The sequence below is a fragment of the Caulobacter sp. SRI_014 genome (genome assembly GCF_057586315.1).
The window spans coordinates 1-52,962 of sequence record NZ_JBYCZQ010000001.1 but is presented as its reverse complement, the minus strand read 5'-3'; the positions used below and the strand labels follow the sequence as shown (position 1 = coordinate 52,962).

The window sequence follows — 52,962 nt, the reverse complement described above, 5'->3', positions numbered from 1 at the left end:
CGAGTACGTCACCGGCCCGCGCATCATCACCGCCGACACCAAGGCCGAGATGAAGAAGGTGCTGGAGGACATCCAGTCCGGCCGGTTCGTGCGCGACTTCATGGCCGAGAACGCCGTCGGCCAGCCCAGCTTCAAGGCCACCCGCCGCCGCAACGCCGAGCATCCCATCGAGGAAGTCGGCGCGCGGCTGCGCGGCATGATGCCTTGGATTACAAAGAATAAACTGGTCGATAAGGACCGGAACTGATCAAAAGCGACCCTGTCCGGCCCCGAGCTTTTCGGCGGCCGGATGGGGGAGTTTGACGACCGTGATGCGCCTGTTCGCCGCCGCCGCTTTCCTGGCGGCCCTGATCGCCTCGCCGGCGCTCGCTCAAACCGAAGTCTCCGAAGTCCTGATCCGGGCTGACAACACCGTCATCCTGCGGGTCAACGTATCCGGCGACCTGGGCCCCAAGTCCGTGGTCGTCAGCGACGACGTGGTCGGCATCAACTGCGGGCCCGACGCCTACAAATGGACGCCGCACGAGAACCGCCAATGCTGGGTCTGGGTGCGCAAGAGCAAGACCGTGCTGCTCAGCGCCAAGGGCATGAAGGGCCAGCAGGGTCGGGACTGGACCGTGTCCTGGAGCGGCTGCGAAGTCCTCGACGGCGGCAGGGCCTGCCGCGTCGTGCCCGAGAACGAGACCACGGTCGGGGCGGTGTTCACCGGCCAGCCGCTTTAGCGCCGTGGCGCCGGTCGTCGCCCAGGACCTGCCCGCCGACGCTCTGGTCGCGCCATATCTGACGACCGGAGCATACGTCGACTGCTTCGTCACGGCCCTGCCCGGCGACTTCAGCCAGGCGGCCTATGTCGAGGCCTTCTATACCTCCTGGCTTTTCAGGCTGGAGCGGCTGGTGCTGGCCGTCCTGGTCGCCAAGCCGTCGTCCGATCGTGGGGCCCGGGCCCTGGCGCTCGGCCAGACCGACTCTTTCGCCGCCTGGACCGTCGAGGCGCGGACCGACGATCAGATCGTCAACTGCGACTACCAGAAGGTGACCCGCTCCTGGCTGATGAGTCAGCGCAACGACGGCGTCACCTCGCTCTATTTCGGCAGTGTCGTAACCTCGCGTTCGGGCGGGCGGCCGCGCGGCGGTCTGTTCAAGGCCCTGCTGGGATTTCACCAGATCTACGCCCGCGCCCTGTTGAAGGCGGCCGCGGGGCGCCTTTTGCGCGGGGCCGTGGCCCCTTAGCTATAGGGCATGCGCCGAGTCTCTTCCCTCTACCTCGCCGGTCCCGACCTCTGGTACCCGGACGCCGACGCCCATCTGGAGCGCCAGCGGCTGGTCGCCGAGCAGGCGGGCTTCACGGTCCTTGAGGGGACGACTTTGCCGGCCGAGGTGCGTGACGCCGGCGAACTGGCGGCGCGGGCCATGTACGCCGAGCGGATCTCGCGAATGCGGCGGGCGGATGCGGGGATCGTCAACCTGACGCCGTTCCGGGGGCCGGCGGCCGATGCGGCGACGACCTTCGAGATGGGATTCCTGGCCGGGCTGGGAAAGCCGCTGTTCGGGTGGATCAACCTCGGCGACGAGCTGGAGGCCGAGTACCGCGAGCGGGTCGAGACCTGGATGGGCGCGCGGCCGGACGGGGCCGGCGTCTGGCGCGACGGCGAGGACTGCGAGATCGAGGACCTGGGGCTGCCCGAGGCGACCATGCTGTGGGCCGAACTGCGGCGGCTGTTCGTGATCGTCACCGATGATCCGATGCATGACCTGACCGGCTTCGGGATGTGTCTCGAGGCGTTGCGGATGTACGCCGAGTAGCTACCAGCCGAGCGCCGCCTCGCCGCGAAGGATCGCTTCCACCTGATCTGTGTGCTTGGCGCCGTCCCTCGGATGCAGCACCAGCGCCGGCAGCAGCACCAGCGGCGCCTTGCCGGTCTTGACGCTGCGCACCATCACCCGCTTGGCCGGCTCGTCGGCGAAGGGCTGGATCGGGCGGATACGGAAGGAGCCGGCCTTGGGGCCCAGCAGGGCCAGGATATCGGCCAGGCGGTCGGCGCGGTGGATCAGGGTGATCGTGCCGCCCTCGCGCACCGCCTTCAGCAGAAAGCCCGTCCAGGCCTCCAGTCCGCCGTCGGCCATCCAGGCCCCGACCTTGCCCGGGGCCGGGGCCCGCAGCGCCGCCGGGTCGTCGAAGAAGGGCGGGTTGCTGAACACGTGGTCGAACGGCGAGAGGCCCAGGGCCTTGAACCCGGCTTCGACCTCGCCGGTGATGATCTCCACCCGATCGCCCATGCCGTTGACCGCCGCATTGGCCCTGGCCAGCCCGGCCATAGCCTCGTCCCGCTCGACCCCGACGAACCGCGCGCCGGGCCGCCGCGCCGCCGCGCTGAGCAGGGCGGCGCCGACGCCGCAGCCGGCCTCCAGCACCCGCTCGCCGACCGCCGCCTCGCAAGCGCCGGCCAGCAGGGCGGCGTCCATCCCGGCCCGGTATCCGCGGGCCGGCTGGTCGATCTCGATCCGTCCGCCCAGCAACCGATCCCGGGTAAGGTCCATTCCGCTCGCTATGCCTTGTGCCAGCCGTTGTCCTGACCTATCCCGAGCCTGTGGCCCCCGCAACGGCGGCCTGATCTGACGCGAGGAGCCGCTCTCTTGGTCGCAGTGAACGCCGACGTCGAACGCCAGCCTGCGTCCGTCGACCTGCTCGTCGACCTGGGCGCGGCCGACATGGACGGCGTCAACGCCCTGATCTCAGCCCGGATGCAAAGCCCGGTGGCGGTCATTCCCGCCCTGGCCGACCATCTGATCAACGCCGGCGGCAAGCGGCTGCGGCCGCTGCTGACCGTGGCCGCCGCGCGGCTGGCCGGGTCGACCACCGATGGCTGCCTGAAGCTGGCCGCCGCGGTCGAGTTCATCCACACCGCCACCCTGCTGCACGACGATGTCATCGACAGCTCGCAGCTGCGCCGGGGCAAGGTCGCGGCCCATCTGATCTGGGGCGCGCCGTCGAGCGTGCTGGTCGGCGACTACCTGTTCGCCCGCGCCTTCGAACTGATGGTCGAGGCGGGCTCGTTGCGCGCGTTGGACATCCTGGCCAAGGCCGCGGGGGTGATCAGCGAAGGGGAGGTGTTACAACTTACCCGTGCACACGATCTTAACCTGTCGAAGGAAATCTACCTCGAGATCATCCGCGCCAAGACGGCCGAGCTGTTCGCCGCCGCGGCGGAAGCAGGGGCGGTAAGCGCGGGAGCATCCGAGGAGCAGACCCGCGCCATGCGCACCTACGGCCTCAATCTCGGCCTGGCCTTCCAGCTGTCGGACGACGCGCTGGACTACGGCGGCGCGACCGAGACGCTGGGCAAGAACGCCGGCGACGACTTCCGCGAAGGCAAGGCGACCCTGCCGCTGCTGCTGGCGATCGCCGCCACCGGCGCCCAGGAAGCGGCTTTCTGGGAGCGGACCATCGGCCGTCGCGAACAGGACGACAGCGACTTCCTGCGGGCCCGCGAGCTGATCAAGCTTACCGGGGCCGGGCAGGCGACCCTGGACCTGGCCCACGAGTTCGCCGACGAGGCCAAGCAGGCATTGTCCTGCATGCCGGCCGGCGACTGGCGCCGGGCGCTGGAAGACCTGGCCGACTTCGCGGTCACCCGGAGCGCGTAAGGACCATGGGCGCCGCGCAGCTCCTGGCCGGCGAATCCCCGATTGCGGTGCTGGTCGACGCCATCGAGCATCTGAGCGGCGCGCGGACTATCGAGCAGGTGGCCGAGGTGGTGCGCTCCAGCGCCCGCCGCATGTCCGGGGCCCACGGGGTCACATTCGTGCTGCGCGACGGCGACTTCTGTCATTACCTCGACGAGGACGCCATCAGCCCGCTGTGGAAGGGCAGGCGCTTCCCGATGGAGACCTGCATCAGCGGCTGGGCCATGATGAACCGCGAGACGGTGGTCATTCCGGAAATCCGCGACGATTCCCGCATTCCGCAGGACGCCTATCGCCCGACCTTCGTGCGCAGCCTGGTGATGACCCCGGTGCGGCCGGCCGATCCGCTGGCGGCCATCGGCGCCTACTGGGACCATCCCCGGCGGCCGACCGACGATGAGGTCGACAGCCTGTCGATGATGGCCCGGGCCACGGCCACGGCTCTGGCGAATGTGCAGCTGCTGTCGAGCCTGGAACTGTCGCTGGCCCGGCGCGAGGCGCTGATCCGCGAGCTGGACCACCGGGTCAAGAACACCCTGGCCTCGACCCTGTCGATCGCCAACCAGACACTGCCCAACGCCGCTTCGCCCCAGGCCTTCGTGGAGGGGTTCAATGGCCGGTTGATGGCGCTGTCGCGGGCGCATGAGGTTCTCGCCCACCGGGACTGGGCCGGGGCGACCCTGAGCGGATGCCTCGACCGGGCCCTGCTCTCGGCCCCGGAGCTGCTCGAAGGCCGTCTGCGCCTGACCGCCGACAGCGGCGTGGTCGTCAACGAGACCGCGGTCAGCCTGATCCTGGCCCTGCACGAGCTGCTCGACAACGCCCGCCGTTACGGGGCGCTGAGCGCGCCGGCCGGCACGGTCGACCTGACTCTGGCCTTCTCGGGCGAACAGTTCCGAATGACCTGGATCGAGCGCGGCGGCCCGCCGGCCTCGGCCCCCAAACGCACGGGCTTCGGCCTGCGCCTCGCGGAAGCGGGCCTGGCCCGGGACCTCGGCGGCAAGGCAGAGGTGCGCTTTGGAAGCGAGGGGCTGGTCTATGAGCTGACCGCTCCGATTTCAGCCCGTATTGCGCCATCCTCGAAGGGAACGGCGTGAGCGAGGCGATCCTCGTGATCAAGCTCTCGGCGCTCGGCGACTTCATCCAGGCGACCGGGCCGATGAAGGCCATTCGCGCCGCCCATCCCGCCGCCCGCATCACCCTGCTGACCACCCCGCCGTTCGCGGGGGTGGCAAAGGCCACCGGCTGGTTCGATGACATCTGGACCGATGGGCGGCCCAGCTGGGGCGACCTTGCCGCCGTCGCCCGGCTGATCGGCCGTATCCGCAAGGCCGGGTTCACCCGCGTCTACGACCTGCAGACCCAGGGCCGCACGGTCCGCTACTTCCAACTGCTCTGGCCGAAACGCCCGCCCTGGTCGGGCAATGCGCCGGGCGCGGCCTTCGAATACGGCGGGGAGGCGCGCGACCGCCTGCACGTCCAGGACAGCCAGCGCGAACAGCTGCGCATCGCCGGCATCGGCGAGGTCGGGCCGCCGGACATTGGCTGGCTGACCGGCAAGGCGAACCTCGAACCCCCCGCGCCCTTCGCCCTGCTGGTCCCCGGCGGCGCTCCGCACCGGCCGGCCAAGCGCTGGCCGGCGGCGCAGTATGGCGCGCTCGCCAGGGCGCTTTCGGGCCAGGGGATCACGCCCGTTGTCCTCGGCCATGGCGAGGAAGAGGCGGCGCTGGCCGCCGTCATCCAGGGCGTAGAGCCGACGGCGCAAATTCTGGTCGGCCAGACCAGCTTTGGCGATATCGCCGATCTGGCCCGCCGCGCCGCCCTGGTCGTGGGCAACGACACCGGGCCGGCCCATATCGCCATCGCCGCCGGCGCGCCGGGCGTGGTGCTGTTCTCGGCCGAGAGCAATCCCGACCTCAGCGCGCCTCGGCCGATCCGGTCCGATCAGCCGGTGGAGATCCTGCGCACCGACGACTTGGTGGATTTGAGCCTGGACAGCGTGCTGGAAGCGGTCCGGGGGCTCGCCGCCCCCCCCTAACGCGGTATCCAATCCGGGCGAGGCTGCTAGGGTTCGCGCTATGCGCACGCTTCCGACACTTCTGACGTCCCTTGCCATTCTGGCCGCGGGGACGGCGATGGCCCAGGCGCCGACCAACTACGAGGCCTACGTCGAGGCCCATCGGCCCAAGGTCTCTCCCGCCCCGTTGTCGCCTGACGAGGCCAAGGCCCTGCGCAAGGCTATCGGCGCCTGGACCAGCCGGAAGTCCGAGGCCAACCTGGCCGCCATCCGCCCCTTCGCCGAGAAGGGCGATCCAGTCGCCATGCGGGCGATGATGGAGGGCTATCAGTACCTCCGAAAACAGGCGGCGGCGCGCGGGGCCTCGGCAGGCCTGGCTCGGCCCGAGCAGGGCCTCGTGCCGCTGGCCGGCCTCTGGGCGATGCATCTTTGGAAATCCGGAGCGACGGATCGGCCGGTGGCCATCGCCCTGATGGAATGCCTGCGCGGAGAGTCGAGTCAGGATCCCAACAAGCCCTTTGACTATCACCGCACGATCAAGACGATCTCGTCGAGAACGAAGGAATACGATTGCGGCTTCGACACTGTGGTTGTGGCTTCGGGCTTCTACCGGTTTGCCGACTATGCGGGCGAGCAGAAGTTCCAGCGGCAGTACAAGGGTCAGCCCCTGGCGCCGATGACCTTCGTCGAGCGGCCGTTGACCCGGTCGGCGGATATCGACGAAGCCCGGCTGACCAGCATCCTGGGATCCGTTCGTCGAGGGTTTGGCTACCCGGTGCCGCCAAGGGACATGGAGTGGCTGCTGGCGCGGGCCAAGGCAGACCCGGCCATTCAGAAGCGTTACCAGGACACCTTGTTCGGCAAGGAAATGGACGAGATGGAGAAGACCGGATTCCAGCCGCATCCGAGCAGCTGGGTCTGGACCTACATGCAGGCCGATCCGGCGCGGAAGGCCGAGTACGACCGGGCCTTCGAGATGGCGCGCGTCAACGGGGCCTCACGCGCCGCGAAGTTCGACGCCAACATCGGCTCCGCCAAACCGGAGGACCGCGACTGGATGGCCACTGTCGCCCTCAGCCAGGGCGGCGAGGCTGCGCAGGCCTGGTGGGCGCGTTTCGGCTTCACCCTTGACGGCGCGCCGTCCTACCAGTTCGACCGCTGGTGCAACGCCGGCGTCGCCGCGGCCTGCGACCGGATGCGCGAGGCCAAGTCAGCCGAGACCATGCGCGGCAGCGCTCCTGCCCCCGGCGCGCCGGGGGTGGCGGGCGCGCCCTATGATCCGGCGGCCGCCACCCAGGCCATCATCGACAAGAACAAGGCGACCAATGCCGCCAACTGTGCGCGCGCCGAGAAGGGCGCGAGCATCATCTGCAACAACTAGGCGTCAGACCCGAATCTCGCCTTCGTCCTCGCCGTCCCAATAGTGGATGCGCTCGGCGTGGACCTTGATCATCGCCAGTCCGGGGGTGTCGATGCCATCCTTGGCGTAGCGCTCTATGTCCTTGGTCCAATGCTCCGCGAACGTACTCTTGTCGCGGATGATCTGAGCCTGGCCCTCGACGGCAATGAAGGTCGGCGGCTTGCCGAGCAGGCCCTTATTGGTCTGTAGGGAGATGCCGACTTTCGGGTCGCGCTCGATGTCCTGGAAGGTGCGGGACTCTTCGAAGAGGAAGTACCAGCTGTCGCCGTCGTACTCGACATCGCGGTTGTTGCTCATCGGCCGTGCGGCGATCTGGCCGCCATCGGTCTTGGTCTGCAGCATCACGAAGTCGATGTCCTTCATCTCCTTGGCGATGTCGGTGAGTGATTTGTCGCCCATGGGGAGGCCTCCGTTGGTGTTCCCCAACAGAGCGCCGCAGTCGCAAGCTCGTTCCCGACTATGGGTTATGCCTTGGCCGGAAAGCCGCGGATGACATCGGTATGGAAGCGGTTCGCCGCAGAGGCGCCGGTCAACGCCAGGGTCCGGAAGCGGGCCGGGTCGGCCTGGAACTGGTAGCGGGCGTTGCGGCCGTCATTGCCCAGTTCCTTCAACTCGCCGGGCAGCCCGAGCGGGATGTCGCCCTTGAACTTCAGGTCCGAGAAGGCGCCGGCGATCTTGATCAGGCCGTGGAAGGCCCAGAGGTTGGTGGGGTAGTCGAGCAGCTTCATCTGGGCGGCGGCCTCGACGCTGGCCTCCTGGATCAGGTAGTCGCCGTCCGTGGACTGCTTGCCGGTGGTCAGCACCACGCCGCCGAAGCTGTAGACGTAGGTGGGGAGCAGGATGACCGCCTTCATGTCGACGGCCAGGGCGTTCATCTTCTGCCAGTTCTTCGTCGCCAAGGCGCCGAAGGGGCTCCAGTTGTCGAGGTGGTAGAACCAGAGGCGACCGCCGCTGTCGGAGGCCCACATCAGGTCGAGCTGGGCGGAGAAGTTGTTGTACTTCCAGGCCCGGCGAACGGGCTGTGGCTGCAGGTCCAGTTCCTTGAGAACCTTCTGGGACTCGATTTCCGCACGCGGGACCATCGTACGACCGATGCCGGACAGCTGGCTGGAGAAGTCGGCGATCGCCCCGTCGGCGACGGCGGTCAGGTCGGCAGCCCCGATGCCCGAGACGTCGAAGGCGGCCGTCCAGCTGCTGCCGCCGAAGGATTTGGTCTGGAAGTTGCCGGCCTGCACGGCCACCCGAGCGCCGACGATGGCGACCCTGTTGGCTCCGGTCAGCGCCTTCTTGAACATGCCCTTGTCCATCATCGTCGCACCGGCCGCCGACGGCGCCGTCTGGGCCGACGAGCCGTCAGGGAAGAAGGCCGTCAGGCCGGCGAGACTCGCGCCGCCACCGAGGAACAAACGCCGGTCCATGGATCACCTCATCCTGTGCAGGGCCACTGTGGACGGCGCCCAGTCTGGTGGATACCGCGAAAGGGGGGGGCGTTCAGCCGCGCAACAGATGCGTGAAGTCGGGGCCGTCCACCGGTTGGAAGCCCATGGCTTCCCAGAACGGCGCCGCCGCCTCGCTGGCCCGGGCGTTGGCGGTCAGCAGGCGGGCGGATTGCAGACCCTGCTGGATCATCGCCCCGGCCAAGGCCTGGCCGACACCGCCGCGGCGGAAGGCCGGAGCCACATACAGCCGCCGCATGCGCATGGCCGTTTCGGCTAGCCCGGTCTGCGGCGTGACGCCCCCGACGCCGGCAAGATCGCCGTCGATGAAGGCGGCAAACAGGGCGCCCGGCTCCGCAAAGCCCCGCCCGTCGTCCCACTGCTGTGCCAAGGCGTCCATGTTGCGGACGCCCTCGGCGCGGGCGGCGGCCAGCAGTCCTGCGAAGCCTTGCGGCAGGTCGTCGACGACCCGGGCGATGATCAGGCTCACGGCGCGATCCCGGCCCACTGCAGGCCGCCAGGCAGCGCCTCAGCGGCATAGTCCAGTTGCAGCACGCGTCGCGCCGACGGCCGGCTGGCCCGATCAGATGCATGCAGGATGGGCGTGGCGTAGAGCCAGACATCGCCCCGGTCGGCCAGGCAGTCGATCACTGGCAGGCGGTCGGCGACACCGGCGGCATCGGCGGCGGCGACCCGGCCGAGGCGATGGGATCCCAAGGCGATCTTCAAGGGGGCGTTGTCCGGTCCGCAGGGATCAAGGTGAAGGCGCAGCGTCACCATGCCCTCCAGGACGGCCATCGGCGGAGCAACGTGCAATTGGCCGTCCTTGACCGTCCAGGGGCCGTAGCCCTCGACCGCGAGCCGCTCCCTCACCGCGATGACCCGGTCCTGATGCCAGCCCAGCGCCCAATTGGTCTGCGCCGTCTTGTTGAACAGCACGGCCCGCACCGGCATGGCGCCAGGCCCGAGGCTTTTCGCCGCCAATTCTGTCAGCCGGCTCAACGGCGCCGCGAGCCCGGCCAGCGTCAGGCGGCGGCCCGCCCCGGCCGGCACGACCTGGTCGAGCTGGGCCAGCTCGACCGGCGACAGCGCCGCCGGAAACAGCATTGCGCCGTCCCGGACGAGGTCCAGGTCATGGCGCATCTCGACATCGGCCACGATTTGCATCACCTCAAGGATATCGAGCCGAGGGACGACACGCCATGATCCGCCTGATCCTCAACATCCTGTGGTTCATCTTCGGAGGCTGGCTGTCGGGCCTGCTGTGGCTGCTGGGCGGGGCCATCCTGGCCATCACCATCGTCGGCCTGCCCTACACCGGGGCTGCCTGGCGCATTGCCGGCTTCTCTTTCTGGCCGTTCGGCAAGGAGGTGGTCAGCCGCGAGAGCCTGGGGATGAGCGACGTCGGCACCGGCGGGCTCGGCGTCTTCCTCAACATCATCTGGTTCATCTTCGCCGGCTGGTACATCGCCCTCAGCCACCTGCTGATCGCGGTGGCCGAGTTCATCAGCATCATCGGCATTCCGTTCGCCCTGAAGGACCTGCAGCTGGCGATGCTGGCCCTGGCGCCGATCGGCAAGACGGTGGTCGAGGTCGGGACGCCGGTGAGAGCGCCCCGACAGGTTTGATCGGGCCCTAGTTCGGCCCGATCATCAGTTCCGGGCGCATGTACTCGTCAAACTCCGCGTCGGTCAGGTAGCCGCCGCCGACCGCTTCCTCGCGCAGGGTGGTGCCGTTCTTGTGGGCCGTCTTGGCGATCTTGGCGCAGATGTCGTAGCCGAGCTTGCCGTTGAGGGCGGTGACCAGCATCAGGCTCCGGTCGAGGCCGGCCTTGATGTTGTCCTCGCGGGGCTCGATGCCGACCACGCAGTTGTCGGTGAAACTGATCGCCGCGTCGGCCAGCAGCCGCACCGACTGCAGGAAGTTGTAGGCCATCACCGGGTTGAAGACGTTGAGCTCGAAATGGCCGCTGGCCCCGGCGAAGGTCATCGTCGCCTGGTTGCCGAACACCTGGGCGCAGACCATGGTCATGGCCTCGCACTGGGTCGGGTTGACCTTGCCGGGCATGATCGAGCTGCCGGGCTCGTTCTCGGGCAGGTTCAGTTCGCCCAGGCCCGCGCGAGGGCCGGACCCCAGGAAACGGATGTCGTTGGCGATCTTGAACAGGCTGCCGGCGACGGTGTTGATGGCGCCGTGGGTGAAGACCATGGCGTCGTGCGCGGCCAGGGCCTCGAACTTGTTGGGGGCGGTGGTGAAGGCCAGGCCGGTGATGTCGGCGATGCGCTCGGCGACCTTTTCGGCGAAACCGATAGGAGCGTTCAGGCCGGTGCCGACGGCGGTGCCGCCCTGAGCCAGCTGCATCAGCATCGGCAGGGTCTGCTCAATCCGGTAGATGCCGTTGGCGACCTGTTGCGAGTAGCCGCCGAACTCCTGGCCGAGGGTCAGGGGGGTGGCGTCCTGGGTGTGGGTGCGGCCGATCTTGATGATGTGGGCCCAGGCCTTCGACTTGGCCTCGAGGGCGGCGTGCAGGTGTTTCAGGGCCGGGATCAGGTCGTGGACCACCTGTTCGGCGGCGGCGATGTGCATGGCCGTCGGGTAGGTGTCGTTCGACGACTGGCTCATGTTGACGTGGTCGTTGGGGTGGACCGGCTTCTTGGAGCCCATCTCGCCGCCCAGCATCTCGATGGCGCGGTTGGAGATCACCTCGTTGGCGTTCATGTTCGACTGGGTGCCCGACCCGGTCTGCCAGACGACCAGCGGGAAGTGATCGTTGAGCTTGCCCTCGATGACCTCGTTGGCGGCGGCGACGATGACCTTCTCCAGGTCCGGCGAGAGGCGGCCGAGCGCGGCGTTGGCCTCGGCGGCGGCGCGCTTGACGATGCCCAGGGCGCGGACGACGGGCAGGGGCTGCTTCTCCCAGCCGATCTTGAAGTTGCCGATCGACCGCTGCGACTGCGCCCCCCAGTACTTCGAGTTATCGACTTCGATGGGGCCGAAGGTGTCGGTCTCGGTGCGGGTCGTGGTCATCGGGCGGTCCCTGAAACAAGCGTTGGCAGGGGTTTAGCGCCGAGGGTGCAGACTGCAAGGCCCGGGGCGGTCTAGAAGGGCGAATGAGCGATGACTGGACCCACCACGGCAAGGTGCGCGCCCGCGAACAGGGCGGGGTGCTGGAGATCGTCGTCGACGGGCTGACCACCCAGGCGCGTTACTACAAGCCGTTGATCTATGAGTTTTTCCGCAAGAGCTGGCGCGGCTCGCGGCCGGCCTGGGGCGAGTTTTCGGTCGAGATCGTCATGGACTACACCGGCGATCCGCCGTGGATGGACCTCGACAACCTGGCCAAGGCCCTGCTCGACGCCATCAAGGGCTATGCCTTCCACGACGATGCGCAGGTCTGGAAGCTGCTGGTCGAGCGGCGGCAGGGCGAGCGCGAGCGGATCAGTATCCGGGTCGAGAAGCGCGCCTAGGCCTTACGACGGGGTTGTTCCATCGAGAGGATGGCCACCGCCGCATAGGCGACGAGCAGGAACGCGCCGTAGCGGCCCTGGCTGGCCTGCGGGAACAGGCTTTGCAGATTGAGGAGGGCGATCAGGCCGCCGACCAGGCCGGGCGCGAAGAAGACCAGGGCCGGGAAGGCGCGCTTGCCGCGCGGCGTGCGGCGCAGGCGCGAGGTGATGCAGAAGGCCACCCCCATGGCCGCTGTCGCCAGGGCCGCGTTCGCGGCATAGACGATGAAGCTGCTCTCCAGGATGCCGCCCCCGAAGGCGCCATAGAAAGCCGTCACAGCCACCCAGGTGATCGCCCCCGCGATTCCGTAGGCAAAAGCGTCTTCTTTTGACACGACACAACCCCACAGCCACTGATGACAAGGGTTGTCCTGCCAGAGGCGTGCCGACAAGGGGGGCGCCCCGGAATGGTTGTTGAAAACTTAACCCTGCGCCAATCCGCCTCAGGTTGGGCGGCTAGTTCGCCCAGGGGAAGATGGCGCCCCAGAAGGCCAGGACCACCGAGAACAGCAGGAAGACGCCCGCGGTCCAGGTGAAGCGCAGCTTGCGGCCTTGCGTGAAGCTGTCGACCCGTCGGCCGCCCTGCCAGACGAAGGGGGTCAGGATGACCACCACGACGCTGAGGATGGCCGCCACCAGCCCGCAGCTGGAGGCGATGATCAGCAGGGGGCCGGGCCAGTCGTAGAAGATGGCCGCCGTGTCGCTGACCTTGCCGAACCAGAGGCCGAAGGCGCCCAGCATGATCAGCCACAGCACCGCCTGGATGGTCTGGATCAGGCTGGCGCGGGCCTGCACCGTCGTCTGGCGCAGGTTAAGCCGCAGACGCAGCAGGGCCCCGACCACCGTAACGATGCTGGCCAAGCCTGCCAGGATCGCCGCCCAGATCAACCAGCCGTCGCCGCCGAAGAAACCCAGCCGCTTGGAATAGCGGCTGGCCATGCTGTCGTAGAAGCCGGTGGCGCGGCCGTTCTCCATGGTGAAGACGATGACCCGCGAGTCGGTCGTCGACTGGAACCGGCCCTCGGTGTCCAGCGGCGTCCAGATCGAGGTCCCGTTGCGGCCCGACATCACCAGCTGACCCTGGCCGTCGACCTGGACGGTTTCGCGGCCATTGAACAGGCCGATGAACTTCTCCATGCCGTGGAAGGCGCGGCGCGAACTGAGGTACTGGCCGGCGAAGGCTCCGGCCTTGCCCTTCAGCCAGGTCGACAGGCGCGGCGCGCTCGGCGCGGGTCCGTAGAAGCGCTGAACGATCTTGCCGGGCAGGGTGGCCTGGAGGTCGTAGCCGGTCTCGGTGTTGGTCGAGATGAAGATCCCGAGGCCCAGCTCCGGGATCACCACCATGTTGGACATGAAGCTGAGGGTCGCTCCGCCGTGGCCGTAGCCGATGCGGTTGCCGGGCAGCCGGTACTCCATGAAGCCGTGGGCAAAGCCGCCGGCCCCGGGCGCGGCGCGGTCGGAAACGGTTCGGAAACCAGCCGAGGTCTGGGGATTGAAGATGGTCTGGCCATCCAGCGTGCCGCCGTTCAGCAGCATGGTCATGTAGCGGGCCATGTCGCCGGCCGTCGACGAGACGCCGCCGGCCGGGGCGGCCTGGCTGACGTACTCGTAGGGCCGGACGGTGAAGCGGGTGCCGTTCCAGAAGAAGCCGTCGGCCACGTCGCCGGCCAGGTTGGCGGGCATGGGCGCGGGCAGGCCAGCGGTCGGCGGATAGCGGTCGCGGAAGGTCGTGCGGGTCATGCCCAGGGGCCCGGTGATCTCCTGCTCGATCATCTGCTCGAAGGGCTTGTTGACCTGGCGGGCGGCGGCCACCCCGGCCAGGGCCGAGCCGTAGTTGCTGTAGGCCGGCATGGTCCCGGCCTCCCACTCGCGGCGGGGGCGTTCCTGTTTCAGCCAGGTCAGGATCGGGCGGACGCGCGCCGGGTCTTTCTCGAACAGCTGGCCCATGGCGCGGTCCTCGAAGCCCGGGCGATGGTTCATCAGGTCGATGACCCGGATCTCCTTGCCAAAGCCCTGGTCGGGCGCCCGGGCGGCCTCGGGCAGGTAGAGGTTGATCGGCGCGTCCAGCCGCATGCGGCCGGCCTCGACCTGACGCATGACCGCGATCCAGGTGAAGGTCTTGGAGATGGAGGCCAGGCGGAACAGGCTGCGGTCGGGATCGACCCGGCGCGGATGCTCGCCCAGGCGGTCGAAGCCATAGCCCTTCTTCAGGATGACCTGGCCGTTCTGGACGACGGAGATGGTGACGCCGGCGATGTGGTCGCGGGTCATGCTGGTGGTCACCACCCCGTCGACGAAGGCCTCCAGCTGGGCCGGATCGATGGGCGCGACGGGGGCGACGACGTTGCCGACCGGCGCGGCCGGCAGCGCGGCGGCGGTCGGCGCCGGGCGCGGACGGGCGGGGGAGGTCACGGCTTTCGGAGCCGCCTTGGCCGCTGAGGCGGGCGCAGGCGCGTAGGGGATCGGCGCCGTGGGCGTGGCGGGGGCCTGGGCGGAGCCCGCGACCGGCGCGAAGCCGACGACCAGAGACAGGACAGCCGCCAGGCCGCCCTTCAGAACCGATTTTCCAGACACACTGCTCTCCCTCTCCGGCCCGATGGGGGGATGGCCGGGGATTTGCGCCCTTCGCTAACTCCCCTTTGGGAAGGCGTAAAGCACAAGCATCGGCGCCAGGGTCGAACCGACCGAAACCTGGGGCATCGAGGGCGGCGACATGCCGGTCTCCCGCTCCATGCGCTGGACGCAGGCGGTGATGGCCGGCGGCAGGGCGCCCAGGGTCTTCACCGTTTTCACCGACTGCAGGAAGCAGTCGTCGAAATAGGGGTAGGTGTTCTGCTGGCCGCAGCCGAACGAGCTGCGGTCCTTGTGGGCGGCGGTCATCACCAGGCGGTTGGGCTGGCTGAGAGCCGGCACGTTCACCCCCGAGAAGCAGGTCGAGATGATCACCACGCTGGGCCGATTGGGACAGGCGCTATCGACCAGTTCGGCCATCACCTGCGGCAGGATGATGGTCTGTTTCCTGGGGTCTTCGGAATTGAGGAAGGCCCCGTACTGCACCCCGTGTGAGGTGAAGTAGAACAGACAGCCGCTCTTGGCCTTGCTGGCCACATCGGCCAGACCGTCATGGATTTCGAACAGCCGGCTCCGGCCCAGACCCGGCTCGTTGTAGCGCTGCGGCCGAACCGAGAACTGCTTCACGTTGTCGGGTGCGAAGCCCATGCGTTCGACGAGGGCCTTGGCGACGTCGCGGCGAGCGTTGTCGAAAGCTTCGGTGTCGCCCTCGTTGTGGGCCCCGGCGAAGTCGCCGGCCACGACCACGGCGGCCCAGTCCTTGAAGCCGGGTTGGGCGGCCGGGGCGGAGCCCGCCATGGCCAGGGCGATGACGCCGAACAGGATCGCCAGCTGCCGTTTCATTCGGTGGGACTCCAGATCTGGGGATCGGCATGTTCGGCCGTCAACGGTGCTCTGGGAAGATCGAATGCGAGACCGAACTTCGAGCCTTCATCGTAGAAGCGGTTTATGGCGGCGTAGGGGATGGTCACTTCGGTCTGAACGCCATCGAACCAGAGTTCGACGACGAGGTTGTCGCCCTCGGTTTCCATCACGATGTACTGCCACTGCAGGATCACGGTCATCTCGCCCGGATACTTGGCCAGCAGATGCGGGGGCAGTTTGACGCCCTCGGCCCGGGTGTTGAAGGTGACGTAGAGGGCGTGGTTTTCGGGCAGGCCGGGGTACCGGGCGATCCGCATCGCCTGGCGGATGACATCCCGCAGGGACTCCTGCGCCCGCAGCTCGTACTGCATGGGGTCCGGCTTGGCCGGTGGGGCGGCATCGGCGGCGACGGCATGTCCGGCAAGGCCGAACACAGCCAGCCCGGCCAGCACCGCCAAAAGTCGCCTCATCGATCCCCCCGGATTGCCTACTTCTTGCGGAACTGGTCCAGCGAGACGACCTTCGCCTCCGGTTCCCCCGCCTCGGCTGCTGGAGCCTCGTCCTCGGCGTCCAGCTCGTCGAGCTCGTCCTCCAGATCGAAGGCTTCCGGCGGCTCGAACTGCAGGCCGAACTGCACGTAGGGATCGAAGAACCGCACCACGGCCGCGTAGGGAATCGACAGCCGCTTGGGCTGGCCGCCGAACTTCAGGGTGACGGTGAAGAAGGTCTCTCCTGGCGCCAGGTCCCAGTACTGGTGCTGCAGGATGATGGTCATCTCGTCGGGGTACTTGCCCAGCACCTCCGGCGGGCCCGAGACGCCCGGCGCCTTGGTCTTGAAGGTGATGTAGAAATGGTGCTCGCCGGGCAGCCCACCGGGCGCGGCGGCGCGCTTGAGGGCGGCCTTGACGACCCCACGCAGGGCGTCCTGGGCCATGGCCTCGTAATGCATCAGGTCCTGGGGTGGCTTGTCCTGGGCCATCGAGGCGTCACTTCCCTACAACTTCCACAAGCGTAGCGGTTTGAGGGCCGCTCGCAAAGGCGCTCGTTCACAACGCGAGCCTGGAATCTTAGTTCTCGTCTCCGGCGCTCGGCTGCGGCGCACGCGAGACGGTGGCCACGCGCAGGGCGTTGGTGGTGCCCGGGGTGTTGAACGGAACGCCGGCGGTGACGACGATCTCGTCGCCCCAGGTGGCGAAGCCTTCGCGGCGGGCCGTCTCCAGGGCGCCGGACACGGCGGCTGTCATCGTCTCATGCGGCTCGATGACCACCGGGTGGACGCCCCAGACCAGGGCCAGACGGCGGGCCGTTTCAACCACGGGGGTAAGGCCGAGAATCGGAACTGTCGGCCGCTGGCGGGCGATGCGCAAAGCCGTCGAGCCGCCATGGCTATAGGCGGCGATGACCTTGGCCCCCGAGGCATCGGCCACCTGGCGGGCGGCGGTGGCGATAGCCCCGGCCGAGGTGGTTTCGGGTGGCAGCGGCCGGTCGTCGATGACCCGGCGCCATTCCTCGTCGCGCTCTGTGCGGATCAGGATGCGGTCCATCATGTCGACGGCTTCCAGCGGGTACTGGCCAGCGGCGGTCTCGGCCGACAGCATGACCGCGTCGGCCCCCTCGAACAGGGCGTTGGCGACATCGGACGCCTCGGCCCGGGTCGGGGTGGGAGAGCTGATCATGCTCTCCATCATCTGGGTGGCGACGATCACCGGCTTGCCCAGTTCGCGGGCCTTGCGGACGATGCGGCGCTGGGCCAGCGGCACTTCCTCTGGAGGCAGCTCGACGCCCAGGTCGCCGCGGGCGACCATGACCGCGTCGGACAGGGCGATGATCTCATCGAGATTGACCAGGGCCTGGGGCTTTTCCAGCTTGGTCAGGATCCAGGCGCGGCCGGCGACCAGCTCACGGGCCTCGATGACGTCCTCGGGACGCTGGACAAAGGACAGGCCGACAAAGTCGACGCCGGCCTCCAGGGCGAAGGCCAGGTCCTCGCGGTCCTTCTTGGTCAGCGCCGGGATCGGCAGCATGACGTCCGGCACATTGACGCCCTTGCGGTCGCTGAGGCGGCCCGCAACCGTCACCGTGGTTTCGAGATGATCCTCGCGCACATGGTCGACGCGCAGCTTCAGCTTGCCGTCGTCGATCAGCAGATTCATCCCCGGCGTGGCGGCGGCGATGATCTCGGGATGCGGCAGCTGAACGCGGCGGGTGTCGCCCGGCGTCGGCGACAGGTCGAGGCGGAAGGTCTGGCCCTTCTGCAGGATGACGTGGCCGTTGCTGAACCGGCCGACGCGGAGCTTGGGGCCCTGGACATCGGCCAGCACGCCGATCGGATGGCCGGTCTTCTTCTCCAGCGCCCGGATCCAGGCCAGGTTCTGGGCATGGGCGGCGTGGTCGCCGTGGCTGAAGTTCAGGCGGAAGACATCGGCGCCGCCCTTGTGCAGGGTTTCGATCATTTCCGCCGAGGCGGAGGCGGGTCCAAGCGTAGCGACGACCTTGGCGCGGCGGCGGCGCAGGATGTGGTGACGACCGGGCATTCACGCTCCCAAGACGGGCGGGCTGGAGGCTTGCGCGCCACTCCGGCCGAACCCGCGGATTTTTACCTGGCGGGCTTTTGTGACGCCCGTCTTTCAGAGCGTCCGGAACTGGCCTGTAACGGCCCCAAGGTCAACGCCTGCGGCGGTCACCTGACTGTGTAGGGGCTTCAGCCCAGGACCAGCAGGTCGCTGCGGCCGGTCATCGGAATGACCAGGTCGCCGGCCTCGAGCGCCTTGTCGAGGGCGGCGAACCCGTCGTCCAGTTCCGATTGCGTCAGGTGATCGAAGGTCGAGATCCCCTTCAGGCGGATTTTCTCCACCGCCTCGGCGGCGGTGGCGGAATAGGTCTCGTCCACCTCGATGAGGTCGATCGGCCCGAGGCCGGCGGCGGTGAAGACCTGCGTCGTCGCGGCCAGGGTCGGGAACATCTGGCACCCGATCTCTTCCAGCCTGGGGAAGAAGCGAACATACCACTCGCCGACCGGTCGGTCGGAGAAGACGCCGCGCAGCAACACACGGCCGCCGGGGGCCAGAACCCGGGCGATCTCCCGGGCGGCCAGGGCTTTGTCCGGGAAGTGGTGGAAGGACAGGAACATCAGCACCGCGTCGACCGAGCCGTCCGCCAGCGGTATGTCGGAGGCGCCGCCGGCCAGGTAACGCACGCCCGCCGCGGAGGGCGCGGCGCCGCGCATGCCGTCGGAGGGCTCGACGCCCGTCACTGGTCCGCCAAACCGCTCGGCCAGGGCCGGGGTGAACCGGCCGGTGCCCGAGCCGAGGTCGAGGATGGTCAGCGGCCGCCGGGCCGGCAGCACCGCCTCGAACTGGTCCATCCATTGGTCCAGCATGTCCGGGGCGATGGCGCGGGCCTTTGCGTAGACCTGATGCTGATGGGCGTCGTAGTCGACGGCCTTGAGGGTCATTGGCTCTCGTCCTCGTCGGTGGCGATGCAGGCGTCATCGCCGATCAGGCAGAGCAGGGCGTTGGTGCGTTCCTTGGTCAGGTAGTCGGCGGCCGTCTCGCCCATGCCTGGCCAGGCGAGGTTGGCGAAGGCAACCCAGGCGTCGCGGTACTTGAGCCAGGCCCGCTGGGTTCCGCGGACCCCTTCCCTGGTGACCGTACCGAAGTCCTCGAAGCTGTTGGCCGTCACCTTCTTCCAGGCGGCATTGAGGGCCGCGTCACTGCGCTGCAGGTCGGCGGCGCTGCTGCGATCCAGGCTCTTGCCGTCGAAGGCTTCGAGCAGGCCCAGCGTGCCGACCTTGATCTCTTCCTCGGCCTCGGTGGCGAAGACGCCGCGCAGGGTGCCGGAGAGGTCGACCTCGCCGGAGGTCATGGCATCGGCGTAGGCGGTTTCGGCGGCGATGACCCTGGCCCAGGCAGCCTTCTGGGCCGGGGTCCATGCCTTGCCCAGCTCGGCGTAGCGGACGGCGCGCCGGTGGTCCTGGATGCGCGAGCCGATCACCGCGCACTGGCTTGCGCCATAGCCGCTGGTGACCTCGTCGCAGAAGTCGAAGTCGGTTTCAGGTTTCTCGCCCTTCATCTGGGCCTCAAGCGCCGAAAGGCGGCCCATGACCTCGAAGGGCGCGCCGCCGACCGTGCAGACCATGCGGGCGGCGAAGGGCAGGTTCTCCTTCACCCCCCGGCCGTTGGCGTAGAGCATCATCAGGACGCCGGCGCCGGCAGGGCCGTCGTTCTCGCCCCGGGCCATCTCGGCATAGGCGCAATGGCGCGCCTTCACCGGGTCTGGCTGTCCGGTGATCCCGTAGTAGGCGTCGGAGGAATCGCAGTCCTTCAGGGTGGCGAGCTGGGCGGCGGTCGGACGGTCGGCGGCGGGGGGCTCGACCTTGCGGTATTTGGCGCAGGTGGCGACGCTCTCGGGGTATTCCTTGTGGAACTCGGCGTCGCCCCAGTACTCGGGCTCGGCGGCGGCTGCGGTGCAGAGAAGCAGGCAGACAAGCGCAAGCGGAAGCCACGGACGCATAGGACCCTCCAGATCTGGAGTGACTATCGCGCAGGCCCGGTGACCACGGGAGTCTCAAATTGGGGAGCGAAGGGAAGGTGGGGGGATTCTGTTGCCAGGCTCCCGCACTCTTCCAGGAAAGAAAGGGGGGAGCCTCGTCGGCCGGCTGTGAAGGTGGGGGGATTCTGTTGCCAGGCTCCCCCCGGGCCCCGCCTGAAGGTGCTAAACCCGCAGGGCTTTAAGGCGAATCCGCCGGCACCGCATTACGCGGCGACAGCAAACTCTTCAGCGAAGTTATCGTTCGCAGTTAGTTTAAAACCCGAAACGGTGGGTCAGGCCGAGAGAAAGCAATCACCTTTACACGTCTGTCGATGCTGATCGGCCCCGCACTTCCCGCGATAACTCGGGAGAGATTGGTGGAGCCGCCGGGAATCGCACCCGGGTCCAGTCCGCTTATTACGTGCGCGTTTATCTCCATAGTCCGGGCAAGCCCGAACAGGTCCTATATAGGCGCAGCGCCCTTCGAAGGGAATAACCGCCGCTCTCACTTGTGCGTTTGGGGCCGCGCCGCCGCCCGTGTCGGCTGTCCGACATAGCGGTTTGCCAATATCGCGAAGCAGCGCAGCCTCCCGTCCACGCCTCTCCCAAGTCGGGGCGAAAACAAGAAGATAGGGAGACGTCACATGAGCAAGTTCATCGCCGAGTTCATCGGCACGCTTACCCTTGTGTTGTTCGGTTGCGGGGCCGCGGTTCTGGGCGGCGACAACGTCGGCCAGCTGGGCATCGCCCTGGCCTTTGGTTTTGCCATCGTCGCCATGGCCTATGGCATTGGGCCGATCTCGGGCTGCCACGTCAATCCGGCCGTCAGCCTGGCCGCCTTCGTGGCCGGACGGATGAGCGCCAGGGACATGCTGCTCTACTGGGCGGCGCAGTTTCTCGGCGCCGTGGCCGGCGCCGCCATCCTGATGGTTCTGGCCAAGACCGGGGCCGAGAGCGGCCTGGGCCGCAATGGCTGGGGGCCTGGGTATCTGGGCGAGTACTCGATGCAGGCGGCGCTGATTTTCGAGGTGGTGATGACCGCCTTGTTCGTCATCGTCATCCTCGGCTCGACCGGGGCCGGCTCTGCCCCCGGGTTCGCGGGGCTGGGCATCGGCATCACCCTGGCGGTGATCCACATCGTCGGAATCCAGGTTACCGGCGTGTCGGTCAATCCGGCCCGCAGCTTCGGACCGGCGGTGCTGGTCGGAGGCGAGGCGCTGGCCCAGCTATGGCTGTTCATCGTGGCGCCGGCCATTGGAGCGGCGCTGGGCGCCCTGCTGTTCCGCTTCAACCTGCTCAAGGTTGGCGACTGACGGCGAGCGGGCGTTTCCCGGCCAGAAAGCCGGGAGACGCCTTCGCCGGCTCAGACGGTGATTTCGCCGACCAGATAGTCGGCGCAACGCCCTTTGAGGCCGACCCGCTCACCGCGATCTTCGCACAGCACCGTGCCGCCGCGCCGTGACAGCTGGCGGCCGACCAGGCTGGTCTTGCCCAGCCGCTCGCTCCAATAGGGGGTCAGGGCGCAGTGAGCGCCGCCGGTAACCGGGTCCTCGTCGATACCCTTGGCCGGGGCGAAGAAGCGTGAGACGAAGTCCCAGGGCTCCGACCCTTGATAGCGGGCCGTGACCGCCACCCCGATGTTGTCCAACGGCCGGCAGAACTTTGCCAGGGCCGCGAAGTCCGGGGTCATGGCCGCGATGGCGTCCGGATCGTCGAAAATTGCCAGCATGGTCAGGCCCTCGACGACAGCGCGGGGCTGGACGCCAAGTGCTTCCGCCAGGCCCGGCGGCACGGTGCTCTCGACGCCCCGGCGGGCCGGGAAGTCCATTTCGAGCAGCCCGTCCTCGGCCCGGCTGACCGTCAACGGGCCGCTGTGGGTCTGGAAGACGATCTTCTCGCCGCTGAAGCCCAGGTAGCGGAACAGGACGTGGGCGCTGGCCAGGGTGGCGTGGCCGCAGAGCGGCACCTCCACGGCCGGGGTGAACCAGCGCAGGCCGAAGCCCTCGCCCTCGGGGACGAAGAAGGCGGTTTCGGCCAGGTTGTTCTCGGCGGCGATGGCCTGCATCAGGGCCGGCTCGATCCAGCGCTCGAGCGGGACCACGGCGGCCGGATTGCCCTGGAAGGGCGCGTCGGCGAAGGCGTCGACCTGATAGAGGGGGAGGTTCATGGCTGGGGCTCCTGGAGTGACATGCCGGCGCCATCGGTGCGCCGGACGGGGAGGGGGGCCGGGTCGAAATCCTCCAGGCAGAAGACGTTGACCCCGAAGCTGTCGGGCGCGGCCCGCTTGCGATGGAAGGTGTAGACGCCGCAGCGCCGGCAGAAATGGTGGCGGGCGACGCCCGTGTTCCAGACGTAGGTTTCCAGCTGCTCCCCGCCGGCCAGCAGGCGCAGCGCCTCTTGCGGGACCTTGATCATCAGCGCGTTGCGCTTGACGCACAGCGAGCAGTCGCAGGTCGTCATCTCGACGGGGTCGGCCTCGACCTCGAAGCGGACGTCGCCGCAGTGACAGGCGCCGGCGTAGCGGGGCATGGATTGTCTCCTTCATTCGCGAAAATCCTTGGAATTGAACCAGAGTCAATCATAGTATTGTCACGGTACAATGTGAGCAGACGATGACCTGGACCCCGAAGCTTCCCGACGGCCCCGAGCCGCTGCACGAACGGTTGCTGGCCGCCCTGGCGGGCGACATCGCCGCCGGGGCCCTGTCGCCGGGCGTGCGCCTGCCGCCGCAGCGGGATCTGGCCCATGCGGCCGGGTTGGGGCTGGGCACCGTCACCCGCGCCTACGCGGCCGCCGAGCAGCGCGGGTTGATTTCGGCCCGGGTCGGTCGGGGCTCGTTCGTCGCCGAGCGGGCCGCGGCGCCCGTCGAGGGGCCGATCGACCTCTCGCGCAATCTGCCGTCAATGGGTTCGGCCGAGGCCCGTATCGGCCAGGCCCTGGCCGGACTGCAGCGCCGGCCGGACCTGATGCGCGCCCTGACCTATGCCCCCCGGGCCGGCGAGCCCGCCCATCGCGCCGCCATGGCCGCCTGGCTCGCCGAGGTCTGCGGGCTGGAGGACGTCGGCGCCGAGCAGCTGGTTCTCTGCGGCGGCGCCCAGCAGGCCATGGCCCTGGCGCTCGGCGCCGTCTGCCGGCCGGGCGAGGCGGTGCTGTGCGAGGAGGCCACCTACATGGGCCTCAAGCCCCTGGCCCAGGCGGCGGGTTATCGCCTCGTCGGCGTGGCCCTCGACGCCGAGGGCATGGTCCCCGAAGCGCTGGCCGAAGCGGCCAGGTCATCGGGCGCCAAGGCTGTCTACGTTCTGCCGACGCTGCAGAACCCGACGGCCCGCACCATGAGCCCCGGGCGGCGCGAGGCCATCGCGCAGACGGCCCGGCGCTTGGACCTGTCGATCATCGAGGACGACGTCTACGGGCTCTACGCCGGCCCCCTGCGGCATGCACCCATCGCCGTCCTGGCGCCCGAGCGGACCTGGTTTGTGGCCAGCCTGTCCAAGCTGGTCGCGCCGGGCCTGCGGGCCGGAGTCGTGGTCGCGCCCGACCAGCCGGGGCGGGAGCGGGTGCTGCAGGCGGTCGAAGGCCTGCTCGGGGCTGGCGACACCTTCAGCCGGATGATCGCCAGCCAATGGATCGAGGACGGCACGGCCCAGGCCATCGCCCGGGACAATGTCGCCGAGGCCGCCGCCCGCCTGGCTCTGGCGCTTGACATTCTGGGGACGGTGGTCGAACGGCCGGGCGCCGGCGCCAGCCTGCATCTGTGGCTGCCGCTGGATGAGCTTGAGGCCGAGCGGGTGGCGGGCCGGGCCTTGCGGGCCGGGGTGCAGCTGACCCCGCCGGACTCACCGCTGGTCGGGGCCGGCGCGACGCGGGGCCTGCGGCTCTGCCTGGGGGCGGTGCGGGATCGTGGGCGGCTGGCAGCGGCCCTGAAGATCGTCGCCGGGGCGGTCGCCGGGCGTGAGCACGGCGAGACCGCCCGGGTCTGACGACCGGCCCCTCCCTACATCGCTCCTGGACCGCGCTCGATGGAGAGCACGCCGGTGCGGGAAAGTTCGACGAGACCCAGCGGCCGCATCAGGTCGACGAAGCTGTCGATCTTGCCCGGCGCGCCTGTGATTTCGAAGACGAAGCTCTCGGAGGTGGTGTCGACCACCCGGGCGCGGAAGATTTCGCTGACCCGCAGGGCCTCGACCCGCTCGGTCCGGGTTCCCTTGACCTTGACCAGGGCCAGCTCGCGCTCGACGCCGTTGGGGTCCTTGGTGACGTCGTGCACGCGGCGGACGCTGACCACCTTCTCCAGCTGGGCCTCGATCTGCTCCAGCACATGGTGGGCGCCACGCGTCACAATGGTGATGCGGCTGGTGTGGGCCTTCCGGTCGGTCTCGGCGACCGTCAGGCTTTCGATGTTGTAGCCCCGGGCCGCGAACAGCCCGACGACGCGGTGCAGGACCCCGGCCTCGTTGTCGACCAGCAGGGCGAAGGTGGCGAGCTGCTCGGCCTCGGTCTCATGGGCGAGGTCGTAGGCGGAGGCGGGTTGGGCGGGAAGACTCATCAGACGAGCCTACGCCCGGCGTCGTCGATCACCGAGCCCAGATCGTCCAGTTCCTCGGGCAGGATCATCTCGTTGTGCGCCTTGCCCGACGGGATCATCGGCAGGCAGTTCTCGGCCTTCTCGACGCGGCAGTCGAAGATGACCGGGCCGGGATAGTCGATCATCTCGATGATCTTCGCGTCCAGTTCGGCGGGGTCCGAACAGCGGATGCCCTTGGCCCCGTAGGCCTCGGCCAGTTTCACGAAGTCGGGCAGGCTGCTCGAATAGCTGTGGCTGTAGCGCTGGCCGTGCAGCAGTTCCTGCCACTGGCGGACCATGCCCATCCATTCGTTGTTGAGGATGAAGATCTTGATCGGCAGGTCGTACTGCACCGCCGTCGACATCTCCTGGATGCACATCTGGATACTGGCCTCGCCGGCGATGTCGATGACCAGGCTGCCGGGGTGAGCCAGCTGCACGCCGAGCGCGGCGGGCAGGCCGTAGCCCATGGTGCCCAGGCCCCCGGAGGTCATCCAGCGGTTGGGTTCCTGGAAGCGGTAGAACTGGGCGGCCCACATCTGGTGCTGGCCGACCTCGGTGGTGATGTAGGAGTCCCTGTCCTTGGTCAGCTGGTACAGCCGCTCGATGGCCAGCTGCGGCTTGATCGTCCCCTCGCTCTTGCCGTAGCGCAGGCAGCGGACCTCGCGCCAGGTCTCGATCTGCCGCCACCATTCGTCCAGCGCCTGGCGATTGGCGCTGAGGCCCTGGTCCTTCCAGGATGCGATCAGGTCGGTCAGCGCCGACCCCGCATCGGCGACGATGCCGATGTCGACGCGGACGTTCTTGTTGATCGAGCTGGCGTCGATATCGATGTGGATCTTCTTGGAGTTCGGCGAGAAGGCGTCCAGCCGCCCCGTCACCCGGTCATCGAACCGGGCCCCGACGCAGATCATCACGTCGCAGTCGTGCATGGCATGGTTGGCCTCGTAGGTGCCATGCATGCCCAGCATGCCCAGCCAGGCCGGGTCGGCCGCCGGGAAGGCGCCCAGGCCCATCAGGGTGCTGGTCACCGGCGCCCCGGTCATGGCCGCGAACTCGCGCAAGGCCCTGGCCGCTTCCGGCCCGGCGTTGATGACGCCGCCGCCGGTGTAGAAGATCGGCGCCTTGGCCTGGGCGATCAGCCGGGCCGCCTCGGCGATGCGGGCGCTGTCGCCCTTGGTGCGCGGGGCATAGGCGTGGCCGAAGGTGACCTCGTCCGGTCCCTGGTAGACACCGCGCGAGAACTGGACGTCCTTGGGCAGGTCGATCAGCACCGGGCCCGGCCGGCCGCTGGTGGCGATGTGGAAGGCCTCGTGCAGGATGCGGGGCAGGTCCTTGATGTCCTTCACCAGGTAGTTGTGCTTGGTGCAGGCGCGGGTGATGCCGACGGTGTCGGCCTCCTGGAAGGCGTCGGTGCCGATCAGGTGTGTCGGGACCTGGCCGGTCAGCACGACCATCGGGATGCTGTCCATCAGGGCGTCGACGATGCCGGTGATGGCGTTGGTCGCCCCCGGACCGCTGGTGACCAGGACAACGCCCGGCTTGCCGGTCGAGCGGGCATAGCCCTCGGCGGCGTGGGCCGCGCCCTGCTCATGGCGAACCAGGATGTGGCGCAGGCGCTCGCCATGCTGCTCGTTGTCCTGGAACAGGGCGTCATAGATCGGCAGCACCGCCCCGCCCGGGTATCCGAACATCACCTCGACGCCCTGATCGACCAGGGCGCGGATCACCATCTCGGCGCCGGTCAGGGTGTCCAGCTGTATGGCGCCATCGGTTGCGGGGGCGGTTTTCTGGTCGGTCATCGGTCTGTCTCGGGGAGAAGCGGCCCAGTGAAGGGAGGAGGGGGAAAACAAAAGGGGCCCCAAGAGGGCCCCGGCGCATGCGACCTTGAACAGCGTGCTGGGGACACGCCGGACAGGGCCGCTAGGTAAGTACGATGCTCACGATGCGCACGAAGTTTGCTCCAAATCCACGAAATCGTTCATGCCACGGGCCCGGATGGGGGTCAAGGCGGCGGATGGCGCAATTTCCTTCCAAAATGCGCCCATCCCCCCAGACGGAGGGCGACAGGTCGCCGGAAGACGGCAAAGCTTGGGTCCACTCATCAACGGATCGGTCCCATGAACGCCAAACGCTTCGCCCTTGCCCTCCTCCTCAGCCCGCTGGCCGCGGCGCCCTTCGCGCCGGCCGCCGCAGCCGCCGACGCGCCGTCCCAACAGGGGTCGGTGACGGTCGTGAAGCTGGCCGAGATCGTCAAAGGCCTGGGCCATGACGTGAAGCTCGAAAAGGACGAGATCGGTGACTACTTCACCTTCACGATCGTGGATGGCGGCCTGACCATCCGCGTGGTCGCGGAACAGAGCGCAAGCGGCAACTACATGTGGTTCAAGACCAGTCTCAAGGACGTGGCGGACACCGACAACTTCCGGGGGCTGCTCGAAAGCAATTTCCGCAACCAGCCTGCCCAATTCTATATCGACGACAACAAGGTGCTGCGCCTGGCCGTTCCCATGGAAAACCGCGCCGTCAATCCGCAGGTGGTCAAGCGGGTGCTCGACCTGATGGTCTACGGCCTGGTCAATACTCAGGACCTGTGGCTGCCGAAGCCGACGAAATAGCGGCCCACTGGGCGTCGGGATCTAGGCTGGCCGCGCGCGGCCAGTTGGCCATCTGGTTGCGCAGCCAGGTCAGCTGGCGCTTGGCGTAGCGGCGGGTCTCCCGCCGCGCGTCCTCCAGCGCCTGCTCCAGGGTGATGTCGCCGGCCAGGTGGGCGGCGAACTCCCGCACCCCGACGGCCTTCATGACCGGCAGGCTGGCGTCGAGGCGCCGGGCGGTCAGCGCCGCCACCTCGGCCAGGGCGCCGGCCTCAACCATGCCGGCCAGGCGGGCGTCGCAGCGGTCATAGAGGGCGTCACGCGGCGGCTCGAGCGCCAGGGAGCGCCAGCTGCCCTCGGCCAGGATCGGATGGGTGTCGGCCTGCCAGGCGCTCAGCGGCCGGCCGGTGGCCTGCAGCACGCCAAGGGCCCGGGTCAGCCGTTGGCGGTCGCCGGGCGCGATCCTCGCCGCCGCCGCCGGATCGGCGACGGCCAACCGTGTCCGGGCCACCGCTTCACCTTCGGCATCGTACAGCGTCTCGACGGACTTGCGCACATCGGCGGGCACGGCGGGGATGTCGGCCAGGCCCTCGGTCAGGGCCTTGAAGTAGAGGCCGGTGCCGCCGACCACGATGGCGGGCTTGCCCCGGCCGTTGATGTCCGCCAGCAGCGGTTCGGCGGCGCGCAGCCAGCGCCCGACGCTCCAGCCGTCGGCCCCGTCGGCGACGCCGAACAGGTGGTGCGGGGCCTGGGCTTCCTCATCCGGCGTCGGTCTCGCGGAGAGGGCGGTCAGGTCGGCATAGAGCTGCAGGGCGTCGGCATTGACGATCTCAGCCCCGGTTTCCCGGGCCAGGCGCAGGGCCAGGGCGGACTTGCCGCTTGCGGTGGGTCCGGCGATCAGCCAGATGCGGGGCTCCATGACGCTATCCATCACCCTTGTCAGCCCCGATCCGCAAGCCGTCTCGGCCGCGATCGAACGTGTTCGTTCCCAGACCGGGGCCGGCGAAGCCCGCAGTCTCGGCCCCGGAGCCGCCGATCTGACCGCCGCCGGCCAGGAGACCTTGACCCGGGGCCTGCTGGACGCCGTCCTTGGCGACCTGCCGGTCGACGCCTGCATCCAGCCCCTGGAGGGCCGACGCAAGCGCCTGCTGATCGCCGACATGGACTCGACCATCATCGGCTGTGAGTGCCTCGACGAACTGGCCGACTTCGCCGGGGTCAAGGCGGCGGTGTCCGAGATCACCGAGCGGGCCATGCGCGGCGAGCTGGCCTTCGAGGGCGCCCTGCGCGAGCGGGTCGCCATGCTGAGGGGGCTGAACCTTGGCGCCCTGCAGCAGTGCTACGACGAGCGTGTCCGCCTCAATCCCGGGGCCAGGACCCTGGTCCGCACCATGGCCGTGAACGGCGCGCGCTGCCTGCTGGTCTCGGGCGGCTTCACCTTCTTCACCCGCCGCGTGGCGGCGGCCGCCGGCTTCCATGAGGACCGGGCCAACACCCTGATCGAGGATGGGGTGGGCCTGACGGGTCAGGTTGGCGAGCCGATCCTTGGACGGGAGGCCAAGCTCGCTTCGCTCACCAACGAGGCGGCGCGGTTGGGCATTGCCCTGACCGATACCCTGGCCGTCGGCGACGGGGCCAATGACCTGGCCATGATCGAGGCCGCCGGGCTCGGCGTCGCCTACCGCGCCAAGCCGGTGGTGGCCGCCCAGGCCCACGCCCGGGTCGACTACGCTGATCTGACGGCGCTGCTCTACTTCCAGGGCTACACGGCGGACCAGTTCGTCACGGACTGAACGGCGGTCGGTTCGAAGGACAGGTCACCCGCCTCAGATCTCCCTTCTCCCCTCGCGGGAGAAGGTGGCCCCGAAGGGGTCGGATGAGGGGGCTCACCGGCCTCGGAAACGGCCAGGACTGACCCCCTCTGCGCAGCTTTGAGGCCTAGCGACCCCTCATCCGGCGCTTCGCGCCACCTTCTCCCGCAAGGGGAGAAGGGAGCCCAGAGGCGAACCTACTAGCCTTTACTCCCCGCCGCCGCGTCCGAAGTAGCGGAAGAACTCGCTATCGGGCGACAGCACCAGGGTGGCGTCGCCCTGGCCGAGGCTGGTCTCATAGGCCCGCATCGAGCGATAGAAGCCGGCGAAGGCCGGGTCCTTGCCGAAGCTTTCGGCGAACAGGCGGGCCCGTTCGGCGTCGGCCTCGCCTCGGATGCGTTCGGCCTCGCCGGTGGCGGTGCCGACGATCTCCAGCGCCTTCTGGTCGCCCTCGGCGCGGATCCGGACCGACTGCTGCTGGCGGGCGGTCTTCATCCGGGCGTAGACGGCTTCCTGGTTCGCCGTCGGCAGGTCGGCGCGCTTGATGCGCACATCGATGACCTCGATGCCGAGACGCGAGGAGATGGCCTGACGGGCCAGGTTGTTGCGGATCGTCCCCATCAGTTCGGCCCGGCGGGTCGAGATGATGTCCTCGGAATCTGCCGTACCCAGCGCCTGGCGCAGGGCGGCGTTGAGGCGCTGTTCCAGCCGGGCGTTGCTGCTCGCGGCGTCACCCATGGCGGTGTAGAACAGGTAGGGGTTCTTGATCCGGTAGCGCAGGAAGGCATCGACCATCAGTCGGCCCTTGTTGCCGGTCAGGATCTCTTCCTTGGTCGTCTCCAGCGTCTGGTTGCGCTTGTCGAAGATGATGACGCTTTCGGTGAAGGGGTACTTCATCTTCAGGCCGGGCCCATCGCCGCGGCCCGGCGCGTTGACCACCCGCACCACCTTGCCGACCTGGACGATGACGGCCTGTTCGGTTTGCCTGATGACATAGAAGGTCTGGCTGGCCAGCAGCAGCAGGCCGCCGACCAGAACGGCGAGGACATAGAGTCGATTGCGGCCGGTCATTGGGCGGCTCCCGCGCTGCGCGGCGCCTGGACGCTCACCTTGGGTTTGAACACGTCGGGCGACAGGACGATGGGCGCGGTGACGCCCTTGCCGTCGATGATCACCTTGTTGGACTTGGACAGGACCCGTTCCATCGTCTCGATGTAGAGCCGCTGGCGGGTCACGCCGGGGGCCAGTCGGTACTGGACGTAGACCTGGTCGAAGCGGTTGGCTTCACCGATCGCCTCGTTGACGACCTGGGCCTTGTAGCCGAGGGCCTCCTGCTTGATTTTCGAGGCGTCCCCCTCGGCCTTGTTGACCTTGGCCTGGTAGTCCTGGCCGGCGGCGGCGACGTCCTGGAAGGCGGCGACGACGGGTTTGGGCGGTTCGGCGGCGCGGATCTGCACGGAGTCGATCACCACCCCGGCGTCGTAGGTGTCGAGGATGCGCTGCATCAGGGCGGCGGCTTCCAGCTGGATGCGGCCGCGGTCGGTGGTCATGACGGGGTCGAGCTGGTTGCGGCCGACGACCTCGCGCATGGCGCTCTCGGCGACGTCCTTCACCGTCTGGGCGACGTCGGTGACGTTGAACAGCGCCTTGGGCGCGTCGGCGATCCGCCAGTTCACCGCGAACGACATGTCGACGATGGCCTCGTCGCCGGTCAGCATCAGGCTCTCGTCTTCCATCGTGCCGGCCTTGGCGCCGCCGACGAGGGTCTCGTTGATGGTGGTGACGTCGACCTTGCGGTAGCCCTGAACCAGCGGGAAGTGGAAGCCCACACCCGGCTTGAGCGTGAGGGTATAGGCGCCGAAGGTGGTGACCACCGCCTGCTCCTTGGCCCCGACGACGATGACGCCGGCGAGGGCATAGACCAGGACCAGCAGACCCCCCGCGATCGGGGCGTACTTGCGGATCATGTCCTCGCCGCTCTCGCCGGGCGAGCCGCCACCGCCGCCGGCGAACATCCCGCGCAGACGGGCGCTCCAGCGCTCGATCAGCTCGTTGAGGTCGACGCCCTCGGCGGACGGCTGTTGCGGACGGCGGGGCGGCGGCTGGGGCCGGCGCGGTTCTTCGCGGTCGGGGGCGGGGGCCGGGGCGCCCGGCTTGTCCTTGTCGCCTTCCGGCGGCGGCGAACCCCAGGGTCCGGGGTTGGCGTTGTCATTCCAGGGCATGGAGTCGGCGGGCTTCCGTCGGCTGAATAAATGAGCCCGGTTGCAAACCCGGGCATAGAGCCGGATATGAGACGCCCAAGCCCTCAACGCAAGCTGAACCGGTATGACTTCCGTCCCCACAATCGACCGTGACGCCGTGCTGGCGGCCCTCGACAAGGTGGTCGATCCCCGATCGGGGCGCGGCCTGGTGGCGGCGGGGCTGGTGCAGGGGCTGGTGATCCGCGAGGGAACGGCCGGTTTCATGCTGGAAGTGCCGGCCGCCGACGCCGCCCGCTACGGCTACATCCGTGAGCAGGCCGAGACGGTCCTCAAGGGCATGCCCGGCGTCGAGAAGGCCCAGGTGGTGCTGACCGCCGAGGCCGGCGCCGGGGTGACCCGCCAGCGCAAGACGGCTCGGCTGAGCCCCGATCCCAAGTCCGAACCCAAGGCCGCCGAGGCCGAGAAGCCGGCCCATGTTAAGCGGGTCATCGCCGTGGCCAGCGGCAAGGGCGGGGTCGGCAAGTCCACCGTCTCGGTCAACCTGGCCTGCGCCTTCGCCAAGCTGGGGCTGAATGTCGGCCTGCTCGACGCCGACGTCTACGGCCCCTCGGCCCCGAAGATGATGGGTATCGACGAGGAGCCGGCCTTCGTCGACGGCAAGCTCGAGCCGCTCATCGCTCATGGCGTCAAGCTGATGAGCATCGGCTTCATGGTCGCCGAGGGCAGCCCCATGATCTGGCGCGGCCCGATGGCCAGCTCGGCCGTGCGCCAGATGGTCCAGGACGTGCGCTGGGGCACCGAGGGCACGCCGCTCGACCTGCTGATCGTCGACCTGCCGCCCGGCACCGGCGACATCCACCTGACCCTGGTCCAGAAGCTGGCCGTCGATGGCGTGGTGCTGGTGTCGACGCCTCAGGAGATCGCCCTGATCGATGCGCGCCGGGCGGCGGCCATGTTCGCCAAGACCGGGACGCCGATCCTCGGCGTGATCGAGAACATGGCCTGGTTCGAAGGCCCGGACGGCGCCCGCATCCCGATCTTCGGAACCGGCGGCGCCACGGCCGAGGCGGCCGCGCTGGGCGTTCCGGTGCTGGCCGAAATCCCCATCGAGATCGGCCTGCGCGAAGCCGGCGACGAGGGCCGCCCGCTGACCGCCGTGGGCGGCGAGAGCCTGGCCGCCAAGGGCTTCGAAGCGGCGGCGCGGGCGCTTTTGTAGGCTCTCAGGCCCCCGTCTCGTCCACCACGATGGTCACCGTCTTGCCGCGCGACAGCGGCTCCCAGCCGGCGCCGACGGCGGAGCGGATGGCGTTGACGACCAGCTCCGGCTTGATCATCGCGGGCTTGAGTAGCGGGGCGCCGTAGCGGGGCTGCCGACCCGCCGGGAATTCCACCACCGCCTCGCGCTGGCCTTCGGCGTGGCGGACGGCGAGGGCCATGCCGCGATACTCGTTCGTGTCGGTGGACCATTGCGGCTGGCGCTGCAAACGCCACAGGTAGGGGTCGCCGTCGACGGTGATCTCGAACTCGACGGGTTGCTTGCCTTTTGCCATGCCAAGGCGATAGCCCGTCGGGGCCGCACAAGATACAGCGGGCCCACGCTTTTCGCGGAGACGACATGCACGATATCCTCGCCCTCGGGACCCGCGCCGGGACCCTGCTCAAGGAACGGGGCGAGAAGGTCGCCGTCGGCGAGACCTCGGCCGGCGGTCTGATCTCCGCCAGCCTGCTGGCCGTTCCCGGCGCCTCGGCCTATTTCGCCGGCGGGGCCATCACCTACTCGGCCCGCTCGATCCGGGGCCTGGCCGGCATCGACATCGAAAAGATGCGAGCCGACGGCATCCGCTCCAGCTCCGAACCCTATGCCCTGCTGCTGGCCACCGAGATCCGCAACCGCCACGGCCATATCAGCTGGGGCCTGTCGGAGACCGGCGCGGCGGGACCGGACGGCAATCCCTACGGCGATCCGGCCGGCCATACCTGCATGGCGGTGGTCGGCGCGGTCAGCGTCGTGCGCACCCTGCGCACCGGGTCGGCTGACCGCGTCGCCAACATGTGGGCGTTCGCAGAAGCGACCCTGAAACTGTTCGTTGAGGTCCTGGAAACCGCGCCCCGCTAGCTTTTCGACCGTCCGAAAGATCCGTAAAATCAATCTATTATCGAATATGTCTAGACATATTCATGGCCCGAATCGGCTCTTTTGGCAGTCGCTCAAAAGGCTGTTGGCAGCCGTGGTGCAGTTTCCACCAACATTCCCCGCGCCTGTATCAACGTAGCCACCTACGCCAGGACTACATCCTCAGCGCCTGAACCTACGCCAAAGCCAACGGGCCATGGGGTTTGGCCGCGTTTCCGCGTCCATCAAACGCGCGCCGGCTTTTTTGTGGGTCGAGCGCGCGGCGGTATAATGGTCGGCCGCTTCGATAGCGGCCCGCCGGTCGTCCTCAGGCGTCGCCTTCGTTGAATTCGTCGGCCGGCACGAAGGCCGCGCCCTCGTCGTCCAGCACCCAGACGCCGATGAAGGCCGGGTGGGCCGGCGTCAGTTCCTCGTCGAGCAGATCGCCGTCGTAGAGGCCGACGTTGCTATAGTCGAAATCAAGGGACAGCTGATGGGCGTAGCCGACCATCTCCTCGGCCATGCGGCGCGAATAACCCAGCGCCTCGCTCTGATCGCCGAACTGGTCGGTCAGGGTGCTGACCTCCGCCGCATCGCTGCCTTGGGTCGCACTGGTGGTGACGATGGTGAAGGCGGGCATGGTCGTCTCCGGGAATGGGAATCCCCCCACCTAGCCTGTTCCCCCGCCGACGCGGCCAACATTCTGAAAAAACTTGATCGCTCAGTCGGAGTCGCGATCGGCCTTCTTGTTGGCGCGGTAGGTCTTGTGGACGCGGCGGGCGGCGTCCTTGGCGGCGCGCTCGGCCTTTTCCGCCGTCGCCGCCAGTTCGAGGCCGAGCTTCTGGAAACTGGTCCAGCGGTCGGCATCGAGCGCCCCGCTGTCGAGCGCCTCGCGCACCGCACAGCCGGGTTCGCGCCCGTGCCCGCAGTCGCTGAACCGGCATTGGGCGACCAGGGCTTCGACGTCGTCGAACACCGCCGAAACGCCGTCGTCCTCGCCGATCAGCCCGACCTCGCGCATTCCGGGGGTGTCGATGATCAGCCCGCCGCCGGGCAGCAGGACCAGTTCGCGGTGGCTGGTGGTGTGGCGGCCCTTGTCGTCGCCCTGGCGGATGGCGGCGGTGGCCATCCGGTCTTCACCGAGGAAGGCGTTGACCAAGGTCGATTTGCCGGCCCCGGAGGAGCCGATCAGAACGCAGGTCTCGCCCGGCGCCACCTGGGCCAGCAGGGCGTCGAGGCCAAGGCCCTGCTTGGCCGCGACCGGAATGACCGGACAGTCGGCGGCGAGGGCGGCGATCTGGGCCACCCGGGCGTCCGCGTCTTCGCAGAGGTCGGCCTTGGTCAGGGCCAGCACGGGCCGGGCCCCGCTCTGCCAGGCGGCGGCGAGATAGCGCTCGATCCGGCGCGGGTTGAGGTCTGCGTTCAGCGAGGCGACGACGAAGGCGACATCGATATTGCTGGCGATCGTCTGCACCGTGGCCAGGCTGTCGGCGGCGCGGCGGACGAAGGCGGTGCGCCGGGGCAGGATGGCGTGGAGGGTGGCGGTCCGCTCGCCGGGGTTCATCGACAGCGCCACCCAGTCGCCGACGGCCGGCTGGCCGACCTCGCCGACCTCGTGCATCAGCCGGCCCGCCGGCTTGGCCCGCAGCTCGCCCTTGTCGGTGGCGACCAGATAGCCGTTGCGCTGCTGGACCACGATCCGGCCCGGCAGATGGCCGGCGCGGGCGTGCGGCGCGAACGCCGCCGCCAGCAGATCGGACCATCCAAATTGCGTGATCAAGTCAGGCCTTCCAGGGCGGCGGTTCGCCGGGACCTGACTTCTAGGGCGGTGCGCGGCCCTAGGCCACTGCCAGCTTTGCCGGTTTGCTCGATGCCAGCTTGAAAACATCCCAGTAGCCGGGCGCGGTCAGCATGTCCGGCAGCACCCCCTTGGCCTTCAGGAGGCGATGGGTGCGGGGCAGGTTGTAGCAGGGCACATGCATGAACATGTGATGCTCGCAGTGATAGTTCACATAGTAGGGGGCCAGCAGGGCGCGCTCGATGAGGTTGGCCTTCGTCGTGCGGGCGTGGCGCAGCGGGTCGGGCTCGTCCTTGGCGATACAGGCATGCTCGGCGATGTTGCGCAGGCGGGTGACGAGCGGCAGCCAGGTGGCCTGCGGCAACAGCCACAGCACCGGCCAGGCCCACCAGAAGCCGAACGGGGCGGTGACAGCGACGGTGATGATCATGCCGAGGAAGAAGCGTTTGCGGACCACGACGGCCTTTTTCAGGATCGGCCACAGCGGCTGGTCGGGCGTGCGCTCGCGCAGGGTCTTCACCAGCCCGGCCCAGCGCTGCTTGTAGTAGGTCTGGCCGGTCAGATCGCGGACCACCTTGCGCCACAACGAGTTGCGGGTGATCGGGAAGGGGGCGGAGAGGACCAGGTCGGGGTCCTCGCTCTGCTGGGCGAACTTGTGATGGCCCAGGTGATAGGTGCGGTAGGCGACCAGGCCGCCCGGGGTCAGGTAGTCACCCAGGAAGTCGTTGATCTTGAGGTCGGGGTGCAGGGCGCCGTGGGCGGCGTCGTGCATCAGGATGGCCAGGCCCAGCTGGCGCGCGCCGATGATCATCACGGCCAGCGGGATGGTGATCGGCCAGACGAAGGCCATGGCTGCGGCGGCGAAGATGACCAGCCAGGCGTGGGCGATCAGGGCCGGACCCTTCCAGGCCGACTTCTCCGACAGCGGGGCCCATTCCTCGGGGGTGAAATAGGTCTTTGCGGCGACACGGGCGGCGGCGGCCATCAGGCGTCTCCTCGGGTAGGGGTCAGGCGGAGCAGGGCGAGCATGTCTTCGACGGCCTCCGACACGGTGGCTTCGGTGGCCCCCTCGCGCAGGGCTACCCCTAAGGCCAGGGTCCAGAAGCGGCGAGCGGTGACGGCGGGGTCTTCCGCCCCGGTCCAGCCGCGGCGGCGGCGGACATCGGCGTAGGCGCGGTCGCCCTCGGCGTGCAGGCGCTCGAAGGTGCGTTCCACAAGCGGGCTGAGGTCCTGGCGGCGCCGGGTCAGGGACAGGGCCTCGACGAACAGGGCCAGACCCGGGGCGCCGAGCACGGTCTCGACCAGGCGGCGGTTGTAGTCGCTGCCCGTCGGCGCGGTCGAGGCGGCGGCCTCGGCCTGGGCGGCGACGTAGAGCACCTCGCGGCAGGCGGCCTCGACGAACAGGGCCTCCTTGGTGCGGAAATAGTAGGTGACCTGGCTGGGGTAGGCGCCGGCGGCGGCGGCGATCTCGGCGACGGCGACACCGGCCGCGCCGCGCGACTTGAACAGCTCGACGGCTGCGTCGAGCAGGCGCGATCGCATCCGCTTGCCGGGCTCCCGGACGGCGCGCACCTCGCTCAAGGTCTGGACCTTCGCCATGGGTTGTTTGTATGTCGTACAAGAAGGCGCGTCAATCGCTGGACAGACTCCAATGTTCGTCGCACGCTGGTCTTCCCTGGGGAGGGTCGACCATGCGGCGCGGACTTGTTCTGGGCGCGACGGTTTTAGCGGCGCTGGCCATGGCCGGCGCCGCCAGCGGCTTTGGCACCATCCGCAGCCTGGGCCAGAACGCCGAGCATGAGCGGATCACCCGGGCAGGCCTGGCCGGCTCGGGCATGGAGCCCAGGACCCTCGACGAAATCGCCGGCCGGAAGGGCACGTTCGGCGGAGTCGGCGCGCCCGACCGGCCCGACCGGGGCCTGATGAGCTCCACCGCCGCCCATTGCGACAGCGGCGACTGGCTGGACCTCCCAGGCTATCCGCAGGCGCAGGCCAAGGCGCAGGCGACCCTGGAGGGCTGTCGGCAATACATCTTCGCCCACCTGGACGCGGCGGTGCTGGCCGCCGGCGCCCTGGCTCCGGCCGGGCGGCTGGACGCCAGGCAGACGGCGCTCGGCTGCAAGTTCAAGGGCTCCGGCGGCAGCGCCAAGTGCCGGGTTCTGGAAGAGCTCGGCATGGCGTGGCATGCCAGCCAGGACTTCTACTCGCACAGCAACTGGGTCGACCCGCGCGGCGGCAAGGTTGGCGTGGATGCGCCGCCTGGCCTCGCCAACGCCGCGCCGTCGCCATGGCTGGCGCCGCAGTCGCGCGACGCCTTTCCGGCCGGCCTGATCAGCGGCTGCTACGACGGCTTCCCGGAGGCCCTCTACTGCAAGGGCCGGGTCAGGCACGCCACCCTCAACAAGGACACCGACAGCGCGCCGCGCGGCAGGGGCGGGACCCATGCCCTGGCCATGAAGGTCGCCGCCGACGACACCCGCGCCAAGTGGACCTGGTTCGAAGGCCAGGTCACCCAGGTCTACGGCCAGGACCGCGGCGCGCGGATCCTGTGCGTTCTTCGCCGGGACAACCCGGCATCCTGCGGAGGCTGACCACGCCGCCGCAAAACTCGAAGGGACCCCGCGCGAAGGGTCCCGCGATCTGACAAGGGAGCTCCTGATGAAACGGACCGTCATCACCATCGCCGCCGCCCTGTGCCTGGGGCTTGCGGCCGCCGGGCAGGCGGGCGCCTGCTCCATCGACGCCAACGGCAAGCTCAGCACCAAGAAGGGCGAGGCCTATCCCGGCGCCAAGGGCAAGGCCTGGTACAGCGCCGGCAAGGCGCTGACCTACAACGGCGACAGCTACAGGAAGACCGGGGCGCCGCGGGTGTTCGGCGAGTCCGAGTTCAGCTTCATCAAGAAGGTCGGCGAGATGGAGGGCATCCCCTTCTACCGCGACGAGGACCTGCCGGACCTGCTGTTCGTGCCGATCGACGCGGCGGCCTGCACCTTCCACGCCTACGACAAGAGCTGAGCCGGCCCTCGGCGCCGGCGGGGCGGCACGAAAAAGGGCCGGACATCGCTGTCCGGCCCTCATTCACGTAGCTGAGGTAGCGGCTTAGCCGCCGGCCATCTTGCGGAAGAACTTCTGGCCCTGCTCGCCGCCGGCGAAGTAGGGCTTCTGGCCGGCTTCGTCGGTGATCTTCGACCAGTTGTCGCGGACTTCCTCGACCGACAGGCCGCCTTCGCCGAGGTAGACGCCCTCGGTTTCATAAATGCGCGAGAGCGCGAAGGCGCCGGCGCCGGCGGCCAGGATGGCGCCCGTCGGGGCTTCTTCCGAGGCCAGGTAGACGACGCCCGGGGTGACGTATTCCGGGGCCAGCTTGGCCAGCACTTCGGGCGGCATCAGGCCTTCGGTCATGCGAGTGGCGGCGACCGGGCTGACGGCGTTGATGTGGATGTTGTTCTTCTGGCCTTCGAGCTTGATGGTGTTCATGAAGCCGATGATGCCCAGCTTGGCCGCGCCGTAGTTGGACTGGCCGAAGTTGCCGTAGAGGCCCGACGACGAGGTCGTGACGACGATGCGGCCGTAGTTCTGTTCCTTCATGATCTCCCAGACGGCCTTGGTCGGCTTGACCGTGCCCATGAGGTGGACGCCGAGGACGAACTCGAAGTCCTCGATGGTCATCTTGGAGAAGGACTTGTCGCGCAGCACGCCGGCGTTGGCGATCAGGATGTCGATGCGGCCCCAGGCGTCCATCGCCTGCTTGACCATCAGCGCCACGCCCGCGTCGTCGGTGACGCTGGAGCCGTTGGCGATGGCTTCGCCGCCGAGGGCCTTGATCTCTTCGACCACCTTGTTGGCCGCGTCCGAGCCGCCGCCCGAGCCGTCCATGCTGCCGCCCAGGTCGTTGACCAGGACCTTGGCGCCGCGACGGGCCAGTTCCAGAGCGTGCTGACGGCCAAGGCCGCCGCCGGCCCCGGTGACGATCGCGACTTTGCCGTCGAAGCGGATGTCGGCCATGTGTCTCAAATTCCCTTGCGCTGGGCAGTTCTCAGACGCCCGTTTGAAAGATCGGGCGGGGTTGTGCGGCGCAATAGGGAGGGCGTCAAGACTGACGCCAAGGTAAGGCTGGGTCGCCGGATCATCCCCACAGAGATGATCCGGCGGGCCACAAGCTTTACGGAGTTACTTTAAGCGACTTCCACGTCGCCGTTCAGCGACTTGGCGAGATCGAGCAGACGGCGGCGCGGACGCTCGCCGAGCTGGTAGTAGGCGCGGATCAGGTCGAGGGTTTCCTTGCGGGCGAACATCTCGCCGCCGCCTTCACCATCATTGGCCGCCGCTTGCGGACGATCAGTTTCGGAGAGGCCGTCGTAGAAATAGCCGACCGGAACCTCGAGGGCTTCGGAGAGCTGCCACAGACGGGCGGCGCTGATGCGGTTGGCCCCGCACTCGTACTTCTGGATCTGCTGGAAGCGCACGCCGACCGAGCCGGCGAGTTGTTGCTGGGTCAGACCCAGGAGACGGCGGCGGCGGCGCAGCCGCTTGCCGAGGTGAACGTCGATGTCGTTGCCCATGGGCTGTAAAACCCCCTGTTGGTTAAAGCCTGTGGCCGTCCCAGATTGGTACGGTCAGGCCTCTGTTCCGCATGTCGCGTGCCAAGCGAGGTTCCCTGCGACATTGCGCGCTTTGGGCGTGTGACTTAGTTACCGGGCATGCGTGACAGACGTGTCTCTTGGACCCAGGACCTGGCGTGGCGGGCCGAGGCGGTGGCGTATGACGTCTTCACCTTCCTGATGCGACTGATGCCGACGGATTTTGCGTCGGACGTGGGCGGATGGCTGTTCCGCCGCTTCGGGCCGCTGACCAAGACCCATGCGCTCGCGTGGCAAAACCTGATCCTGGCCTTCCCGGAGAAGGACGAGGCCTGGCGGCAGAAAATCCTTGGCGATCAATGGGAAAGCAACGGCCGCACGGTCTTTGAATTCCCCCAGATGGACCGCATCCTGCCCTCGACCGGCCGGGTGGAACTGGTGGGCCGCGAGCGGATGGAGGCCATCCGAGACGGCGGCAGGCCGGTGATCTTCGTCTCAGGCCACTTCTCGAACTGGGAGGTGATGCCGGCGGCCATCGTCGACGCAGGGGTGGTCTGTCAGATGACCTACCGGGCGGCCAACAACCCCTATGTCGACAAGCGCATCCGCGACAGCCGGGCCCGCTACGGCGTGCAGCTGTTCGCGCCGAAGGGCGGCGACGGGGCCCGCGAGATGCTGGATGGCCTGAAACGGGGCGAGTCGGTGGCCCTGATGAACGATCAGAAGTTCAACCGCGGCGGCGTCGCGGCTCCCTTCTTTGGCCGGGAGGTGATGGCCGCGCCCGGACCCAGCCGCATGGCGCTCCGTTTCGGGACGGTGCTGCAGCCGATGACGGTCGAACGGCTGAAGGGCGCGCGGTTCCGGGCCGTCGTGCATGAGCCGATCACGGTGCCGGACACCGGCGACAAAACCGCGGATATCGCGGCCGGGGTCGCGGCGGTGACGAAGTTCGTCGAGGATCAGGTTCGCAGGCGGCCGGAGGAATGGTTCTGGGTCCACCGGCGCTGGCCCAAGGAGGCCTACCTCGAGCTGGCGGCGAAGGGGCTCGGGCCGCCGCCCTAGATCGCGAGTTCCCGCATCTTGGGCTTTTCCACCACGTCATCGATCCCGCGCCGGGACGGTCCGAAATAGTCCGCCGTCCGCACGAAAGGGCGCGGATGCATGATCACACGCTCGATACGGTCGAGGATGGCGCGGGCCGTGATCGGCTTGGCGATCATTTCGCTGACGCCGGCGTCGCGGGCCTCGAACACCCGGCCGCGGTCGGCGAAGCCGGTCATCATGATGATCGGCAGGTACATATTCATGCTGTCGGTGCTGCCCCGGACGATGCGGGTGAAGCTGGCGCCGTCGAGCGGGTGCATCTGGAAATCGACGATGGCCACGTCGGCCGGCCAGTCGCGCAGGGCCTGCAGGCCCTCGGCGCCGTCACCGGCCTCGCGCACGTTCCGGACGCCGACACCCTTGAGAATGGTGGCGACGATGGAGCGCATGTGCGGATTGTCGTCCACAAGAAGGACGCGCAACGACTCCAGACCAAACGACATACAACCCCCGGCGAGCCCAGATTGGAAACGGGCCGTCTGGCTGCACGTCCTGCGTGCATCGCGACCCTTGGTCTCCCAATTAGGGCCGTCAGGCTTACCGGAGTGTTTAGATGGACGCTCCGGGCGCGGAGAGCCCAAGATTACTTCAGGCCGGCGCGGTCTGACCCACCATCAGCATGGGATCCAGATGCCGCCCGCGCCAGGTCATGCGCCAGCACAGATGCGGGCCGGTGGCCCGGCCGGTGGCTCCGACTTCGCCTATCTTGTCGCCGCGCTCGACCCGCTGGCCGGCCCGGGCGAGGATTTTCGACTGGTGGAGGTAGATGCTGACCAGGCCCTGGCCGTGGTCGATCATCGTCAGCCCGCCTTCGAAATGCATGCCGGTCGAGGCCATGCTGACGATGCCGCCGGCCGGGGCGAGGATGGCGGTGCCCTTGGGCGCGGCCAGGTCCGTGCCGTAGTGCGGGCGCTTGGCCTCGCCGTTGAGGATGCGCTGGCCGCCGAACCGCCCGGTGCGCCGCCAGCTCTTGGCCGGCAGCGGCATCGCGAAGCCCTTGCGGAAGTCCTCGGTGTCGATGCGGCTGGCCAGCGCCGCCTGCTTGAGGGCGTTTTGCTGCTTCAGCCGGGCCAGAAGGGCCGGGTCGCTGGGGCTGACCTGGTCTTGCGGCAGGCCGGAGATGCGCTGGATGTCGAAGTCGCCGGGGGTCAGGTCGAACACATGGCTGACCGCGCCGCCGGCGCTGGCGACGCGCAGGGTGGCGGTGGCGGCGGCGTCGCGGTCGAAGCCGACGACGAACAGGCCCGTTGCCCCGGCGCGGCCGACGGCCTCGTCATCCAGCCAGATGTCGGCCCGCGGCGCGGTGCGGCCGAAGGCGAAGCCGCCCTGTTGATAGGCGCCGGAAAGGCGCAGGGGCGGGGGCGCGGCGAAGGCCGGTCCCGCGAAGGCGGTGGCGGTCAGACCGAGAAGGGCGGCCCGCCGGTTCAGGACTGCAACGCTTGCCAGCGTTTCAGGGCCTCGGCGGGACCGGCGTAGGCTTCCTGGTGTTCGGGGCTCCAGTAACGCAGGGCGTCGAGCGGGATCTTCACCCCGGTGACGGCGCAGATCACATGCTTGCCCGGCTTGAGGATGGCGAATTCACCGTCCCCGTAGTGGAGTTGGGCCAGCTCCCGGCCCATGTCGCGATCAAAGGCGTTCATGCGGCTAATGTAGCGAAGGCGGCGGCTTGGGCCAATGGGCGTGCGGCAACAGGATTGGTGGGCTATGGTCGCCCCGGGATTGGATGGCCGTGGGCCGATGGGGGTTGGGATGAAGAATCGGATGACCGGCCTGGCGCTCGCAGCGGGGCTGATGGCGGCGGGGACCGCCAACGCGGCGGACTACTACATCGTCTCGCGGATCCGCGACCTGACAGTGGCCGTGGAGCTATCGACCGTGAAGAAGACCGGATCGGTGGCCTCGGCGATGGTGACGATGGCGCGGGCCGAACCGTTCCAGATCGGGGGCAAGTCGGTCGCCTACATCGTCAGCGCCGAGGAGTTCGACTGCCAGAAACATGTGACACGGACGGTGTCGCCATCGCTCTTCCTGGCGGACGGCAGCCTGATGGTGAAGATCGAGGAGCCCACCGAATGGAAGTCGATCATTCCGGAGTCCCAGGCCGACCTGATGTTGCGGGCGACCTGTGATCCAGCGTCGCGGGATGCTGCCCTGGTCGAGCAATGGGCGGGGCCGCGCGACCTTGTCGCCGACTATCGTCGGCGCCTGGCCGCCGGGACCATCGACTAGAAGAGATCGCCCTGGTCGCTCGGCGGCGCCGCCGACTTCCTGGGCGCGGGGCGGGCGACGGGCGGAGCAGGCGGGGCGACGTAGCCCCCTTCGCCATCGATCACGGCCTGGCGGGTGGTGTCCTCGAACATCAGGTTGACGGCCTCGCCAGAGGCCAGGGGGCCACCCTGGCGCACCAGGCTGCCGTCCGGCCGGGTGACCAGGGCAAAGCCGTTGCGCAGGGGCCGCTTGGGGTCGAGGGACAGGCGCAGCTTGTCTAGGGCCTCAAGGCGCTGGCGGCGGTCGGACAGGACCTTGTCGGCGCACTGGCCCATGCGGCGGCCGAGGTCGGCCAGGCGCTGCTGCTCGCGGGTGGTGTCCGAGGCGCGGCGGATGGCGGCGTCAAGGCGGGCGCCGAGGGTGATCAGGGTCTGTTTGCCCAGGTCGGCGCGGCGTTGCAGCAGGCCGGGCCGCAGCGGCGAGGCGATGGCGGCCAGCCGGTTTGCATGAAGGTCGAGGTTGCGGCGCAGGCCGCCGCTCAGGTGACTGGCGGCGTAGTCGAGGCGCTGGCTGGCGGCGGCGGTCAGGTCCTGCGGGCGGGGGAGGCCCCGGGCGCTGGCGGCCAGGCGGGTGCGGCGGTCCTCGATCATCCGGCCGGCGACGCGGCTCAAGCGCTGGTCGAGGCCGCTGACGGCGGCGCGCAGCTCGGCCAGCACCGGCGTGGCCATCTCGGCGGCGGCCGTCGGGGTGGGCGCGCGGCGGTCGGAGACGAAGTCGATAAGGGTGGTGTCGGTCTCGTGGCCGACGGCGCTGATCAGGGGGATGGTTCCCTCGAAGACGGTGCGGGCCAGGGCCTCGTCATTGAAGGCCCAGAGGTCTTCCACCGAGCCCCCGCCGCGGGCGACGATCAGCACGTCGGGACGCGGCACGGCGCCGCCGGGCTCCAGGGCGTTGAAGGCGCGGATGGCGGCGGCGACCTGCGGGGCGGCGGCGTCGCCCTGAACGACCACCGGCCAGACCACGACCCGGCACGGCCAGCGGTCGCGGATGCGGTGGAGGATGTCGCGGATGACCGCGCCTGTCGGGCTGGTGATGACCCCGACAACGGCCGGCATGGCCGGGATCGGGCGTTTTCGTTCCGGGCGGAACAGGCCCTCGTCGGCGAGCTTGGCCTTCAGGCGTTCGAGTTGGGCCAGCAGGGCGCCGACTCCGGCGGCCTCCATGGTCTCGATGACGATCTGGTAGCGGCTGCCGGCCGGGAAGGTGGTGATGCGGCCGGTGACGATAACTTCCAGCCCCTGCTCGGGACGGACCTGCAGATTGCGCACGCTGCCCTTCCAGACAACGCCGTCGAGGCTGGCCTTCTCGTCCTTGAGGGTCAGGTAGACGTGGCCGCTGGAGTGGTGGGTGACCTTGGAAAGCTCGCCGCGCAGCCGGACGAAGCCGTAGGCGTCCTCGAGGGTGCGCTTGAGGGCGAAGGCCAGTTCCGAAACGGAGTAGGCCTGGGCGTTGCTGGCGGGGGCTTCGACATCGGTCACAGGGGGACTCTAGCGCGGGATGTGAGTCTGGTGAAACCGATCGGACGCGGCCGCCGTACTTAAGTCACTGCCGGAGACACGCCGATGAAAACCGCCATCACCCTCGCCCTGGCCATCGCCCTGATCGGTCTCGCGGCCATGGCCCAGACCGACCCGGTAGCCGGGACCTGGAAGTTCAAGGGCAAGGTGCAGACCTTCGGCTTCACCATGACCTGCAAATTCACCCGGGCCGGCGACACCCTGGGCGGAACCTGCTTCGACGGCGGGACGAACAAGCCGCATCCGCTGAAGTCCGGCAGGGTGAGCGGCGACCGCGTCGTCTGGACCTATGGCTCCGACTTCATGGGCCAGAAGTTCGACGTCACCTACACGGCGACACTGAAGGGCGGGACGATGAGCGGCGGGGTCGATGCGGCGGGCCGAAAGGGCGTCTTCTCCGGCGCGCGCTGACTCTGCAACGAACAACGGCGGCGACCTCGCGGTCACCGCCGTTGAACACCCCCCGTAGAGGAAGCGATCTAGATGTAGCGGCGCAGCGAGCGGGCCAGCTCGTTGGGGCCGGCCTTCTTCTTGCCGGTCTGGGCCGGCTGGTAGGCGACGCGGGCGTGGTCGACGCAGTAGACGCCTTCGCTGGCGCGGCGGCCGCAGAAGGTGAACTCGTCGCTCGAAGGATCGCCGATCGGCCACTTGCACATGTGGGCGCCCAGGGTCAGCACGGTGGCCGAGCCGGGGGCTTCGACGCGCGTGATGTGGGTCGGAGGAGCGGCGTTGCCGATCGGCGGCGGACCGCTGGTCGTCGTGGTGACGACCGGCTCAGCCACGCGGCGCGGGGCCGACGGGACGGTGGTGGCGGCCGGCCGGGCCGGACGCGGAGCCTTGAACACCGGACGGGCAGGCTGGCTGGGCGCGGCGCGGCCGCTGAGACCCAGGCGGTGAACCTTGCCGATGACGGCATTACGGGTCACGCCGCCAAGCTGTTTGGCGATCTGGCTGGCGGACAAGCCGTCCAGCCACAGCTTCTTCAGAACATCCACGCGTTCGTCGGTCCAACCCATCGAGCACCCCTTCAGGCTTGAAGCGGACCGGTAAGCCCCACACGAACCGGCCCTATATCTTGTGTCGCGCAGGTCATTCCGACCCGCTCACTACCAGATATCGTAAACTTTTTATTAAGACACACAATGGGCGCCAATGATTCTGTCCACAGGATCAAGATGTTGAATCAGCGTTCTCCGAACCGTCACGATTCCGGGTCCTTGCACATCCGCGCGGCGGCGCGCATTTGAGGGCCATGAAGGATATGGCCGCCGCTCCCACGCCGCCCCAGCCGCGCGACTACGCCGGGTTCAACTGGACGGGCTTCAAGACGCTCTACCTCAAGGAGGTGCGCCGCTTCTGGAAAGTGGGGATGCAGACCGTGGCCGCCCCGGTGGTCACCAGCCTCCTCTATATGCTGGTCTTCGTGGTCGCCGTGCGCGGGGCCGCCCCGCCGATCGATGGCGTGCCGTTCGCGACCTTCGTGGCGCCGGGGCTGATCATGATGACCATCCTCAACAACGCCTTCGCCAACTCCTCCTCCAGCCTGCTGCAGGCCAAGATGATGGGTCTGACCTCGGACTTCATGACCCCGCCGCTGTCGCCGCTGGAGCAGGTCATGGCCTTCTCTCTGGGGGCGGGCACGCGGGGCATTGTCGTCGGTCTGGTGACCGCCGTGGTCTGCGGCCTGTTGCCGAACGCCAACATGACCTTCGCCCAGCCCTGGGCCATCATCTACTTCGGGGTCGGCGCCTCACTGATCTTGGGCTTTGTCGGCATACTGACTGGGCTGTGGTCGGAGAAGTTCGATCACCTGTCGGCGATCACCAACTTCGTCATCATGCCGATGACCTTCCTGTCGGGGACCTTCTACCTCGTTGATCGCCTGCCCGAGCCCTTCAGGACGGCCAGCCACTACAATCCCTTCTTCTACCTGATCGACGGCTTCCGTTACGGCTTCATCGGCCATGCCAACGGCAACCTGACGGCCGGAGTGCTGATGACGGCGGTGCTGACCATCGGCCTGGCCGTGACCTGCTGGCTGCTGTTCCGGGCCGGCTGGCGGCTCAAGACCTAAGTCGAGGATTTCCATGCGCACCGTTCTGACCGCCCTTGTCGCCGGGGCGCTCTGCCTTTCCGGCCTGCCTGCCAGCGCGGGCACGAAGGAGGACGTCGCCAGCTTCGTACAGCCCACCCAGGACGCCCGGTTGGCATCGCTGGAGGCGCTGCTCAAGCGTGAAGGGCTGGCCTACGAAATCCAGACCTTCGCCGGCAATGAAGCGGGCAAGTCCAGCCAGGGCCGCAACGTCGTGATCACGATCGGCAAGGGCACGCGCGACATCCTGCTGACCGCCCACTGGGACGCCAAGGTGCTGAAGGACGGCACGCTGGCCGGCGCCGTGGTCGACAACGCCGCCTCCGTGGTGGCCCTGGTCCAGGCGGCCAGGACGCTGAAGACCGGCAAGCTGAACCACCGCCTGCGCATCATCTTCTTCGACCAGGAAGAGCTGGGCCTGCTTGGCGCCAAGGCCTATGCGGCGGGCCCTGACGGCCAGCGAGTGGCCGCCGTCATCAACTTCGACGTCAACGGTTATGGCGACACGCCCTTTTACGCCGACCCCAAGGACCCGGCCCTGGCCAAGGCCGTGCGCCACGCCTGTCTGGCGGCCGGCGAGGACTGCCTGGCCTTCGGCGCCTATCCGCCGAGCGACAACCTGGCCTTCCGGAAGCTGGGCGTCCCCGAGACCTCGTTCAGCTACCTGCCGGCCCGCGAGGCCCATCAGCTGTGGCTGTTCACGAACGCCGGCAAGACTGCCCAGATGGAGCCCGGTTTCCTGCCCAGGGTGCTGGGCCTGATCCACACGCCGGCCGACACCATGGAGGCGGTTGATCCGGCTACGGTCGAACGGGCCGGAGACCTGGCGGTCGAACTCGTCAAAATGGCGGACAAAGCGGTCAAATAGTCCCCAAATCATTGACATTCCGGCGGTCTCCCGCGACAACGCCAAGCCTTCCGGTCCCGCCGCGACACCGCTGCGGGGCCTTCACCTTTTGGGAGGCAAACTTGTCCACTCAGCCGTCTGCGAAGCCCGTCAACGACCACATCATGGGCGTCTACAACCGCGCCCCGCTGGCCGTCGAACGAGGCGAAGGCGTGCGACTGTGGGACGAGACGGGCCGAGAATACCTGGACTGCGTGGCGGGGATCGCCACCAACGGGCTCGGCCACTGCCACCCCAAGCTGGTCGCGACGCTGAAGGAACAGGGCGAGAAGCTCTGGCACACCTCCAACATCTTCCGCATCCCGGGTCAGGAAAAGCTGGCCGCGCGGCTGTGTGAGGAGACCTTCGCCGACGTGGTGTTCTTCACCAACAGCGGCACCGAGGCCATCGAGTGCGCCCTGAAGACGGCCCGCAAGTACCACACCGCCAACGGCAACCCCGAGCGGGTGGTCATCTACGGCTTCGACGGCAGCTTCCATGGTCGCTCCTATGCCGCCATCAACGCGGCGGGTAACCCGGGCTACGTCGAGGGCTTCGGCCCCCGGCTGGAGAACTACAGCCAGCTAAAGTGGGGTGACCACGACGCCATCAAGGCGGCCATCGCCGATCCGACCACGGCGGCGATCATTGTCGAGCCCGTGCAGGGCGAGGGCGGCGCGCGCGCCATGCCGGAAGCCTGCCTGCGCGGTCTGCGCCAGTTGACCCGCGAACACGGCGTGCTGGTGATCTTCGATGAGGTCCAGTGCGGCATGGGCCGCACCGGCAAGCTGTTCGCCCACGAGTGGGTCGAGGACGGCGCGCCGGACATCATGTGCGTGGCCAAAGCGCTGGGCGGCGGGTTCCCGGTCGGAGCCTGCCTGGCCTCGGCCGAAGCGGCCAAGGGCATGACCGTGGGCGTCCACGGCTCGACCTTTGGCGGCAACCCGCTGGCCATGGCCGTCGGCCTGACCGCCTTCAACGAGATCGCCAAGGAAGAGACCCTCGAACACGTCCGTGAGGTCGCCGGCTATTTCGTCCAGCAGCTGTCGGGCCTCGCCGACCGCTTCCCGGACGTCATCACCGAGATCCGCGGCAAGGGCCTGCTGATCGGTCTGAAACTGGTGCCCAACAACCGTGAGTTCATGGGCATCGCCCGAGACCAGGGGCTGTTGGTGGCCGGCGGCGGCGACAATCTGGTGCGGCTGCTGCCGTCCCTGCTGATCACCCAGGAAGAGGCGCGGGAAGCCGTGGCCAAGCTCGAGCAGGCCTGTGAGGTTGTTCGGGCGAAGGCGGCGGCATGAGCGAAGTCAGGCACTTCATCGATCTCTGGAAGCTCGAGGCCTCCACCCTCCGGACCATTCTCGACGACGCCCATACCCGCAAGGCCAGCCGCCGTGGCTGGACGACCGGCATGGTCGACCATGACGCGCCGGCCAAGGGCCGACGCCTGGCGATGATCTTCGAGAAGCATTCGACGCGGACCCGGTTCAGTTTCGACGCGGCCATGCACCAGCTGGGCGGCGCGACGCTGATCTCGACGGCGGCGGACATGCAGCTGGGCCGGGGCGAGCCGATCGACGACACGGCCAAGGTGCTGTCGCGGATGGTCGACGCGGTGATGATCCGCGCCAACCGCCACGACGATGTCCAGCTGTTCGCCCAGAACAGCAGCGTGCCGGTGATCAACGGCCTGACCGACAAGAGCCATCCCTGCCAGATCATGGCCGACCTGCTGACGTTCGAGGAAAAGCTCGGGCCGGTGCAGGGCAAGACCATCGCCTGGGTCGGGGACGGCAACAACGTCTGCGCCAGCTTCATCCATGCGGCCTCGAAGTTCGGCTTCAAGCTGAACATCGCCTGCCCGCCGCAGTACCACCCCGACCTTCGCGACCTGGCCCGCGCGGCCGAGGAGCAGGGGCGGGTGGAGATGACCGATGATCCGGCGGCCGCCGTTCGCGGGGCCCATGCGGTGATCGCCGACACCTGGGTGTCGATGGGCGACGCGGACGGGGAAGCCCGGCTTGACGCCTTCGAGGCCTATCAGGTCGACGAGGCGTTGATGGACAAGGCCCACCAGGACGCGGTGTTCATGCACTGCCTGCCCGCCCACCGGGGCGAGGAGGTGACGGACGGGGTCATGGACGGGCCACGGTCGGTGATCTGGGACGAGGCGGAGAACCGCATTCATGCCCAGAAGTCGATCCTGGCCTGGTGCTTCGGGGCCATCGGCTAGCAACAGGCGCCATGACGCGAAAAAGGGGCGGCTCCGGAAGGAGCCGCCCCAGTTCGTTGGGAGGGGTATTTACTGCGGGACCGGGGCCGGTTCCGGGGCGACCGGGGTCGGGGCGGGAGCCGGGGCGACCGGTTCCGGGGCGATCACCGGCGGCGGGGCCGGGGTGGCCGGGGTGGCGGCCACCGGCGGGGTCACCGGATCGGGCAGCGTCGAATAGGGCGCCGGGCCGGCAGGGGTGGTCACCGTTTCAGTCGGCGTCGTCGCCGGGGCGGCGCGACGGGCGACCGGAGCGGCCGCGCGGCGGGCCGGAGCCGGGGTCGAGGCGCGAGGCTCGGCGACCGGAGCGGCGGGGAGCGGCGCCGGGGTGGCGGCGGTGGTCTCGACCGGAGCCGGGGTCGGCATCGGCGCGGGCGTCGCGGCCGGCGGGGCGGTGACCGTGGCGGTCTCCAGGCCGTCGGTGTTCTGGTTCATCAGCACCACCGCGCCAACGCCCAGGGCGATGACGCCGGCAATACCGGCGATGATCAGCGGCCGGGTCGCCGAACCGCTGCGGCGGGCCGTCGTCGTGCGCTCGCCATAGGCCGGGGCCGCCATGAAGCTGGTCTCGGCGGGGGCCGTCGTCACGCGGTCCTGGGTCGTGTCGCGGATGAAGGGCTTGGCGGCCGGGGCGGGCGCGGGGGTGCGCACCGTGCGGGCGGCGGGCTTGGGATTGTCATAAGCGGTGCCACCGTCACCAAACAAGGTGTGGGCAGTTTCACGATAGATGGCCATTTACAGCCTCCTCTCTTCTCATTGCTCGGGGAGTGTAACGAGGTTCAGCGGAGGGGGTTCCAGCCAAACGTCGCGCCAAGGCGAGCGTATGCGAGGAAATTCTTCGCAAGGCCTTGGCGTTCAAGGCGTTATTCATAGTGATCGAAGTTGGCGACTATCCGGCGTCTGAAAGTCTATTTGGATACGCTGCCGTTATTCTGACCCTACCTTGCCATGATTCAGCCTTCTCCCCGCCGGTCGGCGCCGAAAAACTCGCCTCTCAGGTGAGGCCTTGGCGCCACGTTCACACCGCCTCAAGACCTCTGGGCCAACCTCGCCTTGACCGGGACTGAGCCCCCCGGGCATTGCTGAGGGGGCGTTGATCAGAGGGGCTTTGCCATGAAGCTGAGGGCGCGGCTGGCGCGGGACTGGAAATTCTTCCAGGGGCTTCGGCGCACGCTGAAATGGGTCAAGCCCATTGCCCCCGACTCCCCCAACCTGATTTGCGACGACCTGGAGAAGGCCGTCGACGAGCATCGGGACCGCCCGGCCATCACCTTCGAAGGCAGGACGGTGACCTATGGCGAGATGGACGCCATCGCCAACCGCTACGCCCACTGGGCAAAGGGCCAGAGCATCACGCGCGGCCAGACGGTGGCGGTCTTCCTGCCCAACCGGCTGGAGTATCTGCCGATCTGGCTAGGCCTGACCAAGGTCGGCATCGCCTCCGCCCTGATCAACAACAACCTGACCGGCGCGGCGCTGGCCCACTGCCTCAACATCTCCGGAGCGATGCACTGCATCGTTGATGCGGAGACCTCGCCGGCTTTCGAGGCGGTGCGCGGCCAGTTGGCCCGGCACATGAACCAGTGGACGCTGGGCCCGGTCACCGGCGACCGGCGCGACCTGACCACGGCCCTGAAGAGCTGCAGCCAGCTTCGGCCCGACCGGCAGACGGCGCGAGGCGATCTGCGGGGCCGCGACACGGCCCTCTACATCTACACCAGCGGCACCACGGGGATGCCGAAGGCCGCCCGCATCAACCACATGCGGGCCCAGCTCTACATGCGCGGCTTCGCCGGGGCGACGGGGGCGGAGAAGACCGACCGCATCTACCAGGTGCTGCCGCTGTACCACGCCACCGGCGGCATGTGCGCCATGGGGGCGGCGCTGCTGACCGGCGGCTCGATCGTCCTGAAGAAGAAGTTCTCGACCACCCACTTCTGGAGCGACGTGGCCGCCGAGGGCTGCACCATGTTCGTCTATATCGGCGAGCTGTGCCGTTACCTGGTCAATGCCGAGCCGCATCCGGAAGAGCGTAATCACCGCCTGCGCATGGCTTTCGGCAACGGCCTGCGAGGCGATGTCTGGGCCGATATGGTCGAGCGGTTCGCCATTCCGCAGGTGCTGGAGTTCTACGGCGCCACCGAAGGCAATGTGTCGATGTTCAACTTCGACGGCACGGTGGGCGCCATTGGGCGGATCCCCAAGTGGCTGAAGAAGCGGGTCAACGCCCGTATCGTCCAGTTCGACATCGACACCGAACAACCGATCCGCGGGGTCAGCGGACTGTGCGTCGAGTGCGGACCCGGCCAGGTCGGTGAATGCATCGGCAAGATCGACGCCGGCGACGCCCGCACCAACTTCACCGGCTATGCCGACAAGGCCGCGACCGAGAAGAAGATCCTGCATGACGTCTTCGAGAAGGGGGACGCCTGGTTCCGCACCGGCGACCTGATGCGGCGGGACGAGGACGGCTACATCTATTTCGTCGACCGCATCGGCGACACCTTCCGCTGGAAGGGTGAGAATGTCTCAACCGCCGAGGTGGCCGAACAGCTGGCCCAGGCCGACGGGGTGCTGGAGGCCAACGTCTATGGCGTGCCGGTGCCCGGCCAGGACGGCAAGGCGGGCATGGCGGCGCTGACGGTCGATGAGACGTTCGATGTCGGCACCCTCTACGAGCGGGTCGAGGCCAACATGCCGACCTATGCCCAGCCGATGTTCCTGCGCCTGCAGCGCCAGATCGAGACCACGGGCACCTTCAAATACCGCAAGGTCGATCTGGTCGAGGACGGGTTCGATCCGGCGCGAACCAGGGACCCGATCTACTTCAAGAGCCCGCAGAAGAAGGCCTATGTGAAGCTGACCAAGGCCACGTACGGCAAGCTGCTCGAGGGTGGGCTGAAGCTTTAGCCCTATCGAAGCGGCCTATGATTATAACCCGATTGCCCGCTGTCCAGCGGGGTCGTGTCAGCAAGGCGCTGATTTCATGTGTCTTTCGTGTGGGTGGGCCGTCGCCGAATGTAGGCATCGGCGTAGGCGCCGCGTGGGTCCGCCAGCTGTGAATGTAGGTGCGGATGTGACGCCGCCGACCTACGATTTCACGACGGCGCCGTCAGACGGATTCCGGGCGATAAACC

General features: G+C 68.4%; 60 protein-coding genes and 1 other RNA gene (1 of these 61 only partly in view). 26 read left to right on the top strand and 35 right to left on the bottom strand.

Translation table 11 applies throughout. The annotated features are described in order from the left end of the window. From ilvC to AC2YG9_RS00290, 4 genes are all read left to right on the top strand, one after another. A protein-coding gene (gene ilvC / locus AC2YG9_RS00305; protein WP_487295927.1) for a ketol-acid reductoisomerase crosses the window boundary here: on the top strand, positions 1-247 show its 3' end. 773 nt of this gene lie to the left of the window's left edge; only the last 247 of its 1,020 coding nucleotides appear in the window; the start codon falls outside the window, past its left edge; it ends in the stop codon at positions 245-247. A 64-nt stretch (positions 248-311) separates the two neighbouring features. Beyond that, entirely contained in the window at positions 312-722 is a 411-nt protein-coding gene (locus tag AC2YG9_RS00300; RefSeq protein ID WP_487295926.1) for a hypothetical protein, read from the top strand. Between the two features lie 4 nt (positions 723-726). Beyond that, positions 727-1,230, top strand: a complete 504-nt coding sequence (locus AC2YG9_RS00295; protein ID WP_487295925.1) for a hypothetical protein — start codon at positions 727-729, stop codon at positions 1,228-1,230. Positions 1,231-1,239: 9 nt separating this feature from the next. Further along, positions 1,240-1,803 carry a nucleoside 2-deoxyribosyltransferase gene (locus AC2YG9_RS00290; RefSeq protein WP_487295924.1) on the top strand — a complete coding sequence of 188 codons (564 nt, stop codon included), beginning with the start codon at positions 1,240-1,242 and terminating at the stop codon, positions 1,801-1,803. On the opposite strand, the gene AC2YG9_RS00285 is transcribed toward AC2YG9_RS00290, so the two are convergent. After that, complete coding sequence (locus AC2YG9_RS00285; protein ID WP_487295923.1) at positions 1,804-2,538, bottom strand: tRNA1(Val) (adenine(37)-N6)-methyltransferase; 735 nt, start codon at positions 2,536-2,538, stop codon at positions 1,804-1,806. 171 nt (positions 2,539-2,709) lie between these two features. Between AC2YG9_RS00285 and AC2YG9_RS00280 the strand changes: the two genes are divergently transcribed. From AC2YG9_RS00280 to AC2YG9_RS00265, 4 genes are read left to right on the top strand one after another with little or no spacing between them, the layout of a single operon-like run. Then, positions 2,710-3,645, top strand: a complete 936-nt coding sequence (locus tag AC2YG9_RS00280; protein ID WP_487296900.1) for a polyprenyl synthetase family protein — start codon at positions 2,710-2,712, stop codon at positions 3,643-3,645. Positions 3,646-3,650: 5 nt separating this feature from the next. Next, a complete protein-coding gene (locus AC2YG9_RS00275; RefSeq protein ID WP_487295922.1) occupies positions 3,651-4,781 on the top strand; it encodes a sensor histidine kinase in 1,131 nt (376 codons plus the stop codon). Further along, a complete protein-coding gene (locus tag AC2YG9_RS00270) occupies positions 4,778-5,722 on the top strand; it encodes a glycosyltransferase family 9 protein (protein WP_487295921.1) in 945 nt (314 codons plus the stop codon). The genes AC2YG9_RS00275 and AC2YG9_RS00270 overlap by 4 nt, the downstream gene beginning before the upstream one ends. A 40-nt stretch (positions 5,723-5,762) precedes the next feature. Continuing rightward, positions 5,763-7,082 (top strand): hypothetical protein, encoded by a 1,320-nt coding sequence (locus tag AC2YG9_RS00265; protein ID WP_487295920.1) that lies wholly within the window; start codon positions 5,763-5,765, stop codon positions 7,080-7,082. A gap of 3 nt (positions 7,083-7,085) precedes the next feature. On the opposite strand, the gene AC2YG9_RS00260 is transcribed toward AC2YG9_RS00265, so the two are convergent. From AC2YG9_RS00260 to AC2YG9_RS00245, 4 genes are all read right to left on the bottom strand, one after another. Then, complete coding sequence (locus tag AC2YG9_RS00260) at positions 7,086-7,520, bottom strand: pyridoxamine 5'-phosphate oxidase family protein (protein ID WP_487295919.1); 435 nt, start codon at positions 7,518-7,520, stop codon at positions 7,086-7,088. 65 nt (positions 7,521-7,585) lie between these two features. After that, positions 7,586-8,539, bottom strand: a complete 954-nt coding sequence (locus tag AC2YG9_RS00255) for a hypothetical protein (RefSeq protein WP_487295918.1) — start codon at positions 8,537-8,539, stop codon at positions 7,586-7,588. 73 nt (positions 8,540-8,612) lie between these two features. After that, the gene (locus AC2YG9_RS00250) at positions 8,613-9,047 is read right to left on the bottom strand and encodes a GNAT family N-acetyltransferase (RefSeq protein WP_487295917.1); all 435 of its coding nucleotides are present in this window, start codon (positions 9,045-9,047) and stop codon (positions 8,613-8,615) included. Then, positions 9,044-9,724 carry a phytanoyl-CoA dioxygenase family protein gene (locus AC2YG9_RS00245; protein ID WP_487295916.1) on the bottom strand — a complete coding sequence of 227 codons (681 nt, stop codon included), beginning with the start codon at positions 9,722-9,724 and terminating at the stop codon, positions 9,044-9,046. The genes AC2YG9_RS00250 and AC2YG9_RS00245 overlap by 4 nt, the downstream gene beginning before the upstream one ends. Positions 9,725-9,759: 35 nt before the next feature. On the opposite strand from AC2YG9_RS00245, the gene AC2YG9_RS00240 reads away from it, so the two are divergent. Next, positions 9,760-10,185, top strand: coding sequence for a YccF domain-containing protein (locus AC2YG9_RS00240; protein ID WP_487295915.1), 426 nt, complete (start codon positions 9,760-9,762; stop codon positions 10,183-10,185). A gap of 7 nt (positions 10,186-10,192) precedes the next feature. On the opposite strand, the gene fumC is transcribed toward AC2YG9_RS00240, so the two are convergent. Beyond that, entirely contained in the window at positions 10,193-11,584 is a 1,392-nt protein-coding gene (gene fumC, locus AC2YG9_RS00235) for a class II fumarate hydratase (protein WP_487295914.1), read from the bottom strand. 83 nt (positions 11,585-11,667) lie between these two features. Here fumC and AC2YG9_RS00230 point away from each other — a divergent pair, with 83 nt between their 5' ends. Next, a complete protein-coding gene (locus tag AC2YG9_RS00230; protein WP_487295913.1) occupies positions 11,668-12,024 on the top strand; it encodes a RusA family crossover junction endodeoxyribonuclease in 357 nt (118 codons plus the stop codon). Here AC2YG9_RS00230 and AC2YG9_RS00225 read toward each other — a convergent pair. The 9 genes from AC2YG9_RS00225 to ssrA form a co-directional block, all read right to left on the bottom strand. Next, positions 12,021-12,398, bottom strand: a complete 378-nt coding sequence (locus AC2YG9_RS00225) for a hypothetical protein (RefSeq protein WP_487295912.1) — start codon at positions 12,396-12,398, stop codon at positions 12,021-12,023. The genes AC2YG9_RS00230 and AC2YG9_RS00225 overlap by 4 nt on opposite strands. Positions 12,399-12,519: 121 nt before the next feature. Further along, positions 12,520-14,637 (bottom strand): serine hydrolase domain-containing protein, encoded by a 2,118-nt coding sequence (locus AC2YG9_RS00220; RefSeq protein WP_487295911.1) that lies wholly within the window; start codon positions 14,635-14,637, stop codon positions 12,520-12,522. A gap of 54 nt (positions 14,638-14,691) precedes the next feature. Further along, complete coding sequence (locus AC2YG9_RS00215) at positions 14,692-15,477, bottom strand: C13 family peptidase (protein WP_487295910.1); 786 nt, start codon at positions 15,475-15,477, stop codon at positions 14,692-14,694. Continuing rightward, positions 15,474-15,968 carry a ClpXP protease specificity-enhancing factor SspB gene (locus tag AC2YG9_RS00210; protein WP_487295909.1) on the bottom strand — a complete coding sequence of 165 codons (495 nt, stop codon included), beginning with the start codon at positions 15,966-15,968 and terminating at the stop codon, positions 15,474-15,476. Before AC2YG9_RS00210 ends, AC2YG9_RS00215 begins: the two co-directional genes overlap by 4 nt. A 17-nt stretch (positions 15,969-15,985) precedes the next feature. Further along, on the bottom strand, positions 15,986-16,477 hold the full coding sequence (locus AC2YG9_RS00205) for an SspB family protein (protein WP_487295908.1): 492 nt from the start codon (positions 16,475-16,477) through the stop codon (positions 15,986-15,988). A gap of 88 nt (positions 16,478-16,565) precedes the next feature. After that, positions 16,566-18,032, bottom strand: coding sequence for a pyruvate kinase (pyk, locus tag AC2YG9_RS00200; RefSeq protein WP_487295907.1), 1,467 nt, complete (start codon positions 18,030-18,032; stop codon positions 16,566-16,568). 167 nt (positions 18,033-18,199) lie between these two features. Continuing rightward, positions 18,200-18,952, bottom strand: coding sequence for a class I SAM-dependent methyltransferase (locus AC2YG9_RS00195; RefSeq protein ID WP_487295906.1), 753 nt, complete (start codon positions 18,950-18,952; stop codon positions 18,200-18,202). After that, a complete protein-coding gene (locus AC2YG9_RS00190; RefSeq protein ID WP_487295905.1) occupies positions 18,949-20,010 on the bottom strand; it encodes a lysozyme inhibitor LprI family protein in 1,062 nt (353 codons plus the stop codon). Before AC2YG9_RS00190 ends, AC2YG9_RS00195 begins: the two co-directional genes overlap by 4 nt. A 152-nt stretch (positions 20,011-20,162) precedes the next feature. Then, positions 20,163-20,525: a transfer-messenger RNA gene (ssrA, locus tag AC2YG9_RS00185) on the bottom strand. A 147-nt stretch (positions 20,526-20,672) separates the two neighbouring features. Between ssrA and AC2YG9_RS00180 the strand changes: the two genes are divergently transcribed. Continuing rightward, on the top strand, positions 20,673-21,341 hold the full coding sequence (locus tag AC2YG9_RS00180) for an aquaporin (protein WP_487295904.1): 669 nt from the start codon (positions 20,673-20,675) through the stop codon (positions 21,339-21,341). A gap of 50 nt (positions 21,342-21,391) precedes the next feature. On the opposite strand, the gene AC2YG9_RS00175 is transcribed toward AC2YG9_RS00180, so the two are convergent. Together AC2YG9_RS00175 and AC2YG9_RS00170 are read right to left on the bottom strand one after the other, a co-directional pair. Then, positions 21,392-22,195 (bottom strand): PhzF family phenazine biosynthesis protein, encoded by an 804-nt coding sequence (locus AC2YG9_RS00175; protein ID WP_487295903.1) that lies wholly within the window; start codon positions 22,193-22,195, stop codon positions 21,392-21,394. Next, the gene (locus tag AC2YG9_RS00170) at positions 22,192-22,557 is read right to left on the bottom strand and encodes a GFA family protein (protein WP_487295902.1); all 366 of its coding nucleotides are present in this window, start codon (positions 22,555-22,557) and stop codon (positions 22,192-22,194) included. Before AC2YG9_RS00170 ends, AC2YG9_RS00175 begins: the two co-directional genes overlap by 4 nt. An 83-nt stretch (positions 22,558-22,640) precedes the next feature. Between AC2YG9_RS00170 and AC2YG9_RS00165 the strand changes: the two genes are divergently transcribed. Next, positions 22,641-24,008 carry an aminotransferase-like domain-containing protein gene (locus AC2YG9_RS00165; RefSeq protein ID WP_487295901.1) on the top strand — a complete coding sequence of 456 codons (1,368 nt, stop codon included), beginning with the start codon at positions 22,641-22,643 and terminating at the stop codon, positions 24,006-24,008. A 14-nt stretch (positions 24,009-24,022) separates the two neighbouring features. Here AC2YG9_RS00165 and ilvN read toward each other — a convergent pair whose 3' ends face one another. Together ilvN and AC2YG9_RS00155 are read right to left on the bottom strand one after the other, a co-directional pair. Next, on the bottom strand, positions 24,023-24,574 hold the full coding sequence (gene ilvN / locus AC2YG9_RS00160) for an acetolactate synthase small subunit (protein ID WP_487295900.1): 552 nt from the start codon (positions 24,572-24,574) through the stop codon (positions 24,023-24,025). After that, positions 24,574-26,394 carry an acetolactate synthase 3 large subunit gene (locus AC2YG9_RS00155; RefSeq protein ID WP_487295899.1) on the bottom strand — a complete coding sequence of 607 codons (1,821 nt, stop codon included), beginning with the start codon at positions 26,392-26,394 and terminating at the stop codon, positions 24,574-24,576. Before AC2YG9_RS00155 ends, ilvN begins: the two co-directional genes overlap by 1 nt. 318 nt (positions 26,395-26,712) lie before the next feature. Here AC2YG9_RS00155 and AC2YG9_RS00150 point away from each other — a divergent pair, with 318 nt between their 5' ends. Continuing rightward, the gene (locus tag AC2YG9_RS00150; protein WP_487295898.1) at positions 26,713-27,210 is read left to right on the top strand and encodes a hypothetical protein; all 498 of its coding nucleotides are present in this window, start codon (positions 26,713-26,715) and stop codon (positions 27,208-27,210) included. On the opposite strand, the gene miaA is transcribed toward AC2YG9_RS00150, so the two are convergent. After that, positions 27,170-28,105 carry a tRNA (adenosine(37)-N6)-dimethylallyltransferase MiaA gene (gene miaA, locus AC2YG9_RS00145; protein WP_487295897.1) on the bottom strand — a complete coding sequence of 312 codons (936 nt, stop codon included), beginning with the start codon at positions 28,103-28,105 and terminating at the stop codon, positions 27,170-27,172. The two genes, AC2YG9_RS00150 and miaA, sit on opposite strands and share 41 nt — an antisense overlap. Here miaA and serB point away from each other — a divergent pair. After that, a complete protein-coding gene (serB, locus tag AC2YG9_RS00140) occupies positions 28,104-28,979 on the top strand; it encodes a phosphoserine phosphatase SerB (protein WP_487295896.1) in 876 nt (291 codons plus the stop codon). The two genes, miaA and serB, sit on opposite strands and share 2 nt — an antisense overlap. Positions 28,980-29,204: 225 nt before the next feature. Here serB and hflC read toward each other — a convergent pair whose 3' ends face one another. Further along, a complete protein-coding gene (hflC, locus tag AC2YG9_RS00135; protein ID WP_487295895.1) occupies positions 29,205-30,068 on the bottom strand; it encodes a protease modulator HflC in 864 nt (287 codons plus the stop codon). Next, positions 30,065-31,219, bottom strand: a complete 1,155-nt coding sequence (gene hflK, locus AC2YG9_RS00130) for an FtsH protease activity modulator HflK (protein ID WP_487295894.1) — start codon at positions 31,217-31,219, stop codon at positions 30,065-30,067. Before hflK ends, hflC begins: the two co-directional genes overlap by 4 nt. Positions 31,220-31,322: 103 nt before the next feature. Here hflK and AC2YG9_RS00125 point away from each other — a divergent pair, with 103 nt between their 5' ends. Next, the gene (locus AC2YG9_RS00125; RefSeq protein ID WP_487295893.1) at positions 31,323-32,414 is read left to right on the top strand and encodes an Mrp/NBP35 family ATP-binding protein; all 1,092 of its coding nucleotides are present in this window, start codon (positions 31,323-31,325) and stop codon (positions 32,412-32,414) included. Between the two features lie 4 nt (positions 32,415-32,418). Here AC2YG9_RS00125 and AC2YG9_RS00120 read toward each other — a convergent pair whose 3' ends face one another. After that, complete coding sequence (locus AC2YG9_RS00120) at positions 32,419-32,748, bottom strand: hypothetical protein (protein WP_487295892.1); 330 nt, start codon at positions 32,746-32,748, stop codon at positions 32,419-32,421. Positions 32,749-32,813: 65 nt separating this feature from the next. On the opposite strand from AC2YG9_RS00120, the gene AC2YG9_RS00115 reads away from it, so the two are divergent. Further along, positions 32,814-33,314: a CinA family protein gene (locus tag AC2YG9_RS00115; RefSeq protein ID WP_487295891.1), complete on the top strand. Its 501-nt coding sequence runs from the start codon at positions 32,814-32,816 to the stop codon at positions 33,312-33,314. A gap of 325 nt (positions 33,315-33,639) precedes the next feature. Here the strand turns inward: AC2YG9_RS00115 and AC2YG9_RS00110 are convergent, their stop codons facing one another. From AC2YG9_RS00110 to AC2YG9_RS00095, 4 genes are all read right to left on the bottom strand, one after another. Further along, positions 33,640-33,951 (bottom strand): hypothetical protein, encoded by a 312-nt coding sequence (locus AC2YG9_RS00110; protein ID WP_487295890.1) that lies wholly within the window; start codon positions 33,949-33,951, stop codon positions 33,640-33,642. Between the two features lie 81 nt (positions 33,952-34,032). Next, positions 34,033-35,091 carry a ribosome small subunit-dependent GTPase A gene (gene rsgA, locus AC2YG9_RS00105; RefSeq protein WP_487295889.1) on the bottom strand — a complete coding sequence of 353 codons (1,059 nt, stop codon included), beginning with the start codon at positions 35,089-35,091 and terminating at the stop codon, positions 34,033-34,035. 58 nt (positions 35,092-35,149) lie between these two features. Further along, positions 35,150-36,094 (bottom strand): fatty acid desaturase family protein, encoded by a 945-nt coding sequence (locus AC2YG9_RS00100; RefSeq protein ID WP_487295888.1) that lies wholly within the window; start codon positions 36,092-36,094, stop codon positions 35,150-35,152. Then, complete coding sequence (locus AC2YG9_RS00095) at positions 36,094-36,708, bottom strand: TetR/AcrR family transcriptional regulator C-terminal domain-containing protein (protein WP_487295887.1); 615 nt, start codon at positions 36,706-36,708, stop codon at positions 36,094-36,096. The genes AC2YG9_RS00100 and AC2YG9_RS00095 overlap by 1 nt, the downstream gene beginning before the upstream one ends. A gap of 92 nt (positions 36,709-36,800) precedes the next feature. Here AC2YG9_RS00095 and AC2YG9_RS00090 point away from each other — a divergent pair, with 92 nt between their 5' ends. Then, complete coding sequence (locus tag AC2YG9_RS00090; RefSeq protein ID WP_487295886.1) at positions 36,801-37,700, top strand: hypothetical protein; 900 nt, start codon at positions 36,801-36,803, stop codon at positions 37,698-37,700. A 67-nt stretch (positions 37,701-37,767) separates the two neighbouring features. Next, on the top strand, positions 37,768-38,124 hold the full coding sequence (locus tag AC2YG9_RS00085) for a hypothetical protein (RefSeq protein WP_487295885.1): 357 nt from the start codon (positions 37,768-37,770) through the stop codon (positions 38,122-38,124). Positions 38,125-38,208: 84 nt separating this feature from the next. On the opposite strand, the gene AC2YG9_RS00080 is transcribed toward AC2YG9_RS00085, so the two are convergent. Beyond that, the gene (locus AC2YG9_RS00080) at positions 38,209-39,114 is read right to left on the bottom strand and encodes an SDR family NAD(P)-dependent oxidoreductase (RefSeq protein ID WP_487295884.1); all 906 of its coding nucleotides are present in this window, start codon (positions 39,112-39,114) and stop codon (positions 38,209-38,211) included. A 170-nt stretch (positions 39,115-39,284) separates the two neighbouring features. Next, entirely contained in the window at positions 39,285-39,671 is a 387-nt protein-coding gene (locus tag AC2YG9_RS00075; RefSeq protein WP_487295883.1) for a helix-turn-helix domain-containing protein, read from the bottom strand. A gap of 138 nt (positions 39,672-39,809) precedes the next feature. Here AC2YG9_RS00075 and AC2YG9_RS00070 point away from each other — a divergent pair, with 138 nt between their 5' ends. Next, a complete protein-coding gene (locus AC2YG9_RS00070) occupies positions 39,810-40,751 on the top strand; it encodes a lysophospholipid acyltransferase family protein (protein WP_487295882.1) in 942 nt (313 codons plus the stop codon). Here AC2YG9_RS00070 and AC2YG9_RS00065 read toward each other — a convergent pair. From AC2YG9_RS00065 to AC2YG9_RS00055, 3 genes are all read right to left on the bottom strand, one after another. After that, on the bottom strand, positions 40,748-41,236 hold the full coding sequence (locus AC2YG9_RS00065; RefSeq protein ID WP_487295881.1) for a response regulator: 489 nt from the start codon (positions 41,234-41,236) through the stop codon (positions 40,748-40,750). The genes AC2YG9_RS00070 and AC2YG9_RS00065 overlap by 4 nt on opposite strands. A gap of 145 nt (positions 41,237-41,381) precedes the next feature. Beyond that, positions 41,382-41,954: a M23 family metallopeptidase gene (locus AC2YG9_RS00060; protein ID WP_487295880.1), complete on the bottom strand. Its 573-nt coding sequence runs from the start codon at positions 41,952-41,954 to the stop codon at positions 41,382-41,384. A gap of 263 nt (positions 41,955-42,217) precedes the next feature. After that, positions 42,218-42,433 (bottom strand): DUF2093 domain-containing protein, encoded by a 216-nt coding sequence (locus AC2YG9_RS00055; protein WP_487295879.1) that lies wholly within the window; start codon positions 42,431-42,433, stop codon positions 42,218-42,220. Positions 42,434-42,542: 109 nt separating this feature from the next. Here AC2YG9_RS00055 and AC2YG9_RS00050 point away from each other — a divergent pair, with 109 nt between their 5' ends. Continuing rightward, a complete protein-coding gene (locus AC2YG9_RS00050; RefSeq protein ID WP_487295878.1) occupies positions 42,543-43,022 on the top strand; it encodes a surface-adhesin E family protein in 480 nt (159 codons plus the stop codon). On the opposite strand, the gene xseA is transcribed toward AC2YG9_RS00050, so the two are convergent. Then, positions 43,019-44,539 (bottom strand): exodeoxyribonuclease VII large subunit, encoded by a 1,521-nt coding sequence (gene xseA, locus AC2YG9_RS00045; RefSeq protein ID WP_487295877.1) that lies wholly within the window; start codon positions 44,537-44,539, stop codon positions 43,019-43,021. The genes AC2YG9_RS00050 and xseA overlap by 4 nt on opposite strands. An 84-nt stretch (positions 44,540-44,623) precedes the next feature. Here xseA and AC2YG9_RS00040 point away from each other — a divergent pair, with 84 nt between their 5' ends. Next, positions 44,624-44,989, top strand: coding sequence for a hypothetical protein (locus AC2YG9_RS00040; RefSeq protein ID WP_487295876.1), 366 nt, complete (start codon positions 44,624-44,626; stop codon positions 44,987-44,989). A 68-nt stretch (positions 44,990-45,057) separates the two neighbouring features. Here the strand turns inward: AC2YG9_RS00040 and gcrA are convergent, their stop codons facing one another. Continuing rightward, the gene (gcrA, locus tag AC2YG9_RS00035) at positions 45,058-45,594 is read right to left on the bottom strand and encodes a cell cycle sigma 70 cofactor GcrA (protein WP_487295875.1); all 537 of its coding nucleotides are present in this window, start codon (positions 45,592-45,594) and stop codon (positions 45,058-45,060) included. 236 nt (positions 45,595-45,830) lie between these two features. Between gcrA and AC2YG9_RS00030 the strand changes: the two genes are divergently transcribed. The 4 genes from AC2YG9_RS00030 (at position 45,831) to argF (ending at position 49,789) form a co-directional block, all read left to right on the top strand. After that, complete coding sequence (locus AC2YG9_RS00030) at positions 45,831-46,652, top strand: ABC transporter permease (protein WP_487295874.1); 822 nt, start codon at positions 45,831-45,833, stop codon at positions 46,650-46,652. 13 nt (positions 46,653-46,665) lie between these two features. After that, the gene (locus AC2YG9_RS00025) at positions 46,666-47,538 is read left to right on the top strand and encodes a M28 family metallopeptidase (RefSeq protein WP_487295873.1); all 873 of its coding nucleotides are present in this window, start codon (positions 46,666-46,668) and stop codon (positions 47,536-47,538) included. 143 nt (positions 47,539-47,681) lie between these two features. After that, positions 47,682-48,857, top strand: coding sequence for an acetylornithine transaminase (locus tag AC2YG9_RS00020; protein WP_487296899.1), 1,176 nt, complete (start codon positions 47,682-47,684; stop codon positions 48,855-48,857). Then, positions 48,854-49,789, top strand: coding sequence for an ornithine carbamoyltransferase (gene argF, locus AC2YG9_RS00015; RefSeq protein WP_487295872.1), 936 nt, complete (start codon positions 48,854-48,856; stop codon positions 49,787-49,789). The genes AC2YG9_RS00020 and argF overlap by 4 nt, the downstream gene beginning before the upstream one ends. Positions 49,790-49,858: 69 nt before the next feature. On the opposite strand, the gene AC2YG9_RS00010 is transcribed toward argF, so the two are convergent. Further along, positions 49,859-50,560 carry a hypothetical protein gene (locus AC2YG9_RS00010; RefSeq protein ID WP_487295871.1) on the bottom strand — a complete coding sequence of 234 codons (702 nt, stop codon included), beginning with the start codon at positions 50,558-50,560 and terminating at the stop codon, positions 49,859-49,861. Between the two features lie 378 nt (positions 50,561-50,938). Here AC2YG9_RS00010 and AC2YG9_RS00005 point away from each other — a divergent pair, with 378 nt between their 5' ends. Further along, positions 50,939-52,735, top strand: coding sequence for a long-chain-acyl-CoA synthetase (locus tag AC2YG9_RS00005; protein WP_487295870.1), 1,797 nt, complete (start codon positions 50,939-50,941; stop codon positions 52,733-52,735). Positions 52,736-52,962 lie beyond the last annotated feature (227 nt).

Excerpts from the sequence above, each read along its gene's own strand:
- AC2YG9_RS00300 (WP_487295926.1), top strand. The coding sequence starts at position 312 with ATGCGCCTGTTCGCCGCCGCCGCTTTCCTGGCGGCCCTGATCGCCTCG.
- AC2YG9_RS00290 (WP_487295924.1), top strand. The coding sequence starts at position 1,240 with ATGCGCCGAGTCTCTTCCCTCTACCTCGCCGGTCCCGACCTCTGGTAC.
- AC2YG9_RS00285 (WP_487295923.1), bottom strand. The coding sequence starts at position 2,538 with ATGGACCTTACCCGGGATCGGTTGCTGGGCGGACGGATCGAGATCGAC.
- AC2YG9_RS00280 (WP_487296900.1), top strand. The coding sequence starts at position 2,710 with ATGGACGGCGTCAACGCCCTGATCTCAGCCCGGATGCAAAGCCCGGTG.
- AC2YG9_RS00275 (WP_487295922.1), top strand. The coding sequence starts at position 3,651 with ATGGGCGCCGCGCAGCTCCTGGCCGGCGAATCCCCGATTGCGGTGCTG.
- AC2YG9_RS00265 (WP_487295920.1), top strand. The coding sequence starts at position 5,763 with ATGCGCACGCTTCCGACACTTCTGACGTCCCTTGCCATTCTGGCCGCG.
- AC2YG9_RS00260 (WP_487295919.1), bottom strand. The coding sequence starts at position 7,520 with ATGGGCGACAAATCACTCACCGACATCGCCAAGGAGATGAAGGACATC.
- AC2YG9_RS00255 (WP_487295918.1), bottom strand. The coding sequence starts at position 8,539 with ATGGACCGGCGTTTGTTCCTCGGTGGCGGCGCGAGTCTCGCCGGCCTG.
- AC2YG9_RS00245 (WP_487295916.1), bottom strand. The coding sequence starts at position 9,724 with ATGCAAATCGTGGCCGATGTCGAGATGCGCCATGACCTGGACCTCGTC.
- AC2YG9_RS00240 (WP_487295915.1), top strand. The coding sequence starts at position 9,760 with ATGATCCGCCTGATCCTCAACATCCTGTGGTTCATCTTCGGAGGCTGG.
- fumC (WP_487295914.1), bottom strand. The coding sequence starts at position 11,584 with ATGACCACGACCCGCACCGAGACCGACACCTTCGGCCCCATCGAAGTC.
- AC2YG9_RS00230 (WP_487295913.1), top strand. The coding sequence starts at position 11,668 with ATGAGCGATGACTGGACCCACCACGGCAAGGTGCGCGCCCGCGAACAG.
- AC2YG9_RS00215 (WP_487295910.1), bottom strand. The coding sequence starts at position 15,477 with ATGAAACGGCAGCTGGCGATCCTGTTCGGCGTCATCGCCCTGGCCATG.
- AC2YG9_RS00210 (WP_487295909.1), bottom strand. The coding sequence starts at position 15,968 with ATGAGGCGACTTTTGGCGGTGCTGGCCGGGCTGGCTGTGTTCGGCCTT.
- AC2YG9_RS00205 (WP_487295908.1), bottom strand. The coding sequence starts at position 16,477 with ATGGCCCAGGACAAGCCACCCCAGGACCTGATGCATTACGAGGCCATG.
- pyk (WP_487295907.1), bottom strand. The coding sequence starts at position 18,032 with ATGCCCGGTCGTCACCACATCCTGCGCCGCCGCCGCGCCAAGGTCGTC.
- AC2YG9_RS00195 (WP_487295906.1), bottom strand. The coding sequence starts at position 18,952 with ATGACCCTCAAGGCCGTCGACTACGACGCCCATCAGCATCAGGTCTAC.
- AC2YG9_RS00190 (WP_487295905.1), bottom strand. The coding sequence starts at position 20,010 with ATGCGTCCGTGGCTTCCGCTTGCGCTTGTCTGCCTGCTTCTCTGCACC.
- AC2YG9_RS00180 (WP_487295904.1), top strand. The coding sequence starts at position 20,673 with ATGAGCAAGTTCATCGCCGAGTTCATCGGCACGCTTACCCTTGTGTTG.
- AC2YG9_RS00175 (WP_487295903.1), bottom strand. The coding sequence starts at position 22,195 with ATGAACCTCCCCCTCTATCAGGTCGACGCCTTCGCCGACGCGCCCTTC.
- AC2YG9_RS00170 (WP_487295902.1), bottom strand. The coding sequence starts at position 22,557 with ATGCCCCGCTACGCCGGCGCCTGTCACTGCGGCGACGTCCGCTTCGAG.
- AC2YG9_RS00165 (WP_487295901.1), top strand. The coding sequence starts at position 22,641 with ATGACCTGGACCCCGAAGCTTCCCGACGGCCCCGAGCCGCTGCACGAA.
- ilvN (WP_487295900.1), bottom strand. The coding sequence starts at position 24,574 with ATGAGTCTTCCCGCCCAACCCGCCTCCGCCTACGACCTCGCCCATGAG.
- AC2YG9_RS00155 (WP_487295899.1), bottom strand. The coding sequence starts at position 26,394 with ATGACCGACCAGAAAACCGCCCCCGCAACCGATGGCGCCATACAGCTG.
- AC2YG9_RS00150 (WP_487295898.1), top strand. The coding sequence starts at position 26,713 with ATGAACGCCAAACGCTTCGCCCTTGCCCTCCTCCTCAGCCCGCTGGCC.
- serB (WP_487295896.1), top strand. The coding sequence starts at position 28,104 with ATGACGCTATCCATCACCCTTGTCAGCCCCGATCCGCAAGCCGTCTCG.
- miaA (WP_487295897.1), bottom strand. The coding sequence starts at position 28,105 with ATGGAGCCCCGCATCTGGCTGATCGCCGGACCCACCGCAAGCGGCAAG.
- hflC (WP_487295895.1), bottom strand. The coding sequence starts at position 30,068 with ATGACCGGCCGCAATCGACTCTATGTCCTCGCCGTTCTGGTCGGCGGC.
- hflK (WP_487295894.1), bottom strand. The coding sequence starts at position 31,219 with ATGCCCTGGAATGACAACGCCAACCCCGGACCCTGGGGTTCGCCGCCG.
- AC2YG9_RS00125 (WP_487295893.1), top strand. The coding sequence starts at position 31,323 with ATGACTTCCGTCCCCACAATCGACCGTGACGCCGTGCTGGCGGCCCTC.
- AC2YG9_RS00120 (WP_487295892.1), bottom strand. The coding sequence starts at position 32,748 with ATGGCAAAAGGCAAGCAACCCGTCGAGTTCGAGATCACCGTCGACGGC.
- AC2YG9_RS00115 (WP_487295891.1), top strand. The coding sequence starts at position 32,814 with ATGCACGATATCCTCGCCCTCGGGACCCGCGCCGGGACCCTGCTCAAG.
- AC2YG9_RS00110 (WP_487295890.1), bottom strand. The coding sequence starts at position 33,951 with ATGCCCGCCTTCACCATCGTCACCACCAGTGCGACCCAAGGCAGCGAT.
- AC2YG9_RS00100 (WP_487295888.1), bottom strand. The coding sequence starts at position 36,094 with ATGGCCGCCGCCGCCCGTGTCGCCGCAAAGACCTATTTCACCCCCGAG.
- AC2YG9_RS00095 (WP_487295887.1), bottom strand. The coding sequence starts at position 36,708 with ATGGCGAAGGTCCAGACCTTGAGCGAGGTGCGCGCCGTCCGGGAGCCC.
- AC2YG9_RS00090 (WP_487295886.1), top strand. The coding sequence starts at position 36,801 with ATGCGGCGCGGACTTGTTCTGGGCGCGACGGTTTTAGCGGCGCTGGCC.
- AC2YG9_RS00085 (WP_487295885.1), top strand. The coding sequence starts at position 37,768 with ATGAAACGGACCGTCATCACCATCGCCGCCGCCCTGTGCCTGGGGCTT.
- AC2YG9_RS00080 (WP_487295884.1), bottom strand. The coding sequence starts at position 39,114 with ATGGCCGACATCCGCTTCGACGGCAAAGTCGCGATCGTCACCGGGGCC.
- AC2YG9_RS00075 (WP_487295883.1), bottom strand. The coding sequence starts at position 39,671 with ATGGGCAACGACATCGACGTTCACCTCGGCAAGCGGCTGCGCCGCCGC.
- AC2YG9_RS00070 (WP_487295882.1), top strand. The coding sequence starts at position 39,810 with ATGCGTGACAGACGTGTCTCTTGGACCCAGGACCTGGCGTGGCGGGCC.
- AC2YG9_RS00065 (WP_487295881.1), bottom strand. The coding sequence starts at position 41,236 with ATGTCGTTTGGTCTGGAGTCGTTGCGCGTCCTTCTTGTGGACGACAAT.
- AC2YG9_RS00055 (WP_487295879.1), bottom strand. The coding sequence starts at position 42,433 with ATGAACGCCTTTGATCGCGACATGGGCCGGGAGCTGGCCCAACTCCAC.
- AC2YG9_RS00050 (WP_487295878.1), top strand. The coding sequence starts at position 42,543 with ATGAAGAATCGGATGACCGGCCTGGCGCTCGCAGCGGGGCTGATGGCG.
- AC2YG9_RS00040 (WP_487295876.1), top strand. The coding sequence starts at position 44,624 with ATGAAAACCGCCATCACCCTCGCCCTGGCCATCGCCCTGATCGGTCTC.
- gcrA (WP_487295875.1), bottom strand. The coding sequence starts at position 45,594 with ATGGGTTGGACCGACGAACGCGTGGATGTTCTGAAGAAGCTGTGGCTG.
- AC2YG9_RS00030 (WP_487295874.1), top strand. The coding sequence starts at position 45,831 with ATGAAGGATATGGCCGCCGCTCCCACGCCGCCCCAGCCGCGCGACTAC.
- AC2YG9_RS00025 (WP_487295873.1), top strand. The coding sequence starts at position 46,666 with ATGCGCACCGTTCTGACCGCCCTTGTCGCCGGGGCGCTCTGCCTTTCC.
- AC2YG9_RS00020 (WP_487296899.1), top strand. The coding sequence starts at position 47,682 with ATGGGCGTCTACAACCGCGCCCCGCTGGCCGTCGAACGAGGCGAAGGC.
- argF (WP_487295872.1), top strand. The coding sequence starts at position 48,854 with ATGAGCGAAGTCAGGCACTTCATCGATCTCTGGAAGCTCGAGGCCTCC.
- AC2YG9_RS00010 (WP_487295871.1), bottom strand. The coding sequence starts at position 50,560 with ATGGCCATCTATCGTGAAACTGCCCACACCTTGTTTGGTGACGGTGGC.
- AC2YG9_RS00005 (WP_487295870.1), top strand. The coding sequence starts at position 50,939 with ATGAAGCTGAGGGCGCGGCTGGCGCGGGACTGGAAATTCTTCCAGGGG.